This window comes from Yersinia pekkanenii (genome assembly GCF_001152565.1).
Lineage (GTDB): Bacteria > Pseudomonadota > Gammaproteobacteria > Enterobacterales > Enterobacteriaceae > Yersinia > Yersinia pekkanenii.
Map to the genome: position 1 here is coordinate 1 of NZ_CQAZ01000007.1, position 56,752 is coordinate 56,752.

Below are 56,752 nucleotides of genomic sequence, written 5' to 3' on the forward strand. Positions count from 1 at the left end.
CCAATTATCTCACCTGTGCAGCCGCCAAGCGGCGCATTTATCAAATGGATGCGTCGGTATCGATTGGGCTTATGGAGGCGGCATGACAGAAGAACAGTTCAAAGAGCTGATTATAACAAGGCGTGAATCGTTAAAGAGTATGGATACTCTGGCCTTTGTTAAAAATGAATTGGAGTGCGGTCGTGTGTCGGCCGAACAACTGGCAATCATTGCACTGGACGCGATGGGGATTAAAGGCGAATTGGTTGATCAAGTAAGGGAATCGGCAGCCAAAAAGCGTAAATCATTTATGGAGGTGATTTGTGGGTACCGCAACATTAATCCTTGGTGAATCTGGTACAGGGAAGTCTACCAGCTTGCGCAATCTCAACCCTGATGATTGCCTACTTATTCAAGTCGTAAGGAAGCGGCTACCGTTCAAATCAAACAACTGGCAGCCATGGGATGCCACTAAGAAGACAGGAAGCATTATTGCAACGCATGACTGGTCACTAATCAGGGAGGTCATTAATAGGGCGACAAAATACGGGAAGAAAATAGTCATCATTGATGACTTCCAGTATGTGATGTGCACCGAGTTCATGGAGACAGTGAACGATAAGGGATTTGATAAGTTCGCGAAAATGGGACTTCACATGTGGGAAATAATCAAAGCGGCACAGGATGCGCCGGATGACCTGAGAATTTACTTCATGGCCCACACCGAGGAAACAAACCTTGGTCGCGTCAAAATGAAAACCATCGGCAAAATGCTGGATGAGAAAGTAACGGTCGAAGGAATGTTCACCATCGTTCTGAGAACCACTGTTCACGATGGACAATACTTTTTCACCACTCAAAACAACGGTTACGACACCGTTAAATCACCGATGGGCCTCTTCGAAACCAACGAAATTGAAAATGACCTTCTGACTGTAGATCGGGATATTTGCGATTACTACGGCATCAATAATGTTCACCAAATTAAAGGAAACGCAGCATGAGCAATGTAACTTTCGTCTATGACCAGGATTCGGGTTTATCAGCAGGGTTAAGTGGCTTCATTAATGAGTCTGGTGCCTACGTCTTCACCATTTCAGAAGCTAAATATGTGATCAGCTCTGGTGGTGCTAAATCAGTTGAGTTCTCTGTTGAAACTGATGATGGGCGCAAGGCAAATTACCTTAATGTTTACACCGTCAAGAAAGACGGAAGTTCTAATACGCATGGCGTAAATATGATAAATGCGATGATGGGCTGCGCTGGCGTTAAGCAGCTCACCATGATTAAGAATGAAGCTGGCATTGATGTGGCCCCTGAGTTTGTAGGCCGCAAGTTGGGTCTGGTGCTGCAAAAAACGCTCAAAACAAAAGATGATGGTCGTGAGACTTACAACTTTGATATTCGCATTCCGTACTTTGCACAAAGCCAGAGAACGCTACAAGAGCATGTAGCCAATGCCCCGGCAGAAACAATAGCGAAAATGCTAACCACCCTGAAAGACAAGGATGAGCGCAAGCAAGGTCATGCGGCGCCGACCCACTCAGGAAACTACCAGGGTGATGAGCAGTTCTTTGCGGAAGACCCGCGCTTCTAGCCGATAATTAGGTAACCACCATGCAGCCAGAACAAATACTGGCCTGCCTCCGCGCCCATCCAGATGCATATATAACCTCATTCCACCGGTCAATTGGCAGTGTGGGGCATGGTCGCTTGTCTGGTGGCGCAACTGGCGGGTGTACGTTGAATTATAAAGATTCATTCTACAAAGGCTTGGGTGAGGGGTTCGAGACGGTATCAATACACATCGGCCTAACGTATGTGAGAAACATGCGCCACCTGCTCACGGAAGAGCAATGGGAAGTTAAAGGGATATCAGCAAAAGGGACGATATACCGGCTCAAGCCAGAGTTTATGCCAGCCAACCCTACCCCGCTCTGCTCAACTCAGGAAGAGTTGTTAGCGCGGCGGCAAGAATGCCTGCGGCTGCTTTCAGCGGCCTAATCCCCCACCCCATTACAGCAATCTGCTGAGGAATAGTTATGTCTGAAAATACTGATTATGAAACGTTAAAAGCTGAGCGCGATTCAGCACTCAATACCTGCACTCTGATTGCCGAGGCTTTAGGTATTACCGGCGCGGTAGCGGGTGACACTATTGCCAAGGTTCAACAGCTAGTTGCTGAGAGTGCGGCGCTGAGGGCTGAAAATTGCATTCAGGATTTCATCATCTCAGCAGTTAAAGATTTAGTCCGCGAAAGCGATGGTGTCACAGGCTGGCACCGTAACGGTGACGTTGCTACATGGGATGAAGTTCTGCCGGAGTTATCCCACAGCGAAACCCCAGCCACCACTCAGGCGCTTAACGAGATAAAGGCGAGGGGTGTTGATGAGTTCACGGCCAAGATTGCACGCGATTTACGGATGGCGGGCGGTGGTCATGGATATCATGAAGAGCCTTATCATGAATTCGCTGATCACATTGAATGCAAAGGTGGTGATTTCGCCGCCAGCCTGAGGGGTAACAACTGATGAATAACATCGAAGAGCTTAGAGAGCACTGCAAAGAAATGATGGCTGTCTCTCGTATGCAATATGCGTATATCCCAGCATCATCAATTATCACTCTGATAGACAGAATTGAGAAAGCAGAGAAAGAAAGTAAGCAGTGGTACAGCGTTGTGGAAGCAGCAATATCTGATGATGCTGAATGGCGAAAGCAATCAAATACGGCAAGTGAAGCTATCGGTTATTTGACAACAGGAATTGTCATGCTGAAAGAACGTGCTGAGAAAGCAGAAGCAGCGTTATCAGCGGCAAACGAGAAGCTGAGTAAGCCTGTAAAATTGCCAAAAACAAACGGTTATTGGGATGCCGAAGAGCAGGCGTTTGAAAGAGGCATTCAATTAGCTCGTCAAGAAATTCGCATTGCCGGATTCCGTGTGGAAGGTGATGAATAATGGATAGAGATGAGCTAGATCCTATGGTTGTTAGCTTCTCTGGAGGCGAATCATCAGGGTTTATGTGTGATTTTCTTATACAAAATTACTCTGATAAATATAAGTTTCATTTTGCTTTTGCAAATACCGGCAGGGAACACGAAGAAACCCTGATATTTGTTGATAAATGCGATAAACATTTTGGGCTTAATCTCGTCTGGCTGGAAGGGGTAACTAGTCCGATACCAGGTGTTGGCATGCGACATAAAATCGTGAGCTTCGAAACGGCAGCGAGGAACGGTGAACCATTCGAGCAGTTCATTAGCATTGAGGGTATACCAAACGTTTCCAGGCAAAAGTGTAGCGACTATTTAAAAACACAGACTATCCGGTCATGGATGCGAGAAGTTGGGCTGTGTCGTCGTGGGTGGAGTGCCAAAACAGCTATCGGAATGCGAGTTGACGAACCACAGCGAGCGGACCCAACAAAAGATGCAGCGAAACGCTACAACTTGGTCTATCCGCTGGCTCACTGGGGCGGTTTTGATAAGTCAGATGTTAATGATTTTTGGGCCGCAATGCCCTTCAGATTAAACATCCCGCCGCACTATGGAAACTGCCTTACTTGCTTCAAAAAAAGCGATTCCAAGCTGTTTCTCATAGCTCATGAACATCCAGAATGGTTTGCATGGAATAGGGATATGGAGCAGAAGCATGGGAGCGTAAAGGCAATAACAAAACATTCATGGTGGCGGCAAAAGCGAGACACCGACCAGCTTATTGCTGATGCTCAATTGGAAGATAGGCAGGCCCTTATCTACATGACAAAGACTAGCCCGGATTCGGGTGACGGATGCACATCTTCATGCGATGCATTCCAAAATGTTGTGGAGGATGAATTTGATGAAGAAAGTAGTGAAAGAGTCGCTTAGTAAACTTCCTGACGGGTGGTTTTCTGAATCAGATGTAAAAGCGGATATGTCTATTTTCCAGCTAAGAGAGCTTAAACAACTTGGACATATCGAGGAACGTTACACCGGAGAGCCTCCACATCGATGCTCATTGTTTCGAAAGGTGCTGGCAGAAGGGGGTAAAAAACTGCTGGATGATGATGTAAAAATAATAAAGAGAATGATTAATGACGGAGCGCATAAGGACTACGTAATTAATTTTGTAATTAAAAACTTCGACTTAACTAAGTCTGATGCTGAACGAATTTATGAACAACTGCAACTTACGTAATGGTAGCGGCGGTATGCATATGACAACAGTAGAGTTGTTAGCACTCACCCCGGAACAGTCCAAGGCATGGAAACGGTTTAAGGCGGCGGTGAAGGACTTCAAAAAAGCCGGTGGGCAATTTTATACCGTGCTGGAGCATGTAAGTGTTTACAACGGAAAGTACGTTAAAGAAATCTCTAACGATAGAAGTGATTTCAGAGCAGACGATGTAGGGATGGAAGAAATAAGAGAGTCCGGCTTTTCTGGCTTTGCTGATGATGATCACTTTATTCATCTGACTGAAAAGGGCCGCAGGCTGGTAGAGGGGAATGCAGATGCTGAGTAAACCAGGCTTTGAATGGAAAAATGCGGTTGTTTCAGTAGAAGAGCAAGCAGAAATCCTTGGACTGAGTATTGAGCGTGTTAATGAGTTGGGCTTAGAGCTTGAAAAGCCTGTTGCTGAGCGTCGCGGTAATAGCGTGGAGGGGAATGCAGATGCTGAGTAAAGAAAAATTAATAAATTTATCTGAGATTACGCCAACAGAATTACCCTGTGGAATCACAATCTGTCACGGCGTATACCCATTAATTGGGTCATTAGACATAGTTCAGATGGCTACTGAACTGCTATCACTGCGTGAGCAACTTGCAGAGTTGAAAGCGTTGCCGCCTGTTGCTTGGCACACTGAAGACCATGACACGGATAAATCTGCTACGACGTACAATCAAGAAGTTGCAGAGCAATGGAAATATAAGGGTTGGCCAGTAACTGAGCTATTCACAGCAGCCAAGCCATCGGAGGACTAATGCTAATCGGCTTTGTTCTTCTCATTACTTCCTGCTTTAACGATAGTTGTAACGCCCTGCCAGTCACCGAAGATATCTACCCTACCCAATCCGAATGCCAACAAATTTCAACGCTGATTAAAGAGCGCAAGCCCAACGTTGTGCTCATGTGCGGCGAAGTGTATCGGTAACTCGTTTTAACCCCACAACGGACTCACAGAAACGGATTTCACTAAATCTGGAGGTTCCCTATGGCTATTTCAATGCTCCCAGTCGAGCGTAAATTCCCGCTGCCTGCTGAATTGACGGGCCGAATCAATGATCTTATTCAGGAATATGCCGGTGAAATAGGCGTCTGTGAGGTGCTTGGCGTACTGGAAATCGTCAAGTTTGGATTGCTGAACCAACAAACAAATGAGGTGGCGTAATGTGCGACGAAATCGACCAAGCCCAAAAGCTTGAATTGCTCAACATCAAAATCGGAATAGCTAATCGCAAGCCGACAATGACATTTACTGGGCATTGCCACTTCTCAGAGTGTCGGCAGCCTATAGAGCGCGGCTTGTTCTGTGACTCTGGGTGTCGGGATGATTTTGAAATTGATGAGCGGCGCAAGGGGATGGCGGCATGAGCAGAGGAACGATTATTTGTCTGTGTGACCTTGCTGGGATTATGGCGGGGCCATGGGTTGCGGCTGGGTATGATGCAATTTTAATTGACCCGCAGCACATTGAGGAAAGTAACCAGGCGGGAATACGAAAGTGGCCAGATACAGTGCTGACGGCTGCCGGCGCCCTGGGTAATGTTATCCGGAATGAAGAAATCGTATTTGTTGCTGGATTTCCGCCTTGCACGGACGTAGCTGTAAGTGGCGCAGCTCACTTCGAAAAGAAACGCAATGTGGATACTCATTTTCAAGCTAAGGCCGCTCTCGTTGCTGAACAATGCCGAATGATTGGTGAAATAACCGGAGCACCGTGGTTCTTCGAAAATCCAGTAAGTGTTTTCAGTGGCATATTTGGAAAGCCAGATTTCATCTTCAATCCGAGCGACTATGGCGGCTACCTGCCAGAGCATGATGCTCACCCAACTTATCCAGACTACATTGCCCCGCGTGATGCATATCCAAAGAAAACCTGTTTATGGACTGGGGGGGGGTTTGTAATGCCGGATAAATTGCCAGTTCCTGTGCCTGAAGGTTATTCAACTCAGCATCTAAAACTAGGTGGAAAATCAGAGCGAGTGAAGAACATTCGAAGCGCCACGCCGCGCGGTTTCGCTGAAGCAGTTTTCCAGGCTAATGCTACACATTTGAAAGCGTTAAGAGAGGCAGCATGAAGTTATCAATTGGAGCAAAAGTTTTCATCATCACTCTGGCCACAATTTTATCCGGATTAGTCTATCTATTGTGGAGACTTTTATCATGAAAATATCAGACGGCGCATGGTTCTGGATATGTCTCGTCGTATACACAATAGCAGCAACGCTCTATATCGTTAGTAATGCGGGGTGAGCGCATGGAATCGTCAATAGAGAACGCAATCAGATCAGTAGCAAAAGATGCGCTTGCTGAAATAATAGAAGTTAAAGAGAAATACCCAATTCAAGAGCACGACAAGCACTTCACTGAAATTCTTAATCGCCACGCAAAAAAAATCACCGCCCTACCCATTGAGATGCAACCGAAAACTTTCCCGGCCAAACGCTGGTTGAGCTATTACGTCCGTAAGATTGATAAAGAGATAAGAGGCCAGCATGGATAAATACAGTCTCACATTCGATGAAGCCTGCGAATTCCTTGGAATATCAAGGCCCACATTAGCGCAGTGGATTAAATCAGGAAGATTAACAGCAAGCCGCAAAACGTCAGCAAAACAATCACCGTACATCATCACCCGCCAAGCATGTATTGCCGCACTACAAAATCCGCTGCACACTGTTGCAGTGAGCGCGGTAGATGCGACAGGAGAACCACAATGTCTATCTTCCGCAGAGGTAAGGTATGGTACGCGAGCATCTCTATCCCGGGTGCGAAGCGTATTAAAGAATCACTTGGGACTGAAGACAAGCGGCAGGCTCAGGAACTGCACGACAAGTTAAAGTCTGATTATTGGCGAGTAGACCGCCTCGGAGAAATGCCGGAGATCATGTTCGAAGAGGCTTGTTTGCGCTGGGTTGAAGAGAAAGCGGAAAAGCGATCTCTTGATACGGATAAAAGTCTTATGGGGTTTTGGTTATCGCATTTCGAGGGGGTAAGGCTGAGGGATATTACCGAAGCAAGGATATACGCGGCGATCAGCAAGATGACAAATCGAAGACATGAAGAGAACTGGCGGATAATGGCAACATCAGTCGCCAACAAAGGTAAAGAGATACCCGTATTCAAGGCCAAGCCATCATCTACAGCAACAAAGGCGGCACACCTTTCTTTGATAAAGTCGATAATGAGAGCGGCGGAGCGCGAATGGAAATGGCTTGATAAAGCACCACTCATCAAGGTTCCACAACCAAAGAATAAACGTATTCGCTGGTTGGAGCCACATGAGGCTATTAGGCTAATAAATGAATGTCCAGAGCCATTGAAGTCCGTTGTGCGGTTTGCGCTGTCTACCGGCCTGCGTCGTTCCAATATTATCAACCTGGAATGGCAACAGATAGACATGCAGAGAAAGGTTGCATGGATTAATCCGGAAGATAGCAAGTCAGGCAGGGCTATTGGCGTAGCCCTGAATGATACAGCCGCAAAGGTTCTTAGGGAACAGATTGGAAAGCATAACAAATATGTGTTTGTTCATACTCACGCATCAAATAGATCTGATGGGTCATTAACACCAGAAATAAGGAAATTACGTGTTGATAGCAATAAAGCTTGGTATTCGGCATTAAAAAGAGCCGGAATAGATAATTTCAGATTTCATGATTTAAGACATACATGGGCAAGTTGGTTAGTTCAATCCGGAGTTCCTATTTCTGCATTACAAGAAATGGGTGGTTGGGAGTCAATTGAAATGGTGAAAAGATATGCGCATCTTTCACCAAATCATTTAAATGAACATGCCAGACAAATAGACGCAATATTTAATGATTGCGTCCCAAATATGTCCCATGAAATAGATTTGAAATTAGAGGTTAATGCTAAGTGATTGATTTTGTTGGTGGGTCGTGCAGGGTTCGAACCTGCGACCAATTGATTAAGAGTCAACTGCTCTACCAACTGAGCTAACGACCCAACGGCGATAATTATTCTCCTGTTAGCCTTGGCTGTCAAACACTTCATCGGATTTTTCTCTTTTAATACTGGATTATCGCCATCTCAGTGGATTAATTATTCATCTGATACTTGCGATTATTGTTAGTTATGTAACTTCATGTTGTAATTCCAGATGCTGTGATGAACTTAACAAAATTCAGTGGGTAAAATATAAACACTGAAAAGCGAGGAGTATTGTGTGATTATTGTTGCAAACATATTAAATAATTCGCAAATTGTACTTAAAGCATAGAAAACAGCTAACAGACAGACAGACAGACAGACAGACAGACAGACATGTTAAGACCAAAGAGCCAACATAGAGCTCAACAACTTCACACATACAGGAAGAGGGAATGGGGAAGATGGTAGACCAAGCCAAGAGAGTGGCAGAGCCTGAAGAACAACTTCAACGAAGTCTCTCCAACCGCCATATTCAATTGATTGCTATTGGCGGTGCCATAGGTACCGGGTTGTTTATGGGATCGGGTAAAACCATCAGCCTTGCCGGGCCGTCAATCATTTTTGTTTATATGATAATCGGTTTTATGTTGTTTTTCGTGATGCGAGCAATGGGTGAACTGTTGCTATCGAATCTGAAATATAAATCATTCAGTGATTTTGCCGCTGATCTCCTTGGCCCTTGGGCGGGGTTTTTCACTGGCTGGACTTACTGGTTTTGTTGGGTCATCACCGGTATTGCCGATGTTGTCGCCATCACCGCGTATGCACAGTTCTGGTTCCCCGGTTTCTCCCAATGGGTCGCCTCACTGTTAGTGGTTGTATTGTTGCTATCACTGAATTTAGCCACGGTAAAAATGTTTGGTGAGATGGAGTTCTGGTTCGCCATGATTAAAATTGTGGCCATTGTGGCCTTGATTTTTGCGGGTTTAACCATGGTATTAGTGAGCTATCAGTCTCCTTCGGGTACCACCGCGTCATTTACCCATTTATGGAATGATGGCGGGATGTTCCCAAGAGGTATCAGTGGGTTCTTTGCTGGCTTCCAGATTGCCGTTTTTGCTTTTGTCGGTATTGAGTTAGTGGGTACCACCGCCGCTGAAACCAAAGATCCGGAAGTCGTATTGCCACGAGCAATTAACTCTATTCCTCTCCGCATCATCATGTTCTATGTTTTCTCATTGATTATGATTATGTCGGTGACACCATGGAGCTCAGTGGTTGCCGACAAGAGCCCATTTGTTGAGTTATTCGTTTTGGTTGGGCTGCCAGCCGCCGCCAGTGTGATCAACTTTGTGGTGTTAACCTCTGCCGCCTCGTCAGCCAATAGTGGCGTATTCTCCACCAGCCGGATGTTGTTCGGTCTGGCAAAAGAAGGCGACGCACCAAAGCAATTTGGCAAACTATCACGCCGTTCAGTCCCGGCTTCCGGCCTGACGTTCTCTTGTATCTGCCTGCTGGGTGGGGTGGTACTGATTTACCTGATCCCGAACGTAATGACAGTATTTACTTTGGTGACCACGGTTTCAGCCATTCTGTTTATGTTCGTCTGGACGATTATCCTTTGCTCTTATCTGGTGTATCGCAAAAGACGCCCGGCACTGCATAAAAAATCCATCTACAAAATGCCAGCCGGTATCTTCATGTCGTGGGTGTGCATGGCGTTCTTCGCCTTTGTACTGGTATTGTTAACGCTGGAAAATGACACTCGCCAGGCGCTGATGGTAACGCCGCTGTGGTTTGTCATTCTGACCATCGGTTATATCATCTTGAAAAAATACAAATCCCGCCTGTATGACCGCAATAATAACTAAACTGTAGTCATCGTTATATTACCTGGCGTCAGCGCTTTTCTGACGCCAGTTTTAGCACAGATCATCCACTGTCAGTGTTGTTACCGCCAATGCTCTGCAGGTAGTTCCCTGCTCACCGGCACTGACGGCGCTGCTACTCGATGTGCAGTTGGTTACCTTGCCAGGAGAGCTGTGTCACTGTTGATGTTGCCGTGCCGTCAGTGGTTTCTCCCCCCACCAAAATCACTTTATCACTACCTTGAATCGAAACACCGTAGCCCAGAGGTTGAGGCAATTGCCCTGCGGCCTGCCATTGATTATTCACCAATGCATAAATTGACTGTTGCCACTGTTTTTTAAGCCCTTTATGGGCATATAACTGACCTGCATTGAATTGTTGCCAAGCTCCGGGGAAATTGGCACCGCCCGCGACCAGAACCACATCATGGCTGACACCGGAAAATGCACCCGCTAATCCTTCCTGCGCAGTCCCCTTTTTAGCACCAATCAAATCGGGTCGCTGTTGCCAGCCCAATTCTGTGCCCTGCGTTGTCCCCTGCCATACCGCCGCAGTCCGTAAACCAGGCTTAATTTCACCATTAATTAATATCAAACGGTTATTCATCGCACTAATTGCTGATCCTGCCGTACCTAAAAAGGGTACCTGACCACCACTTTTCCATTGATTTTTTGCCGGATCATAAATAAGTACATCGCGGTTATAGAAATAGTCTGCTGGGGCCTGATCAAAATAGGCATTTATGACCGCGCTTTTCTGTCTTTCATCACTTCCGGCTGAAGCCAAGTCGGCGAAATAACCGTCAAAAATGGCTTTATTTACGCCCCCCAACAGCAATGCCTGAGAGCCATCTACTGTAGTTGCTGCTGTTCCTACCAAGCCGCGTGGGGCTCGCGTTGCCAACTGTTGCCATTGATTGGTTTGCGGATCAAACCGATAGACATCATTCAGTGCTCGTACCTGAGTATCATCAGCGCTACTTTTGCCCACACCACCAAACACATACAGTTTTCCGTCCAGAGCAACAGTGACTGCTTGTTCACGCGGTTGGCCGGGGAAATCAGCTATCTTCTGCCAACCGCTGCTGACTTTATCAGTATCAAGGCGGAACCATGATTGGCCGGCAGTGCCCAAACCGACAAATAAACTGTTATTCACCCGAGCACCCGTGCCATTCTTAAAGGGCAGCGGGACATCTGGATAACCTTCTGCATTGGCATAAGGTAGGGGTAACGTAATCAATAGAGTGAATGCGCTCAACAGCGCGACTTTTATGCTCAATTTTTTCTTATATTGACGGTACATCTGGGTCATTAACGGTATTCCTCATTAATCGGTAATGTGAGCCATATCATGGTAGCGTTATTCAAAGAAATTAAACTCCATAAATTAATACCAAGTGGAGTTAAACTATCAGTAAAGGTATTGACCGCCCCTTAGTCTGTCAATGTGGAGAATACACAACTGTGATAAATGTCCGGTGACTTAGGTGTCGGTAGGATGTCATGTTGCTGTCGTGGTAGTGTCTGGTACTTACGAGTAGGTTTGTCGCTATGCCTTCAAACCCATGGAGAGCTTAATATGGATCGGTACCGTATTCGTGAATTACGGCTGGCAAAAGCCTGGTCACAAGAACAATTAGCTGAACTCTGTAGCCTCAGTGTGCGCACTATTCAGCGGATAGAAAACGGTGAGCAAGCCAGTTTGGAAACGCTAAGTGCCATTGCGGCAGTCATGGATCTAAAAGTCAGCGAACTGTATCACCCTGATGCAGCTCAGGAACGGGATGCCCCGGCTGAAGCGGTTGACCAACGCGTAATTAATGCTCGCAATGCAGTTGAGAATGAAATGGCTTTCTTGCGGCAATTACTGCGGGCGGTTGCCCTTTGTGCGCTGTTATTTATCGTCAACTGGTTTACTTTCCCCAGCTATATGTGGGTCTGGTGGGTCGTATTGGGGCTGAGCATCGCACTGGGATTACGTGCAATGAACCTATTTTTACTGGGTAATTGGCTTGAACGCTGGCAGAAAAAGCGCCTGCAAAAGAAGTTACGTAATCTGTAGTGAAGTCTAACACGTCAGGTAATCCAATTATTACCCGCTCTTTCATGCAACTTTTATGCGGCCAAAATTTGCAGCCTGAGCGTATTGACGTATGGTTAATAGAAGTGTCATAAGCAGCGACTATGATGACATCATCAGCATTATTCAATAAATATGATTGGAGCGAGGCGAGATGGCGAAAATTCTAGTGCTTTACTATTCCATGTATGGACATATCGAGACACTGGCCGGAGCAATAGCCGAAGGTGCCCAAAAAGTCAGCGGTGTTGACGTGACGATAAAGCGAGTGCCGGAAACCATGCCCGCAGAGGCTTTCGCCAAAGCAGGTGGTAAGACGGGTCAGCAAGCGCCGGTGGCTACGCCACAGGAGTTAGCCGATTATGATGGCATCATTTTTGGCACACCGACCCGCTTTGGTAATATGGCTGGGCAAATGCGCACTTTCCTCGATCAAACCGGTGGGCTATGGGCGTCCGGCGCACTGTTCGGCAAAGTTGCCAGCGTATTTTCCTCTACCGGCACCGGTGGCGGGCAAGAGCATACTATTACCTCAACCTGGACCACGCTGGCACACCACGGTTTTATTATTGTCCCCATCGGTTATGGTGCCAAAGAGCTATTCGATGTCTCGCAAACCCGTGGTGGCACCCCGTATGGCGCAACAACCATTGCTGGTGCTGATGGCTCCCGTCAGCCAAGTGCTGAGGAGCTTGCTATCGCTCGTTTCCAGGGTGAACATGTGGCGAAGATTACCGCCAAACTGACACGCTAATTGTCGTCATACTTGAAGCCGCAGAGATGCCAGCTTGAGCCATAAAAAAGCACCGTGCAATGGCGGTGCTCTATCCTACGCCTCAAACAGGTTTAGACTTCGAGTAACCCTTGCGCCAGATAATGGTTAGCATCAGCCACCCCCGGCAAGACAAAGAAGTATCCCCCGCCGATCGGTTTAACATACTCTTCCAACGCCTCACCATTTAGCCGTTTTTGAACGGTCAGGAAAGCTTTTTCCAAATCAGATTGATAGCACACAAACAGCAATCCCATGTCCAGTTGCCCCGAATTTGATACCCCCAGTGAGTAGCTATAGCCACGGCGTAGCATCAGGTTATTCTGGGTTTCAACTGTGCGTGGATTTGCCAACCGAATATGGGCGTCCATCTTAATGATTTTGCCATCAGGATCTTGGGTGTAATCGGGTTCATCATGTTCATGTACCCTACCCAAGGGCGCGCCACTGTGCTTATCTCGACCAAAAATAGTTTGCTGTTCCTGCAATGGTGTGCGATCCCAGAATTCTACTTTAAAGCGGATAATCCGTGCCGCCTGATAGCTACCACCGCTGGCCCACGCAGGTTCTCCGGCATTTTCCTGAACCCATACCACCTGATTGATCAGTGGTTTATCACTAATCTTTGGATTCGCGCTACCGTCTTTGAAACCCAACAAATTGATCGGCGTTTCTTTACCTTGGCTACGGGCGGCATGAGCGGAAATAAAGCCCTCACGCTTCCAACGCACACTGAGAAGATCTGGTGTGTGTTTGATAATATCGCGCAATGCATGAATCACCGTTTCATTGGTATTGGCGCAAATTTGCAATAATACATCACCGTGGCACAACCCAGCATCCAGTGAATCATTGGGAAAGCGGGTCATTTTCTGGAGCCGCAGAGGTTTTTTTCCCTGCAAACCAAATCGTTCATCAAACAACGAATCCCCCACTGAAACCGTGATAGTCAGATTATCCGGGTAAATTTCCGGCCCCATAATCCCCGAATCCAATGGCGGTAACTTAGCGTTAACCGACGGCGCATGGCCGCCCGTGGTCAGAAAAGCAATCCGCTCGGTTAACAGTTTGAATAGTCGCGTTAATGCGGTTTTATCTGTGGCTAATACATCAAACGCCACTAACATCATCGCCGCTTGCTGTAGGGTTAATACCCCCGCCTGATGTGAGCCGTAAAACGGCTGTTTCTGCCAGCGTTCATCTTGGGCGGGCGCAGCCTCAGGAGCCGGGCAATCAGCGGCACGGGCTATTTTCGCCCCACCGAGGGCCAAAGCGCCACTCATCACCCCCATACCCAGCAGTAAACGCCGACGGGACGGCAAAGCCGCCCCGTTATCATGTTGATACGGCCCGAGTTGCGGGCCGGTTTTCTTACTCATCTTAACGCCTCAATCCAGACCTAATACGCCACGGAGCTGAGCAAGATCTTCCGCCAGTGCCGTAATTGGCCCTTTCATCGCATTGCGATCGGCATCGGTTAACTTCTCGTAGGACTCATAGCCCTCTTTGGTCCGGTATTTCGCTAATACACTGTCAACCGTTTTGAAGTTGGCATCAATTTTTTGTAGCAAGGGTTTATCGGCTTTTTCCAACAATGGCCGCAGCAGATTGACAATTTTCTGTGCACCATCAACGTTAGCCTGGAAATCCCATAAGTCAGTACGGCTGTAACGATCTTCTTCGCCGCTGATTTTACTGGCTGCGATTTCTTCAATTAAACCGGCCGCCCCACCGACAACTTTGTTCGGAGCAAATGTCAGGTCGGTAATGCGTTTTTGCAGTTCCACCGTGTCTTGATACAGTTGATCGGCAAACTTATCAGCCCCCTTGGTGGTGTTGTCACCAAACAAGATTTTCTCTAAACGATGGAAACCGGTAAATTTCGGGTCTGCTGCTTTCTGTTCAAAATCATCTTCGCGGGCATCGATACTGCCATCCAAATCGGAGAATAATTCCGCAATCGGTTCAATGCGTTCGTAATGCTGACGAGTGGGCGCATACAACTTACGTGCCAGCGCCAGATCACCCTTTTTCACCGCAGCAGTAAAGGCTTTGGTTTGCGTGACTAACTGGGCAACTTCTTGTGTCACATACCCTTTATATTCAGCAATCGGCCCAACCAGTGCCATGGCATCTGGCTTGACCGCCCCCTCTGAGCCTGCGGCGGCTGTCACTGTCAATTTACCTTTCGGGTTACTCAGCAAACCGCAGGTCATGTCGTATTCCCCTGGTTCCAGGTTCGCCGTCATCTTCTGGGTAAAGCCCGGCGCGATATTCTCACGCTCCTCAATGACCATCACCCCTTTTAGGATCTCCCACTCCAGCCCTTTCTGGCTGGCATTATGAACAATAAACTGGGTTTTACCGGCAGGAATAGACAGCGCCATTGGCTCACACTGTTTATCATTTACAGTAATTTTAACTTGTGGAATATCAGCCGCCTGTGCACTGAGAGCCAAAGCAGGTAATGCCAGTAAAGCCGCGTGTAAAGCGGTGCGACGGAAGAACCGGTTAGACATGTGATAAATCCCTGAATTATTGGTTAATTTTCTGCGCATCAGGTACGGCTGAAACCGTCGTGGTGCGGGGTGGAAGGAAAAATAGGATTAATGCCGGAATCAGATAGATAAAGTAGACCGCCACTTCACTGACTGTGGGTGCTTCCTGATAACCAAACATGCCTTCAAGGAAAGTGCCGAATAATGAGTGAGTTGAGAGTACATTGGTCAGATCAAAAGCAAGGTCCTGGAAATGGTTCCACAGACCGGCTTCATGGAAGGCTCTTATCGCTCCCGCGGCTAAGCCTGCGGCAACAAACAGAATAAACAGGCTGGTCCATTTAAAGAATTTAGCCAGGTGTAATTTCACACCACCCCAGTAGATAGCCATCCCCACCAGAATGGCGCAGGTCAGGCCTAATATTGCGCCAATAGGTGCGCCAATACCGACATCCTGCTGGAAAGCAGCCAGTAAGAAGAACACCGATTCTAGCCCTTCACGGGCAACGGCAAAGAACACCATGACCACTAAGGCCCAGCCCTGACCACGGCCACGCCCTTGCTCACTATTTGGGTTCAGGGCATTATCAATCGCCCCTTCCAAATGAGCTTTAACTGATTTGGACACTTTGCGCATCCAGAAAACCATATAGGTTAATATGCAAACCGCCACTACCGCGATAATCCCCTCGAACAGTTCTTGTTGCTTTTGCGGGAACTCACCGGTGGTTTCATTAATAAAAATACCCACAGCAAGGCAGAGTGCTACCGCTGTTACCACACCAATCCACACCGCTCCCATCCATTGACCGCGTTGAGTACGGTTAAGATAACTGGCAATCAGGCTGACAATCAGCGCCGCTTCCAGCCCTTCACGAAACATAATAAGAAATGGGACGAACATGCTAAACACCCCTGCGGTGGATTTAGGTATAACGCTATGATTATTGGTTATGTCAATTTAAGTAAAGAAAGGTAAAGCAATCGCTAGCGGTGATTATCATCGCGGCGTAAAGAAAAGTAAAACGATTGTGATTATCATTCTGCTAAAAAGAAATTCAAGCGATTGAATAGGAATATTGTTAACCAAACTGTGGCAATTTGTTTCTGATGAGTAAAATAATAAGATAATTCATTAAGATATGGGTACCTCTCCTGTTTCTACTGTTATCAAAAATCAATACTATTTTGGGCAAAAAAAAGCCCCCTGCTTTACAGGAGGCCCAGACGCATAGTTTTAACCTTAAACCGTTTTAAATTCAGCTTCTGCATTATGAAAACGTTCAGTAATCGTATTGCTCGGCGTGCGGCCCATCAGGCTAACCACCACAATAGCGATACTGGCAAACAGGAAGCCTGGAATAATCTCATACAGATCCAGCCACGCGTATTGTTTCCAGACGATAACGGTGATAGCACCGATCAGCATCCCGACCAGCGCACCATTACGGGTCATTCTTGGCCACATCACCGAGATTAATACCACCGGGCCAAATGCAGCACCAAAGCCGGCCCATGCATAGCTTACCAAGCCCAACACGCGGTTATCTGGATCTGCCGCCAAAGCAATAGCAATCAGTGCAACCAACAACACCATAGCGCGCCCTACCCATACCAGTTCCATTTGGCTGGCTTTTTTACGCAGGAACGCTTTGTATAAATCTTCCGTCAGAGCGCTGGAACACACCAGCAACTGGCAACTCAAGGTACTCATTACCGCAGCCAAAATAGCCGACAGCAAAATACCGGCGATCCACGGGTTAAACAGGAGTTTGGCTAACTCAATAAATACTCGTTCACCATTTTGCGTGACACTCCCTGCCTGTTCCGGGTTGTTTTCAAAGTAGGCAATACCAAAGAAGCCCACCGCGATAGTCCCTGCCAGACAAAGGATCATCCAGGTCATACTGATGCGGCGTGCACTACGAATAGTACGGTGAGAGTCTGCCGCCATAAAGCGCGCCAGAATATGCGGTTGACCGAAATAACCTAAGCCCCAACCGAGCAATGAGAGAATGGCAACCAGATTCAGCCCTTTAAACATATCGATATTAGCGGGGTTTTTCGCGGCAATAACCATCATCGAAGTATCAATACCCCCAACCGCCAAAATAACAATAATCGGCGTCAGGATCAGGGCAAAAATCATTAATGTCGCTTGTACGGTATCGGTCCAGCTTACCGCAAGGAAACCACCAATAAAGGTATAAGCAATAGTCGCCGCAGCGCCTGCCCACAATGCAGTGCCGTAGCTCATATCAAAGGTGCTTTCAAACAAACGTGCACCGGCGACAATTCCTGAAGCGCAATAAATAGTAAAAAAGACCAGAATAACCACGGCTGATATTACCCGCAGCAATTTACTCTTATCTTCAAAACGGCTGGTGAAATAATCCGGTAAGGTCAGGGCATTATTATTGGCTTCGGTATGAACCCGTAAGCGGCCTGCCACCAGCTTCCAGTTAAGATAAGCACCCATCGTCAGACCAATGGCTATCCAGCTTTCGGAAATACCAGATAGAAAAATAGCCCCTGGCAGCCCCATTAACAGCCAACCACTCATATCGGATGCACCGGCAGACAATGCGGTAACAACACTGCCTAATCTTCGTCCACCCAGGATATAGTCATCAAAATTATTGGTTGCCCGGTAGGCCATGAGGCCAATTATTATCATCCCAAAAATGTAAACTAAAAAAGTTACCAACATTGGCGTATTCATGGTCATGCAACATCTCCATAATGCGTATTATCGTTTTAATATATCCCGCTATTGTAGTTATCTCCGCTGAGGGCGATATCAGGCTTTCTCTCTGGTTGGTCGGAACGTGACACTGAGTTGCACCAGAGATGAGCGTGGAAGCGCAAATAAACTTTCAGCACAACTATTCGCTAGCGAACGGCTATCTCGCGGCTGTTATCCTAGTGGATGAGTTTCATCACCCACAACGATTTAAACAATTTTTTTACAAAAAATTCACCCTGCATCACATTAACCGCTGTCAGAAGTTACACCTTCCATTACAAAATGAGTGACACCGAAGGTAAATGCCCCATAACCCCTACTATTGTTAGTGTTAGTCCCCCTCAAACGTAATATATAAAAAGTTCCCACCACGGCAGAATTGTTAAAAAGCAGACTGAATTCACACTTCCCTCACGCACTTGATTTAACACGGTTGCACAAAGTTGCAACATGATTGATATTATCGAAAATAAAATCATAACTCCCCTTACCAAAGGAGCCAGACCGCATGAGTAGCACCACCATGGGCGTGAAACTCGATGAAGCCACCCGCGACCGTATCAAGGCCGCAGCACAGCGTATTGACCGTACGCCGCACTGGCTGATTAAGCAGGCTATTTTTAACTATTTAGAACGACAGGAAAATGGCAGTGAATTACCTGAACTACCAACCACACATGCGGCCCCGCGATTGGAAGCAGACGACATTATTCCGCCAGCGACTGACGGTACCCACCAGCCATTTTTAGATTTTGCTGAACACGTGTTGCCACAATCGGTTATCCGCGCCGCTATCACTGCGGCCTATCGTCGCCCGGAAACAGAAGCCATTCCCATGTTATTGGCGCAGGCACGTTTACCGGTTGATGTGGCGCAAGCAACCCATTCGCTCGCCTATTCCATTGCTGAGAAACTGCGTAACCAAAAAAGCGCCAATGGCCGTGCCGGCATTGTGCAAAGCCTGTTGCAAGAGTTCTCACTCTCTTCACAAGAAGGTGTGGCATTAATGTGCCTCGCAGAAGCGCTACTGCGCATTCCTGACAAACCTACCCGTGATGCACTGATCCGCGATAAAATCAGCAATGGTAACTGGCACTCTCATCTGGGGCGTAGCCCGTCGATGTTTGTCAATGCCGCCACTTGGGGCCTGTTGTTTACCGGGCATCTGGTCTCGACCCATAACGAAACCAAACTCTCCAGCTCATTAAACCGTATTATCGGCAAAGGTGGCGAACCACTGATCCGCAAAGGCGTGGATATGGCTATGCGCCTGATGGGTGAACAATTCGTGACCGGTGAGACCATTGCTGAAGCATTGGCAAATGCCCGTAAACTGGAGGATAAAGGGTTCCGTTACTCTTACGATATGCTGGGTGAAGCTGCGCTGACTGACGCAGATGCTCAAGCTTATCTGCTCTCTTACCAGCAGGCTATTCATGCGATTGGTAAAGCGTCTAATGGCCGGGGTATTTATGAAGGGCCTGGGATCTCAATCAAGTTATCCGCTCTGCACCCCCGCTATAGTCGCGCCCAATATGAGCGAGTGATAAGTGAACTGTATCCACGGTTGTTATCACTGACCTTGCAAGCTCGTCAATATGACATTGGGATTAACATCGACGCAGAAGAAGCCGAACGTCTGGAAATTTCACTCGATCTGCTGGAAAAACTCTGCTTTGAACCCAAACTGGCTGGTTGGAACGGTATCGGCTTTGTTATTCAGGCTTACCAAAAACGCTGCCCGGCCACCATTGATGCTGTGATAGAACTGGCACAGCGCAGCCGCCGCCGCCTGATGATTCGCTTGGTCAAAGGGGCCTATTGGGACAGCGAAATCAAACGCGCCCAAATTGAGGGTTTAGAAGGTTATCCGGTTTATACCCGCAAAGTCTATACCGATGTTTCTTATCTGGCCTGCGCCCGTAAATTACTGGCAGTTCCCAGTCTGATTTACCCACAATTTGCCACTCATAACGCTCATACTTTGTCTGCTATTTATCATCTTGCCGGGCAAAATTACTACCCTGGCCAGTATGAATTTCAATGCCTGCATGGCATGGGTGAACCCCTGTATGAGCAGGTTGTCGGGAAAGTTGCCGACGGCAAGCTTAACCGCCCATGCCGTATTTACGCGCCGGTTGGCACCCACGAAACCTTACTGGCCTATTTGGTACGCCGCCTACTGGAAAACGGGGCCAATACTTCGTTTGTAAACCGTATCGCAGATAACACACTGCCGCTGGATGAGCTCGTTGCTGATCCGGTCAGTGCGGTAGAAGCCATTGCGGCAAGTGAAGGGCAGCTCGGCTTACCTCATCCACGCATTCCATTGCCGCGTGAGCTGTACGGCAAAGATAGGGCCAACTCCAGCGGGTTAGATCTGGCAAACGAGCATCGTCTGGCGTCACTCTCCAGCGCCCTACTCACCAGTGCCAGTCAGATGTGGCGTGCAGAACCTATTATCGATGCTGAGCTGGATAGTGGTGCCAAACTTGATAATAGAGTGGAACAGCCGGTTATCAACCCGGCAGAACCTGCTGATATCGTCGGTTACGTTCGCGAAGCCACTGACGCCGAAGTCAATCGCGCATTGGATGCGGCCGCCAGTGCTGGGGCTATCTGGTTTGCAACACCGCCGGTTGAGCGCGCAGCTATTTTAGTCCGCGCTGCTGAGTTGATGGAAAATCAGATGCAAAAGCTGATGGGGATACTGGTCCGTGAAGCCGGTAAAACCTTCAGTAATGCTATTGCGGAAGTTCGTGAAGCGGTTGACTTCCTGCACTATTATGCAGGAATAGTACGAACTGATTTTTCCAATGACAGCCACCGCCCACTCGGCCCGGTGGTTTGTATTAGCCCGTGGAACTTTCCGCTGGCCATATTTACCGGGCAGGTTGCTGCTGCATTAGCTGCCGGTAACAGTGTATTGGCAAAACCGGCAGAGCAAACGCCACTGATCGCAGCGCAAGCAGTACGTATCTTGCTAGAGGCTGGTATTCCTCAGGGGGTGCTGCAACTGTTACCGGGGCAAGGTGATAGCGTAGGGGCAATCTTGGTTAATGATAATCGGGTGCGCGGCGTGATGTTTACCGGTTCAACTGAAGTTGCCGCTATTTTGCAGCGCAGCATCGCGGGTCGGCTCGATCCTCAAGGCCGCCCAACACCACTGATTGCTGAGACCGGTGGCCTCAACGCCATGATTGTTGATTCATCAGCACTCACGGAACAGGTGGTGACCGATGTCGTAGCATCAGCCTTTGACAGCGCGGGTCAGCGTTGCTCTGCCTTACGTATTCTCTGCATTCAGGATGATGTTGCTGAGCACACATTAAAAATGCTGCGTGGGGCGATGGCTGAATGCCGGATGGGGAATCCGGAACGCCTGTCTACCGATATCGGGCCGGTGATTGATGCTGATGCCAAAGCCGGCATTGAGCGCCATATTCAGACGATGCGCACTAAAGGACGCAAAGTTTATCAAGCTGCCCGCGCCAACAGTCTGGATGAAAAAGAGTGGCAACGTGGCACCTTTATCAAGCCAACATTGATAGAACTGGACAGCTTTGATGAACTGCAAAAAGAAGTCTTCGGGCCAGTGTTACATGTCGTCCGTTTCCAGCGCCAAAACCTCGCCGCCTTAGTCGATCAAATCAACGCATCTGGCTACGGTTTAACCTTGGGTATTCACACCCGTATTGATGAAACTATCACCCAAATCACTGAAAAAGCAAAAGTGGGCAATCTGTACGTTAACCGCAATATGGTTGGCGCGGTTGTTGGCGTGCAACCTTTTGGGGGCGAAGGTTTATCCGGTACGGGCCCTAAAGCCGGTGGCCCCCTGTATCTGTATCGCCTGTTATGCAGCCGCCCGGAGGATGCCGTGCTCAATACGCTGGCACATCAGAATAATGAACAAGCGCAAAATGTTTCTGGTCGTGAGGCGTTGCAAACAGCTCATCACGCTCTTCTGCTGTGGGTGGGTGAACAACAAAATGGCGAATTGGCTCAGTTGACACAACGCTTTGGCGAACTGGCGCAGGGGGGGACAATCCGGTTATTACCGGGGCCAACCGGGGAGCGCAACACCTATGCCCTGCGACCTCGTGAGCGTGTCCTTTGTTTTGCGGATAATGAAGCTGACGCACTGGTGCAACTGGCGGCGGTGCTGGCAACCGGGAGCGACGTTTTATGGTCAGAAAATGCGGTACTCAAGGATCTACTACGCAAGCTACCTACAGTAGTACAATCACGCATTACCCTAGCCAATGATTGGCAAACCGCTAACGTGCCATTTGATGCTGTTATCTACCATGGTGATGCCGATCAATTGCGTACCTTGTGTGAACAAATCGCTCAAATCGATGGGCCAATTGTCTCGGTACAAGGCTTCGCCCGTGGCGAAACGAATATCTGGTTGGAACGCCTGTTAATTGAGCATTCGCTGAGCGTAAATACCGCGGCGGCAGGAGGCAATGCCAGCCTGATGACGATCGGTTAGTCTGCCGGTGAGGATAGGCAGAAGAGTAAAGCGTTCGCGCCAGGGATGGCGCGGCTCGAGCCGCCAAGGATGGGTTTACGGCGTCTTTACTGTCTGCCTGTTCTCTCCGTGGTGGGCACGTTGTCAATAACCTCTAAGGCCCTTCGGGCTTTATTTTTTTGCTCCGATAATGAACTCATCATTCTTCGATATATGCCGCATCACAGGATGTAAACACGCAATAACACCATTTTCCTCTGACCGCATCCCGCATCGTTTACTTTGCTCTCTTGTCCCCCCATGGGTAACTAACCCATTATTAATTCAAGAAAATTACTGATGCTCTGGCATGCCTAGCTTTCTTCTTAGTGAAGATATTGTGTACAACAACCCTCAGAGGTGATAATAATATTCATGGCTGATAAAAAGATTGTCGATGAAACCCATAAAATTGCTAACCGGCGTGGTAATGGTCAATTACGTCGTGAAATATGGGCTGACCCGTTAGGTGCCATCACTCGTTATAATTTAGCCTATATCAATCACTGCCTATCGCAGGGTGATAATGGTCGGGTAATCGGTTATGACAATGCCCATGGCTTCCATCACCGCCATTATTTAGGCGGGATTGAAGCAGTTGATTTTGTCAGCTTTGAACAAATAGAGGATTGCTTTCAGAAGGATTGGACTTCACTAAGGAGAAGTTAATGGACAAGCTCGTCATCAAAACAGCAACGGAAGATGATTTTTTCAAACGCGGCAAACAACTCGCTGCCCTGGCTGACACAGGAAACGCATTACCCGAGGAACACACGATTACCTTTGAGGATCCGCTGGAGATGGTGCGGGTATTAAGTGCTGCACGTATCGTTCTACTGCGGGCGGTAAAAATGTATCCCGGTTCTATCACCTCCCTTTCAACTCGATTAAAAAGGGATCGTAGTGCCGTCACCCGCGATGTAGCTATTCTGAAAAAAGCCGGTTTAGTCACCGTCGAACAAAAAGTATTACCAGGCCATGGGCGGATGAAAGAAGTAAAAACCACCGCTTATCGTCTGAAGCTCGAAGCCTTCTTGTAAAATGGGCAGATAAGGCTGGGGGCCATGCTGCCCCCTGATACTCCGGTTACCGTAGGTAGAAGACTAAAATCAAGCTAACTATTTATTATTCAAAAACTTATCAAGGAACTGTCGAGTGCGTTCATGTTGCGGGTGGGCAAATAATTCTTTGGCCGGACCTTGCTCAACAATCTGTCCGTGATCCATAAAGATAGCTCGGTCTGCCACATCGCGGGCAAAGTTCATTTCATGAGTCACGATAACCATCGTCCGTTTTTCCTCGGCCAGCGCGCGAATAGTATTTAATACTTCCCCCACCAGTTCGGGATCTAGCGCAGAAGTCGGCTCATCAAACAAAATAACCTGTGGTTGCATCGCTAATGCACGAGCTATTGCCACCCGCTGCTGCTGCCCACCAGATAAACGACGAGGATAAGCATCTTCCTTGCCACTTAATCCTACTTTTGCCAACAGCTCACGGGCACGCTTTTCCGCGAAGGCCCGCTTTTCTCCTTTAACAATAACCGGCCCTTCAGTAATGTTTTCCAGTACCGTGCGATGTGGAAACAAATTGAAGCTTTGAAACACGAATCCGACTTGTTGTCGCAATGCCCGTATCAGCCCTTGCTGCTTGCTGATAGGTATGCTGCCATCAATCTCAATTTCACCAACACGAATAATCCCCGAATCAGGGATCTCCAACAAGTTAATGCTGCGCAATAAGGTGGTCTTGCCTGAGCCACTTGGGCCGATGATAGCAACCACTTCACCACTATTGACCTCAAGATCGATACCATGCAGCACCTGCTGGCCCTTAAACTGTTTGGTCAGTTTTTTAACCTCTATGGCACTCATGGCTACTCCTGGTCCTGGCGGTTAACATGGGCTTCCAGCCGATTTTGTAATGTTGACAATAACGTCGCCATAATCCAGTAAATCAACGATGCCGCCAGATACATAGTGAAAACTTCAAATGTACGGGAGGTCACCAATTGTGCCTGCCGAAAAAGTTCAGGTACTTGAATCGTCGCCGCCAGAGAAGTGTCTTTTACCAGACCGATGAAACTGTTACCCAGCGGGGGTAATGCGGTGCGCCCGGCTTGCGGTAATATGACCCGATAAAGTGTCTGCCTGCGTGTCATACCAATACTGGCGGCGGCTTCCCATTGCCCCTTCTCAATCGACGAAATAGCGGCACGCAATGTCTCGGAGGTATAGGCAGCAGTATTAAGTGATAAACCGATCAATGCAGCAGGCATGGGGTCCAGTTCAATACCAAACTGTGGCAGACCGTAGTAGATCATAAACAATTGGGCAATTAATGGCGTGCCACGGAAAATAGAGACGTAAAAGCGAGAAAAAAGTGAAAAAGACAAGAAACGAGATAACCGCATCATTGCCAACATAAAACCTAATGCCAAGCCAAAAAACATCCCTCCCAGACTAAGCTGGAGGGTAAGCCAGGCACCTTTCAATAAAAAGGGTGCTGAATCCAGCACCAATTGAATACTTTCTTGCATTATTTGGTTACATCCGCACCAAAATATTTTTCAGAGATTTTGGCCAAAGTGCCATCTTGTTGCATCTCAGCGATAGCCTGATTGATCGCCGCTAACAACTCAGGATTGTTCTTGCGCAACGCCACACCAGATTCCTGCCGGGCAAACGCTGGGCCTGCAATGGCAAGTGTATCGTTGGTTTTCTTCACCAAATCCAATGCGGCTAAACGGTCAACCAAGATAGCATCGGTACGACCTACACGCAGATCTTGATATTTGGTTGGGTCATCATCATAGGTACGAATATCAACACCTTTCAGATTGTCACGTAACCACTGCTCATAGTTACTGCCCAAACCAACACCCACTTTTTTACCTTCCAAATCTTCGGGTTTGTTGACGTTGCCTTCGTTACCTTTTTTGGTCAATACCTGAATGCCGGAGATAGTGTAAGGAGTTGAAAAATCATATTTTTTCTTACGCTCTTCCGAGATGGTAACCTGGTTAATCGCCACATCAATGCGTTTAGATTCCAGTGAGGCCAACATACCATCCCATTTAGTCGGAGTGATTTTTGCCTTAACCCCCATGTGTTCTGCCAATGCATTGGCAAAGTCCACTTCGAAACCTGTCAGTTTTCCATCTTCGCCCTGGAAGCTGAATGGCGGATAAGTCCCCTCTAGCCCGACAATCAGGGTGCCTCGTTCTTTAACTTGACTCAACAGAGAGTCCGCAGCGTAAGACGTTACATTCAGGCCTGTTGCCAGTGCCACCGCCACCATGCCCAGAACGACCCGACGACGAACAATTGAAAAACCCATAAATACCCCGACTGTCATGTTTATTTTTGATATTCAACACTTTATCAGTGCTGTTAATGGAATAAAGGAATATAAACTAATAACGTTATCCAAAAATGGAATAAGCCATAACCAAAGGTTACACCTGTGGATGATAAGCAAATAACGCGGGCGCGCCACCGGTATGAACAAACAGAATGGGACCATCACCGCGAAATTTTTTCTGCTCAATACCATCAAGCAAACCCGCCATCGCCTTACCGGTATAAACCGGATCCAACAATATTCCTTCCAGCCTTGCCAGTAACCCGATAGCGGCCTGCCCTTCTTCATTTGGCATGCCATATTGCGGGGCAAAATAATCATCCCACAACGTAATCTCTGCTTGCGGACTATTGATCCCAAGGGATTCGGCTAGTGCTTGCTGAATATGTGTCACTTTCGGACGTTGTTCATCAGCTTTACGCGATACCGTTACACCAATCAGTTCAGTTTCAGGTAATAACTGCTGTAAACCAACAGCCAACCCTGCATGGGTACCCGCACTGCCCGAGGCCACCACCACCGAGCTAAAGGCGACATTCCCTGCCAACTGAGCAGCAATTTCCAAGGCACATTGCACATAACCCAATGCACCTAACGCATTAGAGCCACCAACAGGCACCACATACGGGCGAAAACCCTGCGCTTCAAGCCGGGTTGCCAGCTCCGCCAGTTGCTGGTCTGGAGAGTGCAATCCGTCACACATCACCACCTCAACATTAAACAAGTCCAACAGCAATCGATTGCCATTGGTCAGATAATTTGTCTGTAAGGTGCCGATTGGGTTCTCAAGTAAAGCGACACAATGCAAACCCAGCTTTGCCGCCACTGCTGCTGTTTGCCGTACATGATTAGACTGAATCGCCCCCGCAGTAACCAGTGTATCAGCGCCTTGACTCAGCGCATCAGCCGCCAGAAACTCCAATTTACGCAACTTGTTGCCCCCTAATGCCAGAGGCGTTACATCATCACGTTTGATATAAATCTCACGGCCCAGATAATCGGAAAGTCGGGATAGCTTTTCCAACGGCGTTACATTGCCAACCAGATCCAGACGCGGAAATTGCGCCAGTTTGTTTTGAAACGTCACGGGTCCCCCAGGGAATTAATGAGTTAGGTCAACTGTTACCCCAAAACTCGCCGTTGCAGGCAGTAAGCGAACGACAAATTGGTCAGGGTCCGGTTTTGGACAGCCTTTATGCTAGCCCGCAAAGTGAGCTTCAGGCAGGCTCATTAATGCCAATGAGCCTGCCTATGTCAGTGATCCGGATCACTGACCATTGCTAGCAATTCTGCCGCTTCAAGTGCGAAATGGAAATATAGATTTATCAGATGTAACACCAATAATCACTGATTTTATTATAGATGTCGGTAAACGATATTGCTGGGGAATAACATAATAGGCGGGATAATAAAACGCCCAGCAAGGGAGAGCCTTGCCAGGCGTCGCGTCATGAAGATAATGGCTTAATGGTTTCTCGTTACACCAGAAGAGCTTTCAGTGAAAAAACGTGTTTTCTCAACGGGAAGAATACCCACGATCCCGCTTAGTAATTTTTTTGCCATGCCAAATACTGATCATATTTACGCAACGCAATACGATAATTGTTATGTGCTGCATTTGGCAGTTCGTCAATAATGCGTTGATGCATGATTTCGTTGGCAAACTTTTCTGCCGGATAATTCGTCGCAACCAACATTTCATCCAGGCGACGTAAGCGCACGACATATTCGCGAACCGTACTATGACTCATCTCAGTTTGTTCAAACAAGTACTGTTTGAACGCCATAATATCAAAATAACCTGGCGTACTGTTGCAATATATTTCGCTACAAAAACGGCATAACGCGGTCAATTCATGCTGAAGTTTTGACCATACGTGATCGTCGATCGGCTGATCCATACCGGCAATAGCTTCTTTATTAATGATTTGTCCACGAAAAACCAGTGTCATACGATCGAGTTCTTTATGACAATGAGAGCAATGCGTTTGACCGTGCTTATAATCTTTTAAATAACGGCTCAGTGGCCGTTTTTTTAACTGAAGTCCTGGCATAAGAAGACCTGCATTAATAAAATAAAAACTGGGATGTCACTGAGCGGAAGTGAATTAAGCGTCGTTATTCAGGCGGGCGCGTAAGCGTTTGATCGCCTGGCTATGCAGCTGGCTGACGCGGGATTCCCCGACCTCAAGCACCGCTCCGATTTCTTTCAGGTTCAGCTCTTCCTGGTAATACAGCGTTAACACCATTTTTTCGCGTTCCGGCAATGCCTCGATCGCTTCAATCACCCGTTGACGCAGATTTCCTTCCAACAAATGTTGCAGTGGATTGGCATCTTCATGCCCTTCCAGCAAGGGCTCAACACTTTCGCCATGCTCTTCTCGCCATTCGTCGTAAGAGAACAGTTGGCTATTGTTGGTATCCAACAAAATCTGACGGTACGCTGCCAAATCTATAGCAAGAATTTGCGCCACTTCCTGCTCGGTGGCAGGACGCCCCAAACGTTGCTCGACCTGTTGCATAGCACTGGCGACTTGACGTGCATTACGCCGTACACTGCGTGGAGCCCAATCCCGGCTACGCAGTTCATCCAGCATGGCTCCCCGTATCCGCTGTACCGCATAAGTGGTAAACGCAGTCCCTTGCAAAGCGTCGTAACGCTCGACAGCATTCAGCAGACCAATACCTCCAGCCTGCAACAAATCATCCAACTCCACACTGGCCGGCAGGCGAACCTGCAAACGAAGTGCCTCATGGCGAACCAGAGGAACATAGCGTTGCCAGAGGGAATTTTTGTCCATCACGCCTTCGGCGGTATACAGATCGCTCACTAGACAGGCACCTAAGGGTAAGAGAGTCGTACCATTATCCTGTCAGGTCAGTCAGACAATCGCCGGAATAGGCCTATAAAAAGGGGGTTATTTGGCTTATGCCCGTTATTTTACGGTTAACGCATTACCAGCATTGAAAAAACAGAGTAATAAATAAATGCAAAAGACGCTGAAAATAAACAAGTAAGGTCTTATTTGAATTTATTCTCTTGGGAAATAGTTCTGTAGATTATTTCCTAAGAGCCGGGTGTCAATATTGATATAAAAACCCCGCCGAAAAAGGCGGGGCTGAATAATGTTGTGTTTCTGCGGAATTAACGCAACAGAGACAATACAGTCTGTGGAACCTGATTTGCTTGAGACAGTACAGAAGTACCTGCTTGTTGCAGAATCTGTGCACGGCTCATGTTTGAAACTTCAGTTGCGTAATCAGCATCTTCGATACGGCTACGAGCAGAAGTCAGGTTAGTTACCGTGTTGTTCAGGTTGGTTACTGCAGATTCAAAACGGTTTTGTACCGCACCCAACTGGCTACGGAAGCCGTCAACTTGCTTGATTGCCGCATCCACGGTAGCCAACGGTGAAGCCGTTGCTGCACCTGCTGGTGTATATTGGGTAGCGGCTTTTAATGTTGCAGCACTAGTAATGGTCGTATCTGCAAATGTGACTGCGCCAGCAGTACTTACTGCGCCTTTATATTGTTTACCATCAGTAGTACGAACAACATAATCATCAAACGTACCGTCTGCTTTAGCTGCCCCAACACCATGAACTGTAGAGCCTTTACCGCCAGTAATTCCATCTACAGCTGAAAGATCAAGTTTTGTCGAGGTGGTTACACCAGCAGTAGTGCTAGACAATGAGGTCAATGCGCCGGTAACGCCGCTAACAGAATAATCACCTAAACCCAGGCTCTGAGAGTCAATTTTCTGCAAGTTGATGGCGATAGTTTCGCCATCGTTCGCGCCAACCTGGATGTTCATGGTGGTGTTTTCAGACAGTACTTTGGTGCCGTTAAATTGAGTTTGGCTAGATACACGGTCAATCTCAGCAAGGCGCAGGCCAATTTCGTCCTGAATCGAATCCAGGTCAGAGCTTGAGTTGGAACCGGTGGTTGCCTGTACAGTCAGTTCACGAACACGTTGCAAGTTGTTGTTGATTTCGTTCAGAGAGCCTTCAGTGGTCTGAGCGATAGAAATACCGTCGTTTGCGTTACGTGCAGCCTGAGTCAAGCCTTTGATGTTAGAGGTAAAGCGGTTAGCAATCGCTTGACCGGCAGCATCGTCTTTTGCGCTATTGATACGCAGACCAGAAGACAAACGCTCAATGGCAGTGCCTAAAGAAGACTGGGATTTATTCAGGTTGTTCTGAGTCAGCAGAGACAAGCTATTAGTGTTAATTACCGCCATAGTATTATTCCTTAAATTCTGTTGGGTTATGGTTTGGGCTTACTGCCCACGGCTTCATCACCGTCACAACTTGTATCGGCGCTCTTTAAGGAACCTTTAGCCATTCTGGGAAATAATTTTAAATTCTCCAAAAAAGTATTCTTTCTTTCTTCTTTAATTAATGTTCTATCCAATGGAGCAAATAGCCCCCTGTTATCCCCTGTTATTCCAGCCATCATTATTTCTATTCTTTGTGTAAACTTTTCAACTTTCTGACCGATAACCTGGTATCGACATTTGAATATTAAGGATTAGACATGGCAAGTATCAGCGCATTAGGCACCGGTTCAGGATTGGAGTTAGGTACACTGCTGTCACAATTATCAGCAGCAGAACAGACACGGCTTACCCCGCTGACCACCCAACAGACCAGTTATAAAGGTAAGCTAACCGCTTATGGTGTTTTGCAAAGTGCGCTGGCCAAGCTTGAAACTGCTTCAGCTGCATTAAAAAAAGCTGACACATTGAACTCTACGGCAGTCAGCGGCAGCAATACGGCTTTCAGTGCCACGACAGACAGTGCCGCCAGTGCCGGTACTTACAGCATTGCAGTCACTAATTTGGCTAAGGCGCAATCCCTGCTATCGGCAGATGTCGCTAACTCCACCGACAAATTGGGCAATGACAACGCAACGCGCACTATTACCATTACCCAGCCGGGTAAAAAAGATCCGCTGGAAATCAGCCTAACCAGTGAGCAAACCTCTCTGACTGGCATCCGTGATGCGATTAATAAGCAGGAAGGTGGGGTTAGCGCCAGTATCGTAAAAGCAGATGATAATACTTATTATCTGGCATTAACGTCGAAAGATACCGGGACACAGTCAGAAATGACCATTAGTGTGGCCGGTGATGATACCTTAAATGATTTCCTGAACTACACCCCCAGCAGCACCGGTGGTAGTGGCGCTATGACGCAAAAAGTAAAAGCAGAAGATGCCGTATTAAGCGTTAACGGTGTCACTATTACACGTCAAAGTAATACCATTACCGATGCGCCTCAAGGTGTCACCATCAACCTGAAAGCCGTCACAAAAACGGACGCGCCAGAACAATTGAACATTGTCCGTGATAGCAGTGCCACAAAAGCCGCTATCCAAAGCTTTGTTGATGCCTATAACTCATTGCAAACAACATTCGGCTCTTTAACTAAATATACTGCGGTAGAGTCAGGTGCCGACCAGTCCACCAGCAATGGGGCTTTGGTTGGTGATGGCACATTGCGTTCTATTCAGACGCAATTAAAAAGCCAATTGGCCTCGAGTCAACCTGGGGATCTAAAAACGTTAGCCAGTATGGGGATAACCCAAGACCTCGATGGCAAGATGGTTATAGACTCCACCAAATTAGATGCCGCGTTAAAAGATAAACCCAATAGCGTAACTGCATTTTTTGTCGGTGATGGCAAGACCACCGGTTTTGCTACCCAGATGGATAACTTACTTAATACCACCTTGGATACAACAAAAGGCACGTTAAAAACCGTGACTGACGGTATTAATAAGTCATTAAAAAACCTGGATAAACAAGTTACAGCGACGACTGCCAGTATCGAAGCAACTATTGAGCGCTATAAAACCCAATTTACTCAATTGGATAAGCTAATGACGTCATTGAACAGTACAGCCAGTTTCTTAACGCAACAATTCTCTTCATAAGGATTAGAGCATGTACAACCGTTCAGGGGTCCAAGCTTATGCTCAGGTAGGAGTAGAGAGTGGCGTCATGAGTGCCAGCCCACATCAACTGATCGTGATGCTATTCGACGGGGCGCAAAGCGCCTTGGTTCGAGCCAGCATCTTGATGAGTCAAGGAGATATTCCAGCCAAAGGTGCTGCGTTATCCAAAGCCATTAATATTATCGATAATGGATTGAGCGCAGGATTGGATATGGAAAAAGGCGGCGAAATGGCTGAGAATTTATCAGCCCTGTATAACTATATGTCTCGGCGCTTGCTGCATGCCAATTTGCATAATGACGAGCAGGCAATCAATGAAGTGTCAGCCTTGCTCGAAAATATTGCGGATGCATGGCGACAAATAGGACCCAATTATCAACCCAATTAGGACCCACTTAATGGAACGTCACCAGCACCTTTTGTCCGAATATCAACAAATCCTGATACTCAGTGAGCAAATGCTTGCATTAGCCATTGAGGGGAATTGGGAGGCGCTGGTTGATCTGGAAATGACTTATCTCAAAGCCGTTGAAAGTACGGCTAGAGCCACCATTTCCTCATGTTCCTCGCTTGTATTACAAGAGTTACTACGAGAGAACTTGAAAACCATTTTAGAAAATGAAATAGAAATTAAGCGTCTATTACAGTTGCGACTGAATTCACTCAGTGAGTTGGTTGGGCAATCTACCCGGCAACAAGCCGTTAATAATACTTATGGCCAGTTCCCTGATCATGCATTGCTGCTGGGTGAAACACAGTAGCGGCCGGTTATCAGCATGATTATATCGTTTTGTTGCACACCAATTACATGCCATTGTAGCTCTTAACAAGATCATTGATTGATGCTGTCATTATTTTTAACATGGAATTATAATTAAAGTGACAAGCGCTCATTTCGAGATGGCTATTATTTATACATCTAATATTTTTCGCTAAAATAGTCGGTTACTGTGAATTTTCTATTAAAATGAGTTGCTAGTCAGCCATTCAAAGCGTAAAGATATTCTCAGACCAATATTGTGAAATGAATATCGATGGAACGTACAATTAATTTTTGCCCTGGTGTGGGTAGCTCGGCACATGTTATTCAACACACCGAGCTACTATTCACTTCAATTTATATTGAGCACCCATTGCTCATTATGGTTAACCGTGGCCATAAGACCATTCGCTGGGATAATCAGGAATGTCTTATTCAAGCAGGTGAAATAGTTGCAGTAAGTAGCGGTCAAACGATTGATATAATTAATGGCTTATCTAATGACGGACTATTTTTTAGCCACCAACTTCGCTGTGATCCTCGTTTAATAGCCACCTTTGCCAATCATCCCGCATCCGCTGGCCTTGGGTTTGTTCCTGGGGTCATGCCAGTGCGTAATTTGGCACCTGAATTTATTAATACATTCGGCAACACATTTAAAGCAATATCAGATATTGGTGATATTCCGCCGACCATTGTCAGGCATCGTATGCTTGAATTGTTACTTTGGTTAGCTCAACGTGGCGTTAAATTCATACTGAATAAAGGTAATACACTCAGTGAGAAAGTGCGCCGTTGTCTGGCTATTGATCCACATAAAATATGGTCAGCCTGTGAGGTGGCAAACCATATGGCGATGAGCGAAGTGGTATTACGGCGAAAATTAGCCACAGAAAATATACTATTACGCGATTTGATGATTGATGTTCGCATGACTAACGCCCTGCGTCTGTTACAAGGTACCGACTGGCCAATTTCATTAATTGCCAGCCAGGTTGGTTACGAGAGTGCATCACGTTTTGCTGAACGTTTTCGTAAACGTTTTGGCTTTGCCCCCACCGCTATCCGCGGACATCATCGTTTACAGGCAACAGATAATGATCCACCCCCTGACTATCACCGTTATTTAGCCCTTAATACTCCTGATATAGGGCCTAAATGAATCCATTCAGATTATATTTTCCGATATAACTAACTTAACGTCTACCAGTAAAAAACCGCAGCATCTTATTGATTCAACTAGTTCGAGTCCTTTGGACAGATAGTAATCCGGGCTGCTAAATACTGCTTTTAGATATTCTGCACGTTAAAACATTCTATTTCAGACTTTGATTGGTTTTTTCATCCAACAATTCTCACCTAAAAGTCACTAAAGTCATTATAATCATACGATTACTTATAACCAACTGAAAGTTAGGGGAATAGGTTGATTATGTCGGTACATCCTATGATTAGAGTTGATTAAATAATAAACTATCAGGGATGGCTATGATGCTAAGTAACCTGTTCGGGCTAAAAAAACGCTATCCTTTGCACATCCAGATTGCGGCTCTCTTTACTCTACTGATCGTCTCAATCGGCACTGTCATTATTATTTTCGGTCATAGCCAACTGACCAAATTGACCGAAATCAGCACCAACAGACTGTATCAAAAAACCGGAGAAGCGATCGCGGCCGAATTGGATGCAGTAACTCGGCCAATGATGATGTCAGTTAACATTCTTGCCAGTATGCAAATTACGGAATTATCGACACTTGAACAGCGAATGGCGTTTGTCAGCAAATTTATTGAAATTCTAAAGCAGAATGATTATGCCAGTGCCGTTTATAGTGCTTATCCCAACGGGGATTTATTTATGTTACGGCGTCTAACCGAAGCTAACCGTATCCTCTTTCATGCCCCTGAAGATGCCGAGTGGATGATTCAAAGCAATCGTTATCTTGATAGCTTGCCGGAAAAACGTTTTATTTATCTTAATAAACAGCAGCAAGTGATTGCTGTTATGCCGCGAGATAACGATAATTACGATCCCCGTCAGCGTGATTGGTTTATTCTGGCCTCAGCAAGCCCTAGCCTCGTTACCTCCCCTATTTATATTTTCAAAGGTACCGGTGAAGCTGGCTTTACTTATAGCCGTCAGGCAGAAAATAAACAGGCTATCATTGGGCTCGATGTTTCTCTGGCCTCTCTCTCTCAGTTTTTAATACGACAAAATCTTCCCACCGAGAGCCAGGCTATTATTATTAATTCCCGTGGTGAGGTCATCGCCAGCCTACCGAAATCTAAAGAAAATACGGTGATAGACAAACAATTCCCAGTATTACAGGTGCTGCTAAATAGCAAAAAAAATAGTCCTGTAAGCAGTAACATAGAAGGGAGTGACACTAACCGCAGCATCATGTTTGACGCGCAAAATCAGCATTGGTACGGCTCAGTTGTCGATATTAATAATAGCGGTAATACCTACCAGTTAGTTATTGCAACACCAGCCAGCTATCTCACTGCCGATGCAAATTCTATTCGTAATCATTCGACTTTTATCGCATTTATTCTGTTGATGCTCAGTCTGCCACTGGTATGGTATTTCTCCAGAAAAATATCTAAGCCTCTTATTCGTCTCCGTCAAGATGCCGATTCTATCAGTAACCTGCATTTTGAAGAGCATGAAGTAGAGCACTCCGTAATTGAAGAAATCGATGAGTTGCACAAATCAATGTCAAAAATGAAATCGACACTGAAACAGTTTATTTCGATGGGCAATATGCTGACAGCAGAAAACAATTTCGTCCGTCAGATGCAGGGGTTATTAAGCGAAACAACCAATATCGCGGCCATGACAGGAGGGATTATTTTCCTGGCAGATAAAGATGCAGAAACCTTTACACCGACAGCATTTCGCTGGAATGGCGGAAACATCCCGGTCGCAGAAATGTCTTCCTTGCAGATTAAAGAAGATAAACTGACTACCTTCCTGCCAGTATTAGCGGGGGAGACCATTGTCGGAACCCTCAATAAAGAGAATATAGTCGGTCAGTTATATGATTTCCTACAACCTTATTTGCCATTACGTTTTATTGCTGTGCCGATGAAAACGCATGATGACCAGTTGTTAGGTTTTTTATTGTTATTTAACCCTTATGAATTGAATGCTGAACGTGAGCGCTCGAAAATTCAGTTGGTTAATGCTCTGGTTGGCAGCTTATCGGTCTCAGTGGAAACACAGCGATTACTGCAAGAACAAAAAAATCTGCTCAATGCGTTTATTGAGCTTATCGCCGGAGCAATTGATGCCAAGAGTGCTTATACCGGCGGGCACTGCCAGCGAGTCCCTGAAATAACCAAAATGCTCGCCCGTGCGGCGGTGAATATTAACGAAGGACCTTTTGCCAACTTTACCTTATCAGAAAATGAGTGGGAGGAACTGCATACGGCCTGCTGGTTACATGACTGTGGCAAGATTACGACACCCGAATTTGTGGTTGATAAATCAACAAAGCTGGAATTAATCTATGATCGTATTCATGAAATACGCATGAGATTTGAAGTATTAAAACGTGAAAAAGAAATTGCTTTCTTACGTCACCCTAGTTCGGGAGTTGCCAGCGAGGCTGAGCAACAGTTGCTGGCTGACGAATTACGTCAGCTTGATGAAGACTTTTACTTTATCGCTAACTGTAATGTCGGCGGAGAATTTATGTCTGATGAAGCTATCGCGCGCATCCAGCAAATTGCCGGTTACCGTTGGACACGTACATTAGATGATAATGTCGGGATCGCGCATGAAGAGCAACTCCGTAAAGCCAGACAACCCGCCACTCCATTGCCAGTACAAGAACCGATGCTGGCAAATAAGCCAGAACATATTATTTATCGCGGTAATAAAGACAAGCGGCCGGAATATTATGATTTTAAAGTACAGGAACCGACTTTCCTCTATAACCGTGGAGAGATTTATAACCTCAGTATTCGCCGTGGGACACTGACAGACGAAGATCGTTATAAAATAAATGAACACATTATGCAGACTATTGTGATGTTAAAAAAATTACCTTTCCCACGTACCATGGCGAATGTCCCGGTTATCGCAGGTGGACATCATGAACGCATGGACGGTAAAGGCTACCCTTATCAACTCAACTATAAACAAATGAGTATCCCGGTGCGGATGATGGCTATTGCCGACGTATTTGAAGCACTAACCGCCGCCGACCGCCCTTATAAACCAGGAAAGTTATTATCTGAAGCACTGAATGTTATGGTTAATATGGTGAATGAAAATCACCTGGATCGCGATCTGTTTATTTTATTCCTGCAATCTGGCATCTGGCACGAATATGCTGTTGCTCACCTGCAAACCGATAAAGTAGATCCTATTGATATCTCAGTCTTGCTGCAAAGAATTGTCCACCAGAATATCTCGCTGGCAGAGATAGCTTAGAACACAAGAAAGAGAGAGTCATCGCCGGACAGTGACGCTATGCTAACTCTCATACTGAAAGGCTTTTATTGGAGTGAGTACATGTTCTATCGCTACGGTGAAACAGAAATTAATCATCTTAAACGGCGGGATAAGAAGCTGGCAGCCGCCATCGAACGCTTAGGGATGATCACCCGTCCTTTATCGCCTGATTTATTTGCCGCATTGATAAGAAATATCGTTGACCAACAAATTTCGGTTAAGGCGGCACTTACCGTCAATGCCCGTCTGGTGGCATTACTGGGGGGGGTTACGCCGATAAATATTGCCGCAACACCGATAGAAGCTATCCAAGCTTGCGGGATGACAATGCGCAAAGCCGGATATATTAAAGGCGCGGCAGATGCTGCACTTAATGGCTCGCTGGATTTACCCGCTATTGCGTTGTTACCCGATAATGAGGTTATTACCCAACTATCGAGCCTGAATGGTATCGGCATCTGGACCGCAGAAATGCTATTGATATCATCACTCTCCCGCCCGGATGTACTTAGTTGGGGTGATTTGGCGATCCGTCGTGGCATGATGAATTTATATCACCATAAAACGCTGCCGCGTGAACGTTTTGAAAGATACCGCCGCCGCTATGCCCCCTATGGAACAACAGCATCCCTTTATCTATGGGCGCTATCACACGAAGATGAGTGAGAACAGTGAGACAGTTGAAATTACCCCCCACATTCTCATGCTTAAAGCTCGGCATTGCTCAGGATAATGCCTTCAATACCAACCTATCAACACTGCCGCTCGCGTTAAACCCCCATATTCATCACATCTTGATAAGCTGCAACCAGCTTATTACGAACCTGAATACCCAGTTGCAAAGAGACTGATGATTTCTGCATATCCACCATCACATCATTTAAACCGACACCGGGTACACCCAATTCAAAATTCTGTGCCTGAGTGCGGGCATGTTGCTGATTTTCACTGATCTTGCCGATAGCTGCTTTCAATTCGCTGGCAAAACCGGTCTCTGCTGGCAACATTTTCGCCGAACCCGATGCCTGCAATGCCGTGACCTGCAACTGTTGTAAAACCCCTTCAATAGCTTGAACCGACATGCTCTTCCTCAGAATACGTAGTGGGTCAAATAACAAGTTGATCGAATCAAACGTGATCAACTAACAACCTGGCAAGCAACTACGCTAATGCGGTTATTCACTCCCCGCCACGTATCACTATTTTCAGGATGACACCCTAACACATCATTTTTGTGCTAAAGCGGCTAATTAGGCCCAAAAATACCGGCTTATTGAGCCATCGAATTCCTCTTTTACAGCAAATAATGGCATGCCCATAAAAGGGGGAGAATCGCTATTGACGCTTTATCGCTCACAGCACTTGGGAGTCTGTTTTGTTTCGACACATTAGTTATATAAAAAATACTAACTCAAACGTTGTTCAGCTTGGCCAAGGACGTGTATGAATGCCTCGATAACTGGCGGTGAAAATCGTGAAAACACCTTTACGACAACGCTGACACGCCTACGTGCGAACCCAAAAATCCCACTGCTGATCGCGGCGGCGGCGGCCGTCGCTATTCTTGTCGCGCTGATGTTATGGGCTAAAAGCCCGGATTACCGCGTCCTTTATAGCAATCTGAGTGATCGTGACGGGGGTGATATCGTCACGCAACTGACGCAACTGAATATCCCTTATCGCTTCGCTGATAGTGGCGGCGCGTTGTTGATCCCGGCAGACAAGGTGCATGAAACCCGTCTGCGTTTAGCGCAACAAGGTTTACCTAAGGGGGGCGCAGTGGGTTTTGAATTGCTGGATCAGGAAAAATTTGGTATCAGCCAATTCAGTGAACAAGTGAACTACCAGCGAGCATTGGAAGGTGAACTGTCTCGCACTATCGGCACCCTGGGGCCGGTGATGAATGTGCGGGTTCATTTGGCCATGCCAAAGCCTTCCCTATTTGTGCGCGAACAAAAATCCCCTACTGCCTCGGTAACACTGGCTTTGCAACTAGGCCGTGCGCTCGATGACGGGCAGATTAACGCTATCGTCTATATGGTATCCAGCAGTGTGGCCGGTTTGCCTCCGGGCAATGTAACGGTCATTGACCAAACAGGTCGTTTGCTGACGCAATCCGATAGCGCAGGTCGCGACTTAAATGCAGCACAACTCAAGTTTACCAACGAAGTCGAAAACCGCTTCCAGCGCCGTATTGAAACCATACTGGCCCCGATGGTCGGTAACGGTAATGTCCATGCTCAGGTCACGGCACAAGTTGATTTTGCCAGCCGTGAGCAGACCGATGAAGAGTACAAGCCTAATCAGGCCGCCAACCAAGGCGCGGTACGCTCTCAGCAAGTCAGTAATAGTGAGCAACTGGGTGGCACCAATGTCGGTGGCGTACCGGGCGCATTATCTAATCAGCCTTCTGCCACGCCGGTCGCACCGATTGAAGTGCCTCAGCCCGTTCCCGCTGCCGGTGCTGCGGCGAATACCGCAAATCGCCCTGCGGCCACAACCGCAGCCAGATCCACGGCAACGTCAAGTAATAACCGCCACGACCAAACCACCAATTTCGAAGTCGATCGCACTATCCGTCATATCCAGCAACAAGCTGGCATGGTGCAGCGTTTGTCGGTCGCGGTGGTCGTCAATTATGGCAGTGATAAAGCCGGTAAGCCGATTGCCTTAACCAAAGATCAATTGGCACAGGTGGAATCTCTGACTCGCGAGGCGATGGGCTTCTCTACTGTTCGTGGCGACTCATTAAATGTGGTGAACACACCATTTAACGCCACCGATGAAGCCAGCGGCATTGCTCTGCCCTTTTGGCAACAACAATCGTTCTTTGATCAATTGCTAAATGCCGGGCGTTATCTGCTTATCGTGCTGGTGGCATGGATCTTATGGCGCAAATTAGTGCGCCCAATGATGGCCAAGAAGCAAGTTGCGGACAAAGCCGCCGCATCGGTCAATAACATGGTTCAGACCGCAGTCGCGTCTGAAACAGCGAAACAGAGTAAAGAAGAGCTGGCCCTGCGTAAGAAAAATCAGCAACGGATGAGTGCTGAAGTTCAGGCCCAGCGTATACGCGAACTTGCGGATAAAGACCCACGTATTGTTGCGCTGGTTATCCGTCAATGGATGAGTAATGACCAATGAGCCTGACCGGAACTGAAAAAAGCGCCATCATGCTGATGACTCTGGGTGAAGACCATGCAGCCGAGGTGTTTAAACACCTCTCCTCGCGTGAAGTGCAACAGCTCAGTACCACCATGGCCAGTATGCGTCAGGTTTCTCACCAGCAACTGGTTGATGTATTGGCTGAGTTTGAAGACGATGCCGAGCAATATGCCGCACTGAGTGTGAATGCCAGCGATTACCTGCGCGCCGTGCTGATAAAAGCGTTGGGGGAAGAGCGGGCATCCAGCCTGTTGGAAGACATTCTGGAATCACGCGAAACCACCAGTGGCATGGAAACACTCAACTTTATGGAACCGCAGATGGCGGCAGATCTAATCCGCGACGAACATCCGCAGATCATCGCCACCATTTTGGTTCATCTGAAACGCGGTCAGGCTGCCGACATTCTGGCACTGTTCGACGAACGCTTGCGTAACGATGTCATGCTGCGTATCGCAACCTTTGGTGGTGTCCAACCGGCGGCACTGGCTGAACTTACCGAAGTGTTGAACAATCTGCTTGACGGCCAGAATCTTAAACGCAGCAAAATGGGCGGTATCCGTACTGCGGCCGAGATTATCAACCTGATGAAAACCCAGCAGGAAGAGACCGTTATGGACGCGGTGCGCGAATACGACGGCGAGCTGGCGCAGAAGATTATCGACGAAATGTTCCTGTTCGAGAATTTGGTCAGTATCGACGACCGCAGTATTCAGCGTTTGCTACAAGAGATCGACAACGAATCACTGTTGATCGCACTGAAAGGGGCCGATCAGGCATTGCGCGAGCGTTTCCTCAGCAACATGTCACTGCGTGCGGCAGAAATCCTGCGCGACGATCTGGCAACCCGAGGACCGGTACGTATGTCACTGGTCGAGAACGAACAAAAAGCTATCTTGCTTATCGTCCGTCGTCTGGCGGAAAGCGGCGAGATAGTGATTGGCGGTGGCGAGGATATCTATGTCTGACAGGATAAATGCTCTGCCCTGGCAACCCTGGTCACTCAACGACTTTGCCAGCCAATCAAATACGACGCCAGAAGCGCAGGCCACGGATATCAGCATGCTGTTTACTGATGAGCTGGATAGCGCTAGCGATACCGCGTCAACAGAGGTTAATGAACAGCAGGCATTAGTCAATCTGCAAATCGAAGCCGAGAAACAAGGTCGTCAGCAAGGATTTGCCAAAGGCTTGCAAGAAGGGCTGGATAAAGGTTACCAAACCGGTCTGGAGGAAGGTCATCAACAAGCACTGGCCGATGCTCAGAAGGAACTGGCCCCAATAACGGCACACTGGCAACTGATGGTAAACGATTTCCAAAGCACGCTTGATGCACTGGATAGCGTCATTGCCTCACGGTTGATGCAAATGGCATTGGCGGCAGCGAAACAAATTCTGGGGCAACCGGCAATTTGTGATGGCACCGCATTACTGGCCCAAATCCAGCAACTGATCCAGCAAGAGCCAATGTTTGCCGGTAAGCCACAATTGCGGGTGAATCCCGATGATTTAGCCGGGGTTGAACAACGTTTAGGCACCACCCTGAGTCTGAATGGTTGGCGCTTATTGGGTGACAGTCAAATTCATTCCGGCGGGTGCAAAGTCAGTGCCGAAGAAGGTGATTTGGATGCCAGCCTGGCCACCCGTTGGCATGAGCTATGCCGTCTGGCCGCACCGGGAGAGTTATGATGACCGCGCGCCTTGGCCGCTGGTTGGCCTCTTTGGATAAATTCGAAGCACGTATCAGCCAGTCAACCACTATCCGCCGTTACGGGCGGTTGACCCGTGCCACCGGTTTAGTGCTGGAAGCCACCGGGCTGCAACTGCCGCTAGGGGCAACCTGCCTGATTGAGCGCCACAGCAACGGTGAAGTACAAGAAGTTGAGAGTGAAGTGGTCGGTTTTAACGGCCAACGTCTGTTTCTAATGCCACTGGAAGATGTCGAAGGTATTGTGCCCGGAGCCAGAGTGTATGCGCGGGTAACGGCCGGTGGCAGCACTGCCAGCAAACAATTACCCCTCGGCCCGGAATTACTTGGCCGGGTACTGGATGGCAGTGCTAAACCCCTTGATGGTTTACCCGCACCGGAAACCAGCTATTCTGCGCCACTCATTACCCCCCCGATAAATCCATTGCAACGTACCGCTATTGAGCAGGTATTGGATGTTGGCGTGCGCACCATCAATGCTCTACTGACCGTGGGTCGTGGGCAGCGCATGGGCCTGTTCGCCGGTTCCGGGGTAGGTAAAAGTGTGTTGCTGGGCATGATGGCCCGTTATACCAAGGCCGATGTGATTGTGGTGGGGCTGATTGGTGAGCGTGGCCGTGAAGTAAAAGATTTTATCGAAAATATTTTAGGCCCTGAAGGCCGCGCCCGATCCGTGGTCATCGCCGCCCCTGCCGATGTATCCCCCTTACTGCGCATGCAGGGAGCCGCCTACGCGACCCGCATTGCCGAAGATTTCCGCGATCGTGGTCAGCACGTACTGCTTATCATGGACTCCCTGACCCGCTATGCCATGGCACAACGTGAAATCGCTCTGGCTATCGGCGAGCCACCGGCCACCAAAGGTTATCCACCCTCGGTATTCGCCAAGCTACCGGCGCTGGTTGAACGGGCAGGTAACGGCGTAACCGGGGGCGGCTCCATCACCGCCTTTTATACCGTCTTAACCGAAGGTGATGACCAACAGGATCCCATTGCTGACTCGGCACGCGCCATTCTCGACGGGCATATCGTGCTATCACGCCGCCTGGCTGAATCCGGCCACTATCCGGCCATCGATATTGAAGCCTCTATCAGCCGTGCCATGACATCGCTGATCGATGAAAACCACTACAGCAAAGTTCGCCAGTTCAAACAGTTGCTTGCCAGTCATCAGCGTAACCGCGATTTGGTCAGTGTCGGTGCCTATGCCGCCGGTAGTGATCCGTTGCTGGATAAAGCCATTGCGTTGTACCCGCAAATGGAAATCTTTTTGCAACAAGGCATGTTTGAACGCAACAGCTACGATGATGCCTGTCAGCATCTGAAAAGCCTGTTTCCGGGCTAATAAAATAAGTTTCCCGGTTGATAGCTAACCCCCTGCGGCTTCAAATGCGAAATATATGCCCAAAGTGATTGGTGTTGCAGGTAGGCGGCAAGTGAATGAATCCCGATGAGCTGACTTTCGTCAGTGATTCGGGTAAGTGAACGTAGCTAACAACCCTGCGGCGTCAAGCACGAAGGGCATTGAGGAATACCATGAAAAGTCAGTCACCTCTCGTCACTCTGCGCGACCTGGCTCAAAAGGCGGTCGCGCAGGCAAGCACACAACTGGGCCAGGTTCGTCTGTCTTATCAGAGTGCTGAGCAGCAACTCACTATGTTGTTGTCTTATCAGGATGAATACCGGGTGCAATTGAATGACACGCTGAGTAATGGGATGGCCTCTTCCCGTTGGCAAAATTATCAACAATTTATTCAAACGCTGGAACAAGCCATTGAACAGCATCGTCATCAATTGGCTCAGTGGAACGTCAAAGTAGAACTGGCCGTTAAGCATTGGCAAGAAAAGCAACAACGGTTAAACGCATTCGAAACCTTGCAAGAGCGAGCTGAAACGACCCAACGCCTGCATGACAACCGTTTGGATCAAAAATTGATGGATGAGTTCGCTCAGCGTGCCTCACAACGGAGTCTTAATTCATGAATCTGTCCTTATTGCCTGCCACCGCAACTGCCAGTGAAACCGAGAGCGCATCACCCTCTTCATCCATTGCGGCCTTGTTTACCGACGCGGGATTACCGGCTGATTTTGCCAAACTGTTGGGCGACCAACTGGGTAAAGAGCTGACCGCCATAGATGCGTCGACACTGAAATCATCGCTGGCAGCCACTACCGATATCACGGCCGAGGTCGACGGTGAAAAATCAAACACCGGTAACAGTAAACTGAATCAGTTGTTGGCGGCATTAGGTGACATCAGTGCCACGCTGCCTGCGGGCCTGACTCACGCAGGGCAAACCGGGGACGCTGCTGGTGTAAAGAAAAGCACGGTAAATGATGACAGCGCGATAGATAAAACGCGCGATTTCGATAAAACCACCGATAAAGCGGATCTCAGTGCATTGCAAACGTTGTTAGCCATGCTGCCGCATCAGGTTGCCACCACCTTGGGAACCCAGCCAAAAGCCATTCAGACCACCAGTAATGGCCTGAATGACCGTAAAGCCGCGACCACACAAGATGCTGCCACGCTCACCAGCCTGACGTCACAAGATAAAGGTTTAGCGGCATTGATTAGCAGCTCGGTAGGTAATGTGAAAAATGATAAAACCACCAACAGTGACCTGCTACCGACTGCTGCGGGTAAGACTAAAACGACGCCTGCACCGGATAAACTGACCCGCCTGGCAATGGCACAAGATGCCGATAACACGCTTGCGGCGAAAGCCGTTCCGCTAACTGCGCCAGCGACCGCGGCCCTGACCACTGCTGCTGTGGATAAAACCGGGGTCAGTTCAAGTTCTGCAACCGTAACCCCCTCTCTTCCTCCGGTTTCCAGCCCGGTTATAACCACCACCAGCAGCGGTCAGGTCAGCGTACCGGTTAGTGGCCACTTAAGCGCTCAGTTAGGCAGTCAGGAATGGCAGCAGTCCCTTGGGCAACAAGTGGTTATGTTCAGTCGTAACGGCCAGCAACATGCTGAGTTACGGCTACATCCGCAGGAATTGGGCGCATTACAGATCAGTCTGAAAATGGAAGATAACCAGGCACAATTGCACTTCGCCTCAGCCCACAGCCAAGTACGTGCAGCCCTTGAAGCCGCGATACCGAGTTTACGTAGCGCATTGGCAGAAAGCGGCATTCAGTTGGGCCAAAGCAGTGTCGGTAGTGAAGGACAATGGCAACAGGCACAGCAGCAGAGCCAACAAAATCAGCAGGGCCTGGCATCTCGTGGGCAGCCCGCTTACGGTGAAACGGCATCCGGCGACGTGATGACCAGCACACCATTAATCACCCCTACGGCATTGCAATCATTGGCCAATGGCAATGGTGGTGTTGATATTTTCGCCTAAAGCGAGGGGTTAATGGCAGCAAAAGGTGACAAACGAGTAAGTTAGGCGGTTTTTCTCCACCTATTCTGCCTATTGGCATTAAATATTCGCGGGATAATCATCAGTAATAATTCGGATAACCTGGGGTGATTTGTCCCCGGTTATTATCGTGATCCACCGGTTTGATACCGAAATAGGAATTTATCTTCTCCATGTCTGAAAATACCTTCCCGGCCAAGCGTAAGAGTTCGATCTGGGTGATCCTGCTGGTACTGATTGCGGTGGCAGCAACTGCGGGTGGCGGCTATAGCTGGTGGATGCTCAATAAGAGTCAACCTGTCAGCGCGAAAGCCGCGCCTGCGATCCCGGTGTTCATGCCGCTGGAGACCTTTACGGTCAACCTAATCACGCCCGATAATAATCTGGATCGGGTGCTTTATATTGGCTTAACCTTAAGGCTACCCGACGAGACAACGCGAACAAGACTCAATGATTATCTGCCGGAAGTTCGCAGCCGCTTGCTGTTGCTGCTCTCCCGTCAGTCTGCCGATAGCCTGTCTAATGAAGAAGGCAAACAGCGTTTAGTCGGTGAAATTAAAAACGTACTTAGCCCGCCAATGGTTAAAAGCCAACCTAATCAGGTAGTCAGCGATGTGCTGTTTACCGCATTTATATTGCGATAATCATTATGGCCGATAGCATTCTTTCACAAGCAGAGATTGACGCACTGTTAAACGGTGACAGTGGTGACGATGAGCCCGTTGCTGTCACCGGCGATGAAACAGACGTTAAACCTTACGATCCGACGACCCAGCGACGTGTAGTCCGTGAACGCCTGCATGCGCTGGAAATCATTAACGAGCGCTTTGCGCGCCAGTTCAGGATGGGGCTGTTTAACCTGCTCCGTCGTAGCCCGGACATCACTGTCGGGCCGATCAAAATTCAGCCATACCATGACTTTGCCCGTAACCTGCCGGTACCCACTAATCTCAATCTGGTGCATCTGAAGCCATTACGCGGGACCGCGTTGTTCGTTTTCGCGCCAAGTTTGGTCTTTATTGCCGTTGATAACCTGTTTGGTGGCGATGGCCGTTTCCCGACGAAAGTAGAAGGCCGTGAGTTTACCCACACCGAACAACGCGTGATTAATCGGATGTTGCGGTTGGCGCTGGATGCTTACCGTGATGCCTGGGCTGCCATCTATAAAATAGATGTGGAATATGTCCGTTCTGAAATACAGGTGAAATTCACCAATATCACCACCTCTCCCAATGACATTGTGGTCACCACGCCTTTCCATGTGGAGATTGGTACCCTGAGTGGTGAATTTAACATCTGTATTCCCTTTGCCATGATCGAACCGTTGCGTGAGCTGCTGACAAATCCACCGTTAGAAAACTCCCGTCAGGAAGATAGCCACTGGCGTGAAACACTGGTCAAACAGGTGCAGCATTCCGAACTGGAGTTGGTGGCTAATTTTGTTGATATCCCACTGAGACTGTCACAGATACTCAAGCTGCAACCGGGGGATGTGTTACCGATAGATAAACCAGATCGACTGATTGGTCATGTCGACGGCGTACCGGTACTGACCAGTCAGTACGGGACATTAAACGGGCAATATGCCCTACGAGTTGAACATTTGATTAACCCTATTTTGAATGCTCTGAATGAGGAACAGCCCCATGAGTGACCCTAAGCTTCCGTCTGGTGATGGAAAGGAATCCGTTGACTCCCTGTGGGCTGATGCGTTTGATGAGCAACAAACAGCGGAAAAAACAGCGGCCACCACCGACGGCGTATTTAAATCACTGGACGCGTCGGATGCTCTGGGTAACCTACAGGATATCGATTTAATTCTGGATATCCCGGTAAAGCTGACCGTTGAACTGGGCCGCACCAAAATGACCATCAAAGAGTTACTGCGTCTGTCGCAAGGCTCGGTAGTTTCCCTTGATGGTCTGGCGGGCGAACCACTGGATATTTTGATTAACGGTTATCTGATTGCTCAGGGTGAAGTAGTGGTAGTCGCTGACAAATACGGCGTTCGTATTACTGACATTATTACGCCGTCAGAACGTATGCGTCGTCTGAGCCGCTAATGACCGCGGCACAGGCAGCGACAGCACCGGCTACCGGGTTTACGGCCAGTCATCCCGGTCTTTCCGTACAACAGACGGCTCCGGCAATGCCCGCAGGCTCGGTATTGACACAGGTTGGCAGTGTGTTGGGGGGGATTTTACTGCTGATACTGTGTGCCGCCTGGCTGATACGCCGTTTAGGTTTTGCTCCGCAGGCCCGTAACAACAAGTTATTGAATATTAAGGCCAGTTGTCAGGTCGGTCAACGTGAGCGGGTCGTCATTGTCGAAGTGGATAACACCTGGTTGGTGTTAGGCGTAACCGCACAACAGGTGACGCAACTGCATACTCTGCCCCGCCCTCAGGTTGATGAAGCACTTACCGCAGTGTCGCCAGACAGCGCAAAATCCGCGGATTTTCGTCAGCTACTCAATAACCATCTGTTTAATAAAAAATTGAAACATCCGGAAAAATCGGCATGACCCCCCTTGTTAGTCACAAATTGGCCTGTTGGTCACGGCCCCATCGCCTGTTGCGCAGGGTAATGAATAAAATCACGTTGGCACTGTTCGCCTTACTCTGCTCCCCAGCGGTATTGGCACAACTCCCCGGCATCATCAGTCAGCCATTAGCGAATGGCGGGCAGAGTTGGTCGTTACCGGTACAAACGTTAGTCTTTATCACTACCTTAAGTTTTCTACCGGCCGCCTTGCTGATGATGACCAGCTTTACCCGCATCATTATTGTGCTTGGTTTGCTGCGTAACGCACTGGGTACCCCCTCGGCACCACCGAATCAGGTGATGCTGGGTCTGGCACTGTTTCTGACATTTTTTATTATGTCGCCGGTATTTGACAAAGTGTATCAGGATGCTTATCTGCCCTTCAGTCAGGACAAGATGAGTATGGAAGTGGCGATGGATAAAGGCTCGCAACCGCTACGTGAATTTATGCTGCGACAGACTCGCGAGTCAGATTTAGCGCTGTATGCCCGGCTGGCAAATCTACCGCCATTGGAAGGGCCGGAAGTGGTACCTATGCGTATTCTGCTACCGGCTTATGTCACCAGCGAGCTAAAAACCGCCTTCCAAATCGGTTTTACCGTGTTTATTCCGTTTTTGATTATCGACCTGGTGGTCGCCAGCGTGCTGATGGCGCTGGGGATGATGATGGTACCGCCCGCCAGTATCTCACTGCCTTTCAAACTAATGCTATTTGTACTGGTTGATGGTTGGCAGTTGTTACTGGGGTCGTTGGCACAGAGTTTTTATAGCTAATTAACCAGGGTTATAAACCGTATTTTTACATCTCATTTATAACGGTTGAGCAAGGGGTAAAAACGTCATGACACCAGAATCGGTAATGGCCCTCGGCGTCGAGGCAATGAAAGTCGCCCTGGCCCTGGCTGCGCCATTATTGCTGGCCGCGCTAATAAGTGGCTTGATTGTCAGCCTGTTACAGGCGGCAACGCAGATTAACGAAATGACATTATCATTTATCCCGAAAATACTGGCGGTATTCACGACTATGGTGATTGCTGGCCCGTGGATGCTGAACCTGATATTGGACTATATGCGTAATTTGTTCACCAGCCTGCCCACGTTGATTGGCTGAATATGCTCTCCATTGATACCACCCAACTCGGTGCCTTAGTCAGCCAGTATTTTTGGCCATTAATTCGCGTACTGGCGTTGATAGCCAGCGCGCCGGTATTGAGCGAGAAACAAATAAACCGCAAAGTCAAAGTAGGTTTGGCGGTATTGATCACTTTTCTGATTGCCCCCTCCTTGCCTCCGGTCAATATTCCTTTAGTCTCCAGTGGTGCGGTTTGGGTTATCGCTCAGCAGGTGTTGATCGGTGTGGCTATCGGCTTGACCATGCAATTTGCTTTCGCCGCCATCCGGCTCGCCGGTGAAGTCATTGGTCTACAGATGGGGTTGTCTTTCGCCACCTTCTTTGACCCCTCCGGCGGGCCAAATATGCCGGTTCTGGCCCGATTACTCAACTTGCTGGCCATGTTGTTATTCCTCACTTTCGATGGTCATTTATGGTTAATTTCACTGTTGGCCGACAGTTTCCACACCCTCCCCATCCAGTTCGAGCCGCTTAACGGCAACGGTTTTCTGGCATTAACGCAAGCAGGTTCATTAATTTTTATGAATGGACTGATGTTGGCATTGCCACTGATTACCCTGTTGTTAACGCTGAATATGGCATTGGGGATGCTTAACCGCATGACACCGCAACTTTCGGTATTCGTCATCGGCTTCCCGTTGACGCTGACGGTGGGTATTATTTCTCTGGGATTAATCATGCCGTTACTGGCACCCTTTACCGAGCACTTGTTCAGTGAGCTCTTTGACCGACTGGCGAGCGTATTAAGTGGTTTGGCAAGTTGACTGATCGATATGTGCATATACCGGTCATACTTCAAGCTGCATGTGCGTTGGCTAGGTTCAATCACTCGAATCACTTGCTACAATTCACTCTATACATAAGGTTCCACATAGCGTCTAAATTTATTAACATAAGCTAATTCTGTAAAACTAAAAAATACAAATAATGAAGATATAAAATAAAAAACCACAATATAAATAAACAAAAGAAATAATATCAATAATTATTTACATCATGAGTTGTGAGGAAAGTTTTATAACTGACAGGCAGAGGGGCTTAGGGGATCCAAAAAGAGCTATGTCACCCAAACCTTAGTGGGAAAATAGGGCACACCAAAAAGTATATCCGCTTGTTTATTTTCAACCTACGGCACCCTTAACAGGGAGCCTGTGGGGCTGGCCCACAGGCTGAAAACGGATTATTTATTCAGTTGGAACAGAGACAAACCTTGCATATTGGTGAAAGTGGTATAGGACGCCTGTAATGCGGCTTGCTGCATGACATATGAAGAGATGGCAGAGTTCCAATCGACATCTTCCAGGTCACTCAACCGCTGCTTGTTTATCAACGTACGATCCCCCCCCAGACTGTCCAGGTTATCTAACTCCTGCAACTGAGTACCAATCTCTGCCTGCACCGATAACACGTTATTCAGTGAGTTAGCCATACCACGGATACCTTTATCCAGATCCGCCGTCGCCTGTTCTTTAACAGCATCGGACGCACCTTGCATTGGGGTCTTCAGCGATTTCAATACAGTATCAATAGTATTAAAGATATTGTTTTCAGCCGCCACCGGATCACCATTAGCATCATCAGGCTCTGGCTTCGCATTGCTGGTCAACGCCATAAATACGCTGTCACCGGTGTGTCCGACGGTAATGGAACGATTGGCATCAACTTTTTGGTCAATCGCGACCGTACCTCCGACATAAGTTACCTCGCCGGTATCACTGACGGCGAATGGGGGGTTATCACTTTTAAAACCAGCAAAAATGTAACGGCCATTGCCATCAGTGGTATTCGCCTGATTAACCAGTTGGTCTTTCAAACCCTGCAACTGAGTGGCATAAGAGGCACGGTCATCGTCACTCAAAACATCACTTTTGGCACTGATAATGAGGGTTTGAATTGACTGAATAGTATTGGTGGCCTGCACCAGCACCGTGGTTTCCAGTGATGAGCTTTGACGAGCAAAACTACGGGCCAGGGTGTATTGGTTATTTTCAGATTCAGACTGTGACACCAACACGGCCTGTGAAGCCGCCATCGGGTCATCAGAGGGGTTAACCACCCGCTTGCCAGTAGCGATTTGTTGGCCCGACTGCATCCAAAGGGATTGAGCATTGGTGATGCCCTGCATATTTTGCTGATACAGCATGCTGGTACTTAAGCGCACGATGTCAGTTCCTTTTAGCAACGGTTTAGCCAGTCAATCTGCTTTTGCAGCGAGCCTGACCAAACTCGGAATAAGATAAGCTGCGGCGGCAAAACGCCACCGCGGGCAAAAAATTAACCGCGCAGATCCAACAGTGCATTAAACAACGTTGAAGCGGTCTGAATCACTTGGGCATTCGCCAGATAATATTGCTGGAAACGCTGCAAATCACCGTACTCTTCATCCAGGTTCACCCCGGAAATAGACTGCTGCTCTGCGGTCAACTGCGTAACAATATTGGCCTGGGCCGTACTGTTGGTTTTCGCCGTACTGGTCTGGTTGCCCACGTTACTGACTAATCCGGCATAAGCGCCAGAGAGGGTGGCTTTATTCTCGACCAATTTCTTGCTTTGCAGATCCAGTAACGCCTGTGCGTTGACGTTGTCACTCACACCGCCGTCCTTGCTACCGGCAGCAGCAATCAGGCTGGAGTCCGTAATGGCGACATGCAAATTAGCCGCAACGTTAGAAACGGTTTTCACCGTAAATTTATCTTTAGCTTGCGGGCCAGGGGTACCGTTATCGATACTGACCGCGACACCGTCAAAATTCAGCGTTGGCTTACCCGTCGTAGCATCAGTACCCGCTGTCGTCGGGATTTTGGTATTATCCGACAAACGAGTGACCTGCCAGTCAGTGCCATCAAATTCCACGCTGTAATCGCTGGCTTTCACCTTCGAAGTATCGGTGTAAGCCACGGTTAAACTCGCATTCCCCTGATTCTTTGCATTTTTCATCACCGTAGGATCAGCAAAACTAAAGAAATCAGTGCCTGCATCACCCTTCGCATCAAACCCGGCTTTATGCTGAATATTAAAGCTATCTGCCATCACCAATGCCAACTGCCCTAATTGATTACGGGCGCTGTCCAGTGCTTCACTACGGAATTTTAGGGTGCCACCGAGGCTGCCGGTAGTCATGCGGCTTTCATCAATCTCAGTAGCCTCACCGTTGCCACGTTTGTAGCCCAGCGTCAGCCGTGTCGCATCAGCGCTGGATGGGATGGCCTCCACCTGATAAGCATTCGGCCCTTGCACCAGCGATAAACCGCCAGCAAAAGAGACATTGTAAGCATCGCCATCTTGCTGGGTAACAGTTACGGCCACAATCTGGTTTAACTCAGTCACCAGTTGGTCACGTTGGTCAAGCAAGGCATTGGGTTCACTGCCACTGCTACCACGCAAGCGGGTAATCTGGTCATTTAGCTTAGCAATTTGCTGAGCATAATTATTAATTTGCGTCGCGCTGTCAGTAATTTTTTGGTTTACGCCAATATCCATATCACGCAGATATTTATCCGCATTTTGGAACTGGTTAACCAGCCCTTCGGCCTTACCCAATACCGTTTTACGTGCTGCATCATCGTCAGCATTGCTCACCAGATTTTGCAGGTTATTGAAAAAGTCCTGCATGGTGGTTGAGAGGTTATTCGAGGTGTTAGCCAACAAATTATCGATTTGCGAGATTTGCTGATAATAGGTGGTCAAGCCACTGCTTTGCGTTTGCGAAGCACGCAATTGGTTAGTAATGAATGAGTTATATTCACGATTAACCCCGGTGACAGTCACCCCGTTACCAATGAAACCCGCAGGGCTAAGTGTCCCACCGTTTTGCGCAAAAATAGTGTTCTGACGGTTATAGCCCGCCACCTGGAAATTGGTGATGTTATTACTGACGGTGCTCAGGGCATATTGCGCTGCGCTCAGACCACTCATCGCAGTATTCATTAAACTGTTGGACATAAAGAAATCCTTTTACAGCAGACGATAAGCATCGCGTATCTGCATTTATTAATATTGGGATACTGTCTGAGAAGGCGCGACCTTCACACAGTCTGTACTAGGTATCGGCCCGAATTTGAAAATCTTGAGTAAAAATATGGGGGTAAACCTCGATCATCACCAAAGGAATTGGAGTCGCAGGTAGGCGGCAAGCATGTGAATTCCGATGAGCTTACTCAAGTAAGTGATTCGGGTTCTCATGTGTAGCCAACACCCCTGCGGCTTCAAGTACGAAGGGGGATTAGAATAACTGGCTTAAATCGCTGCTATAAGCCTTTACGGCCTGCTCACCGGCATTCTTCATTTGCTGAATTACGCTGACCAACTTTTGAGCATATTGCGGATCAGTAGCATAACCGGCTTGTTGCAAGGCATGTGCGCCCTGTTCCGGGCTTTGTGCCGCGGCAACACTGGCATAGCGCGGGTTTTGGGTCAGCAATTTGACATAATCACTGACCGCCTCAACATAGGACCCATATACCCGGAAGCGGGCGGTGGTCTTCTTCGCCACACCTTGTTCATATTCCGTGGTAGTAATTTCACTGACAGGGCCGTTCCAGTTGCTACCTGCTTTAATACCAAATACGTTGTAACTGGTCTTGCCATCGGCAGTCGGGATCTCGCGCTGACCCCAACCGGATTCCAATGCAGCCTGTGCCACAATAAGTTGATGAGGAATACCGCTTTGCTGGCTGGCAATTTGTGCCGGAATAGACATCCGCGCCACAAAGTTGCTCGTGCCTTGTGGCAGGGACGCTGAATTGTTGACCGGTGCTGCTGGCATGGCCCGACGGACCATTTGTGCCAAGGCCTGAGCAGGTAGCGTTTGTAATACTTGGTTATCCAGCAGCATCGGCACTGTGCCTGCGGTTTCACTGGGCGAAGTCGTACCTGAAAGTTGCTCTACCATCATATCGGCCAGACCCAACCCCTTGACCGACATTTGCTGAGCAATTTGCTGATCGTACATCGAGGTATAAAGATGGGTTTGATCACTGTTCATCACACCACCTTGCGGCAAAGCAGAACGCATGCTTTTCAGCATCATCTGCACAAACATCCCCTCCACCTGCTGAGCAACCTGCTTCAGATTACCTTGTGGGTCTCTTACCACGTCACGCTTTAATGCATTCAGTGATTGGGTATCATAGGCCGCCCCGAACATTTCATTAGCGGTGCCGGACATTGCCATCAAATCACTCATCAGATAATTTCCAATTTAGCCCGTAAGCAGCCCGCACTTTGCATCGCCTGCAAAATAGACATTAAATCGATAGGTGTGGCCCCCAGCGAGTTCAAGGCGCGGACCACATTATTCAGATTCGGGCTGGCATTAACCCGTTGCAATACGCCGCCTTGCTGCTGAACGGAAATTTGAGTATTCGGTGTCACCACAGTCTGACCACCACCAAAAGGCGTATCCGGTTGGCTGACGATATTTTGTTTATCCACCACTACTGACAAGTTCCCTTGTGCCACCGCACAAGAGTCCAGTACCACATTGCGATTCATCACCACTGAGCCGGTACGGGAGTTGATAATAACCTTGGCATCGCCCGCATCAACATTCACCGGGATATTCTGAATATCCGCCAGCAGACGGACTTGTGAACTCCCGCCACGCGGGACCAAAATCTGGATAGTGCGCGCATCGAGGGCAGTCGCAGAACCAAAACCGCGCTGGCGATTAATGGCGTCACTCACCTGCTGTGCCATGGTGAAGTCTTCGCTATTCAATTGAAGATTAATCACCCCATCAGTACCAAAGGTGGTCGGCAATTCACGTTCGATGGTGGCACCATTGCTGATACGCCCACCGGCCAATTGGTTGACCTGCACACTACTGCCACCGGCTGATGCACCCGCACCGCCGACCAGCACGTTACCCTGCGCTAAGGCGTAAACCTGATTATCCACCCCTTTCAATGGGGTCATCAGCAGCGTGCCGCCACGGATGCTCTTGGCATTCCCCATGGAGGAAACCACCACATCAATGCTTTGCCCGGCGCGGGAGAACGGCGGTAACTTGGCGGTAACCATCACGGCGGCCACATTTTTGAGCTGCATGTTGGTGCCAGCGGGGACGGTTATCCCCAGTTGCGACAACATGTTACTCAGGCTTTGCGTGGTAAAGGGAGTCTGCATGGTCTGGTCACCGGAGCCATCCAGCCCGACCACCAGTCCATAACCGATCAGCGCGTTATCACGCACGCCCTGAACGGTCACCAAATCGCGGATACGTTCAGCCGAGGCCGGTAACCAAACCAGCGAGAGCAGTGCAATAAATAGAGCGATAAGTGGCTGTTTACGCATCATAGGGCCTCTTAGTACGGCGAAACATTAAGGAAGAACCGCTGCAACCAGCCCATGGTCTGCGCTTCATTGATATAACCATTACCCACATACTCGATGCGCGCATCCGCAACCTGGGTTGAGGTCACCGTATTGCTGCCGCTGATGGTGCGTGGGTTTACTACCCCAGAGAAACGGATAAATTCAGTTCCCTGATTGATTGCGATCTGTTTTTCACCCACCACATGCAAGTTACCGTTGGCCAGCACTTGATCAACCGTGACGGTGATGGTGCCGCTAAAGGTATTGTTGGCATTTGCCCCACCTTTGCCACCAAAGGTGTTATCGCCGGAAATATCCATATCCGCGCGCGCATTGCCCAGTAACCCTTCCAGATAACGGGGAGAGGTCGCAACACCAAATTTGCTGGAGCCGTTACGGCTGGCATTGGCAGAGGAACTTTTGCTGGCACTCACATTTTCCTGCAAGGTAATGGTCAGCGTATCACCGACATTACGTGGACGACGGTCTTCAAACAGTGGCTGATAACCATAATTCATCGGCTGTACCGTCTGAAAAATAGAGCCATTGGGCAAGGGTGCACTGGCCGGTGCGGGCTTCGCAGAGGTAGAGCCATCCACCAGCGGTGTACGCGGAATGTAGGCACATCCATTGAGTAGCAATATCACCATCAACGGCGCACAAACCCCTGTCAATCCACCTGACTTTCTGAACCGCAATGTATCCATCTCTGATTATCGATCCTGTAACCGGTAAAAGGCGGGTAAAGTCCGCCTCTAATACGCATTATTCTGCAACTATCAGGGGGCGCTATCGCCCCCCGAAAGCGGATTTATAGCTGGGTCAATTTTTGCAACATCTGATCTGAGGTTGAAACCGCTTTACTGTTGATTTCATAGGCCCGTTGTGTCTGGATCATATTGACTAACTCCTCCGCCACATTGACGTTAGAAGTCTCAACATAGCCCTGATACAACAACCCACCGCCGTTCAGACCCGGAGTGGTTTCATTCGGTGCGCCGGAACTGGCGGTTTCCTGATACAGGTTTTCACCCACACTTTCCAAGCCACTGTTATTAATAAACGTGGTCAGTGTCAGTTGCCCAACTTGCTGAGTGGCGGTTTGCCCCTGCAAGGTGACACTGACTATCCCGTCACGGCCTACAGTCATGCTCAAGGCGTTGGCTGGAATGGTAATAGCCGGTTGCACCTGAAAACCGCCAGAAGTCACTAACTGGCCATTTTGGTCAACCTGAAAAGACCCATCACGGGTATAAGCATTGGTGCCATCAGGCATTTGCACCTGAAAGAACCCCTCACCTTTGATAGCGATATCTTTGCTGTTATCGGTCTTGGACAAGTTGCCCTGGCTGTGTAAACGTTCAGTCGCCACCGGGCGAACACCGGTACCAATCTGTAAACCAGATGGCAAGGT

The 56,752-nt window shown here is 48.2% G+C and carries 62 protein-coding genes and 1 tRNA gene (1 of these 63 cut by a window edge); 42 read left to right on the top strand and 21 right to left on the bottom strand.

Annotated elements, in window-relative coordinates; genetic code table 11:
- From AEP37_RS04775 to AEP37_RS04840, 17 genes are all read left to right on the top strand, one after another.
- Positions 1-331: hypothetical protein (locus AEP37_RS04775; protein WP_209435162.1), on the top strand; the 331-nt coding region annotated here is incomplete at its 5' end.
- On the top strand, positions 303-983 hold the full coding sequence (locus AEP37_RS04780) for an AAA family ATPase (protein WP_049610680.1): 681 nt from the start codon (positions 303-305) through the stop codon (positions 981-983). The genes AEP37_RS04775 and AEP37_RS04780, both read left to right, overlap by 29 nt.
- Positions 980-1,576 (top strand): hypothetical protein, encoded by a 597-nt coding sequence (locus AEP37_RS04785; RefSeq protein ID WP_049610682.1) that lies wholly within the window; start codon positions 980-982, stop codon positions 1,574-1,576. The genes AEP37_RS04780 and AEP37_RS04785 overlap by 4 nt, the downstream gene beginning before the upstream one ends.
- A gap of 20 nt (positions 1,577-1,596) precedes the next feature.
- Positions 1,597-1,983 (top strand): hypothetical protein, encoded by a 387-nt coding sequence (locus AEP37_RS04790; RefSeq protein ID WP_049610686.1) that lies wholly within the window; start codon positions 1,597-1,599, stop codon positions 1,981-1,983.
- A gap of 38 nt (positions 1,984-2,021) precedes the next feature.
- A complete protein-coding gene (locus AEP37_RS04795) occupies positions 2,022-2,510 on the top strand; it encodes a hypothetical protein (protein ID WP_049610689.1) in 489 nt (162 codons plus the stop codon).
- The gene (locus AEP37_RS27170) at positions 2,510-2,938 is read left to right on the top strand and encodes a hypothetical protein (protein ID WP_049610692.1); all 429 of its coding nucleotides are present in this window, start codon (positions 2,510-2,512) and stop codon (positions 2,936-2,938) included. The genes AEP37_RS04795 and AEP37_RS27170 overlap by 1 nt, the downstream gene beginning before the upstream one ends.
- The gene (locus AEP37_RS04805; RefSeq protein WP_049610693.1) at positions 2,938-3,849 is read left to right on the top strand and encodes a phosphoadenosine phosphosulfate reductase domain-containing protein; all 912 of its coding nucleotides are present in this window, start codon (positions 2,938-2,940) and stop codon (positions 3,847-3,849) included. Before AEP37_RS27170 ends, AEP37_RS04805 begins: the two co-directional genes overlap by 1 nt.
- A complete protein-coding gene (locus AEP37_RS04810; protein ID WP_049610696.1) occupies positions 3,821-4,159 on the top strand; it encodes a hypothetical protein in 339 nt (112 codons plus the stop codon). Before AEP37_RS04805 ends, AEP37_RS04810 begins: the two co-directional genes overlap by 29 nt.
- Before the next feature lie 19 nt (positions 4,160-4,178).
- Positions 4,179-4,484 (top strand): hypothetical protein, encoded by a 306-nt coding sequence (locus AEP37_RS04815; RefSeq protein ID WP_049610994.1) that lies wholly within the window; start codon positions 4,179-4,181, stop codon positions 4,482-4,484.
- On the top strand, positions 4,474-4,644 hold the full coding sequence (locus AEP37_RS25965) for a hypothetical protein (protein WP_156168525.1): 171 nt from the start codon (positions 4,474-4,476) through the stop codon (positions 4,642-4,644). Before AEP37_RS04815 ends, AEP37_RS25965 begins: the two co-directional genes overlap by 11 nt.
- On the top strand, positions 4,634-4,945 hold the full coding sequence (locus AEP37_RS26935; RefSeq protein WP_049610698.1) for a hypothetical protein: 312 nt from the start codon (positions 4,634-4,636) through the stop codon (positions 4,943-4,945). Before AEP37_RS25965 ends, AEP37_RS26935 begins: the two co-directional genes overlap by 11 nt.
- Before the next feature lie 230 nt (positions 4,946-5,175).
- A complete protein-coding gene (locus AEP37_RS25975; RefSeq protein WP_156168526.1) occupies positions 5,176-5,352 on the top strand; it encodes a hypothetical protein in 177 nt (58 codons plus the stop codon).
- Positions 5,352-5,555 (top strand): hypothetical protein, encoded by a 204-nt coding sequence (locus tag AEP37_RS04825; protein ID WP_049610699.1) that lies wholly within the window; start codon positions 5,352-5,354, stop codon positions 5,553-5,555. Before AEP37_RS25975 ends, AEP37_RS04825 begins: the two co-directional genes overlap by 1 nt.
- Positions 5,552-6,262 (top strand): hypothetical protein, encoded by a 711-nt coding sequence (locus AEP37_RS04830; RefSeq protein ID WP_049610702.1) that lies wholly within the window; start codon positions 5,552-5,554, stop codon positions 6,260-6,262. Before AEP37_RS04825 ends, AEP37_RS04830 begins: the two co-directional genes overlap by 4 nt.
- A gap of 179 nt (positions 6,263-6,441) precedes the next feature.
- Positions 6,442-6,687: a hypothetical protein gene (locus AEP37_RS04835; RefSeq protein ID WP_049610704.1), complete on the top strand. Its 246-nt coding sequence runs from the start codon at positions 6,442-6,444 to the stop codon at positions 6,685-6,687.
- Positions 6,680-7,024 carry a helix-turn-helix domain-containing protein gene (locus AEP37_RS24640; RefSeq protein ID WP_072086240.1) on the top strand — a complete coding sequence of 115 codons (345 nt, stop codon included), beginning with the start codon at positions 6,680-6,682 and terminating at the stop codon, positions 7,022-7,024. Before AEP37_RS04835 ends, AEP37_RS24640 begins: the two co-directional genes overlap by 8 nt.
- Positions 6,907-8,067, top strand: a complete 1,161-nt coding sequence (locus AEP37_RS04840; RefSeq protein WP_235801350.1) for a site-specific integrase — start codon at positions 6,907-6,909, stop codon at positions 8,065-8,067. The genes AEP37_RS24640 and AEP37_RS04840 overlap by 118 nt, the downstream gene beginning before the upstream one ends.
- 10 nt (positions 8,068-8,077) lie before the next feature.
- Here AEP37_RS04840 and AEP37_RS04845 read toward each other — a convergent pair.
- A tRNA-Lys gene (locus tag AEP37_RS04845) sits at positions 8,078-8,153 on the bottom strand.
- Positions 8,154-8,539: 386 nt separating this feature from the next.
- Between AEP37_RS04845 and cycA the strand changes: the two genes are divergently transcribed.
- On the top strand, positions 8,540-9,949 hold the full coding sequence (cycA, locus tag AEP37_RS04850; RefSeq protein ID WP_202905472.1) for a D-serine/D-alanine/glycine transporter: 1,410 nt from the start codon (positions 8,540-8,542) through the stop codon (positions 9,947-9,949).
- Between the two features lie 133 nt (positions 9,950-10,082).
- Here cycA and AEP37_RS04855 read toward each other — a convergent pair whose 3' ends face one another.
- Complete coding sequence (locus AEP37_RS04855; RefSeq protein WP_049610712.1) at positions 10,083-11,261, bottom strand: N-acetylneuraminate epimerase; 1,179 nt, start codon at positions 11,259-11,261, stop codon at positions 10,083-10,085.
- Between the two features lie 267 nt (positions 11,262-11,528).
- On the opposite strand from AEP37_RS04855, the gene AEP37_RS04860 reads away from it, so the two are divergent.
- Together AEP37_RS04860 and wrbA are read left to right on the top strand one after the other, a co-directional pair.
- Positions 11,529-12,011 (top strand): helix-turn-helix domain-containing protein, encoded by a 483-nt coding sequence (locus tag AEP37_RS04860; RefSeq protein WP_049610715.1) that lies wholly within the window; start codon positions 11,529-11,531, stop codon positions 12,009-12,011.
- Between the two features lie 172 nt (positions 12,012-12,183).
- Positions 12,184-12,783, top strand: a complete 600-nt coding sequence (gene wrbA, locus AEP37_RS04865) for an NAD(P)H:quinone oxidoreductase (RefSeq protein WP_049610717.1) — start codon at positions 12,184-12,186, stop codon at positions 12,781-12,783.
- Positions 12,784-12,875: 92 nt separating this feature from the next.
- Here wrbA and efeB read toward each other — a convergent pair whose 3' ends face one another.
- From efeB to putP, 4 genes are all read right to left on the bottom strand, one after another.
- Entirely contained in the window at positions 12,876-14,180 is a 1,305-nt protein-coding gene (gene efeB / locus AEP37_RS04870; protein ID WP_049610720.1) for an iron uptake transporter deferrochelatase/peroxidase subunit, read from the bottom strand.
- A gap of 9 nt (positions 14,181-14,189) precedes the next feature.
- Positions 14,190-15,320, bottom strand: coding sequence for an iron uptake system protein EfeO (efeO, locus tag AEP37_RS04875; protein ID WP_049610723.1), 1,131 nt, complete (start codon positions 15,318-15,320; stop codon positions 14,190-14,192).
- 16 nt (positions 15,321-15,336) lie between these two features.
- Positions 15,337-16,203, bottom strand: a complete 867-nt coding sequence (efeU, locus tag AEP37_RS04880) for an iron uptake transporter permease EfeU (protein WP_049610725.1) — start codon at positions 16,201-16,203, stop codon at positions 15,337-15,339.
- Between the two features lie 339 nt (positions 16,204-16,542).
- A complete protein-coding gene (gene putP, locus AEP37_RS04885) occupies positions 16,543-18,027 on the bottom strand; it encodes a sodium/proline symporter PutP (protein WP_049610728.1) in 1,485 nt (494 codons plus the stop codon).
- A gap of 526 nt (positions 18,028-18,553) precedes the next feature.
- Between putP and putA the strand changes: the two genes are divergently transcribed.
- From putA to AEP37_RS04900, 3 genes are all read left to right on the top strand, one after another.
- Complete coding sequence (putA, locus tag AEP37_RS04890) at positions 18,554-22,543, top strand: trifunctional transcriptional regulator/proline dehydrogenase/L-glutamate gamma-semialdehyde dehydrogenase (RefSeq protein ID WP_049610731.1); 3,990 nt, start codon at positions 18,554-18,556, stop codon at positions 22,541-22,543.
- Between the two features lie 393 nt (positions 22,544-22,936).
- Complete coding sequence (locus AEP37_RS04895) at positions 22,937-23,230, top strand: toxin-antitoxin system TumE family protein (RefSeq protein WP_049610734.1); 294 nt, start codon at positions 22,937-22,939, stop codon at positions 23,228-23,230.
- Positions 23,230-23,601, top strand: a complete 372-nt coding sequence (locus tag AEP37_RS04900) for an HVO_A0114 family putative DNA-binding protein (protein WP_049610737.1) — start codon at positions 23,230-23,232, stop codon at positions 23,599-23,601. Before AEP37_RS04895 ends, AEP37_RS04900 begins: the two co-directional genes overlap by 1 nt.
- A 78-nt stretch (positions 23,602-23,679) precedes the next feature.
- On the opposite strand, the gene tcyN is transcribed toward AEP37_RS04900, so the two are convergent.
- From tcyN to AEP37_RS25980, 8 genes are all read right to left on the bottom strand, one after another.
- A complete protein-coding gene (tcyN, locus tag AEP37_RS04905) occupies positions 23,680-24,435 on the bottom strand; it encodes an L-cystine ABC transporter ATP-binding protein TcyN (protein WP_049610739.1) in 756 nt (251 codons plus the stop codon).
- A gap of 2 nt (positions 24,436-24,437) precedes the next feature.
- On the bottom strand, positions 24,438-25,100 hold the full coding sequence (gene tcyL, locus AEP37_RS04910; protein ID WP_049610743.1) for a cystine ABC transporter permease: 663 nt from the start codon (positions 25,098-25,100) through the stop codon (positions 24,438-24,440).
- Positions 25,100-25,900 (bottom strand): cystine ABC transporter substrate-binding protein, encoded by an 801-nt coding sequence (gene tcyJ / locus AEP37_RS04915; RefSeq protein WP_049610747.1) that lies wholly within the window; start codon positions 25,898-25,900, stop codon positions 25,100-25,102. Before tcyJ ends, tcyL begins: the two co-directional genes overlap by 1 nt.
- Before the next feature lie 118 nt (positions 25,901-26,018).
- The gene (locus tag AEP37_RS04920) at positions 26,019-27,011 is read right to left on the bottom strand and encodes a D-cysteine desulfhydrase (protein WP_049610750.1); all 993 of its coding nucleotides are present in this window, start codon (positions 27,009-27,011) and stop codon (positions 26,019-26,021) included.
- 457 nt (positions 27,012-27,468) lie between these two features.
- Positions 27,469-27,978 (bottom strand): flagella biosynthesis regulatory protein FliZ, encoded by a 510-nt coding sequence (fliZ, locus tag AEP37_RS04925; protein WP_049610752.1) that lies wholly within the window; start codon positions 27,976-27,978, stop codon positions 27,469-27,471.
- Between the two features lie 54 nt (positions 27,979-28,032).
- On the bottom strand, positions 28,033-28,755 hold the full coding sequence (locus AEP37_RS04930) for an RNA polymerase sigma factor FliA (protein ID WP_049610755.1): 723 nt from the start codon (positions 28,753-28,755) through the stop codon (positions 28,033-28,035).
- A gap of 314 nt (positions 28,756-29,069) precedes the next feature.
- Positions 29,070-30,164, bottom strand: a complete 1,095-nt coding sequence (locus tag AEP37_RS04935; protein WP_049610758.1) for a flagellin FliC — start codon at positions 30,162-30,164, stop codon at positions 29,070-29,072.
- Positions 30,165-30,190: 26 nt separating this feature from the next.
- Complete coding sequence (locus AEP37_RS25980) at positions 30,191-30,382, bottom strand: hypothetical protein (RefSeq protein ID WP_049610761.1); 192 nt, start codon at positions 30,380-30,382, stop codon at positions 30,191-30,193.
- Between the two features lie 78 nt (positions 30,383-30,460).
- On the opposite strand from AEP37_RS25980, the gene fliD reads away from it, so the two are divergent.
- From fliD to AEP37_RS04970, 6 genes are all read left to right on the top strand, one after another.
- On the top strand, positions 30,461-31,861 hold the full coding sequence (gene fliD / locus AEP37_RS04945) for a flagellar filament capping protein FliD (protein WP_049610764.1): 1,401 nt from the start codon (positions 30,461-30,463) through the stop codon (positions 31,859-31,861).
- 10 nt (positions 31,862-31,871) lie between these two features.
- Positions 31,872-32,270 carry a flagellar export chaperone FliS gene (gene fliS, locus AEP37_RS04950; protein ID WP_049610767.1) on the top strand — a complete coding sequence of 133 codons (399 nt, stop codon included), beginning with the start codon at positions 31,872-31,874 and terminating at the stop codon, positions 32,268-32,270.
- Positions 32,271-32,280: 10 nt separating this feature from the next.
- Entirely contained in the window at positions 32,281-32,643 is a 363-nt protein-coding gene (fliT, locus tag AEP37_RS04955) for a flagella biosynthesis regulatory protein FliT (protein ID WP_049610770.1), read from the top strand.
- A gap of 273 nt (positions 32,644-32,916) precedes the next feature.
- Positions 32,917-33,804 (top strand): helix-turn-helix transcriptional regulator, encoded by an 888-nt coding sequence (locus tag AEP37_RS04960; protein WP_049610773.1) that lies wholly within the window; start codon positions 32,917-32,919, stop codon positions 33,802-33,804.
- A gap of 329 nt (positions 33,805-34,133) precedes the next feature.
- Positions 34,134-37,082 (top strand): HD domain-containing phosphohydrolase, encoded by a 2,949-nt coding sequence (locus AEP37_RS04965; protein WP_049610996.1) that lies wholly within the window; start codon positions 34,134-34,136, stop codon positions 37,080-37,082.
- Between the two features lie 81 nt (positions 37,083-37,163).
- Positions 37,164-37,769, top strand: a complete 606-nt coding sequence (locus tag AEP37_RS04970; protein ID WP_049610776.1) for a DNA-3-methyladenine glycosylase family protein — start codon at positions 37,164-37,166, stop codon at positions 37,767-37,769.
- A gap of 104 nt (positions 37,770-37,873) precedes the next feature.
- Here AEP37_RS04970 and fliE read toward each other — a convergent pair whose 3' ends face one another.
- Positions 37,874-38,185 carry a flagellar hook-basal body complex protein FliE gene (gene fliE, locus AEP37_RS04975; RefSeq protein WP_049610779.1) on the bottom strand — a complete coding sequence of 104 codons (312 nt, stop codon included), beginning with the start codon at positions 38,183-38,185 and terminating at the stop codon, positions 37,874-37,876.
- Between the two features lie 361 nt (positions 38,186-38,546).
- Here fliE and fliF point away from each other — a divergent pair, with 361 nt between their 5' ends.
- The 13 genes from fliF (at position 38,547) to fliR (ending at position 49,787) form a co-directional block, all read left to right on the top strand.
- A complete protein-coding gene (gene fliF / locus AEP37_RS04980; protein WP_049610782.1) occupies positions 38,547-40,247 on the top strand; it encodes a flagellar basal-body MS-ring/collar protein FliF in 1,701 nt (566 codons plus the stop codon).
- Positions 40,244-41,236: a flagellar motor switch protein FliG gene (gene fliG, locus AEP37_RS04985; RefSeq protein WP_049610785.1), complete on the top strand. Its 993-nt coding sequence runs from the start codon at positions 40,244-40,246 to the stop codon at positions 41,234-41,236. The genes fliF and fliG overlap by 4 nt, the downstream gene beginning before the upstream one ends.
- On the top strand, positions 41,229-41,957 hold the full coding sequence (fliH, locus tag AEP37_RS04990) for a flagellar assembly protein FliH (RefSeq protein ID WP_049610787.1): 729 nt from the start codon (positions 41,229-41,231) through the stop codon (positions 41,955-41,957). The genes fliG and fliH overlap by 8 nt, the downstream gene beginning before the upstream one ends.
- A complete protein-coding gene (gene fliI / locus AEP37_RS04995) occupies positions 41,957-43,321 on the top strand; it encodes a flagellar protein export ATPase FliI (protein WP_049610999.1) in 1,365 nt (454 codons plus the stop codon). The genes fliH and fliI overlap by 1 nt, the downstream gene beginning before the upstream one ends.
- A 191-nt stretch (positions 43,322-43,512) precedes the next feature.
- Complete coding sequence (gene fliJ / locus AEP37_RS05000) at positions 43,513-43,959, top strand: flagellar export protein FliJ (RefSeq protein ID WP_049610790.1); 447 nt, start codon at positions 43,513-43,515, stop codon at positions 43,957-43,959.
- Positions 43,956-45,329 carry a flagellar hook-length control protein FliK gene (locus AEP37_RS05005; protein ID WP_049610793.1) on the top strand — a complete coding sequence of 458 codons (1,374 nt, stop codon included), beginning with the start codon at positions 43,956-43,958 and terminating at the stop codon, positions 45,327-45,329. Before fliJ ends, AEP37_RS05005 begins: the two co-directional genes overlap by 4 nt.
- Positions 45,330-45,520: 191 nt before the next feature.
- On the top strand, positions 45,521-45,991 hold the full coding sequence (gene fliL, locus AEP37_RS05010) for a flagellar basal body-associated protein FliL (protein ID WP_049610796.1): 471 nt from the start codon (positions 45,521-45,523) through the stop codon (positions 45,989-45,991).
- A gap of 5 nt (positions 45,992-45,996) precedes the next feature.
- Positions 45,997-47,001, top strand: coding sequence for a flagellar motor switch protein FliM (fliM, locus tag AEP37_RS05015; protein WP_049610799.1), 1,005 nt, complete (start codon positions 45,997-45,999; stop codon positions 46,999-47,001).
- Positions 46,994-47,410 (top strand): flagellar motor switch protein FliN, encoded by a 417-nt coding sequence (gene fliN, locus AEP37_RS05020; protein ID WP_049610802.1) that lies wholly within the window; start codon positions 46,994-46,996, stop codon positions 47,408-47,410. The genes fliM and fliN overlap by 8 nt, the downstream gene beginning before the upstream one ends.
- On the top strand, positions 47,410-47,871 hold the full coding sequence (fliO, locus tag AEP37_RS05025) for a flagellar biosynthetic protein FliO (RefSeq protein WP_049610805.1): 462 nt from the start codon (positions 47,410-47,412) through the stop codon (positions 47,869-47,871). Before fliN ends, fliO begins: the two co-directional genes overlap by 1 nt.
- Before the next feature lie 62 nt (positions 47,872-47,933).
- A complete protein-coding gene (gene fliP, locus AEP37_RS05030; protein WP_049611002.1) occupies positions 47,934-48,665 on the top strand; it encodes a flagellar type III secretion system pore protein FliP in 732 nt (243 codons plus the stop codon).
- Positions 48,666-48,732: 67 nt separating this feature from the next.
- Positions 48,733-49,002 (top strand): flagellar biosynthesis protein FliQ, encoded by a 270-nt coding sequence (gene fliQ, locus AEP37_RS05035; protein ID WP_049610808.1) that lies wholly within the window; start codon positions 48,733-48,735, stop codon positions 49,000-49,002.
- 2 nt (positions 49,003-49,004) lie between these two features.
- Entirely contained in the window at positions 49,005-49,787 is a 783-nt protein-coding gene (fliR, locus tag AEP37_RS05040; RefSeq protein WP_049610811.1) for a flagellar biosynthetic protein FliR, read from the top strand.
- A gap of 416 nt (positions 49,788-50,203) precedes the next feature.
- Here the strand turns inward: fliR and flgL are convergent, their stop codons facing one another.
- From flgL to flgG, 6 genes are all read right to left on the bottom strand, one after another.
- Entirely contained in the window at positions 50,204-51,184 is a 981-nt protein-coding gene (gene flgL, locus AEP37_RS05045; RefSeq protein ID WP_049610813.1) for a flagellar hook-associated protein FlgL, read from the bottom strand.
- Positions 51,185-51,297: 113 nt separating this feature from the next.
- Positions 51,298-52,965, bottom strand: coding sequence for a flagellar hook-associated protein FlgK (gene flgK / locus AEP37_RS05050; protein ID WP_049610817.1), 1,668 nt, complete (start codon positions 52,963-52,965; stop codon positions 51,298-51,300).
- Positions 52,966-53,245: 280 nt separating this feature from the next.
- The gene (gene flgJ, locus AEP37_RS05055; protein WP_049610820.1) at positions 53,246-54,208 is read right to left on the bottom strand and encodes a flagellar assembly peptidoglycan hydrolase FlgJ; all 963 of its coding nucleotides are present in this window, start codon (positions 54,206-54,208) and stop codon (positions 53,246-53,248) included.
- Positions 54,208-55,317: a flagellar basal body P-ring protein FlgI gene (locus AEP37_RS05060; protein ID WP_049611005.1), complete on the bottom strand. Its 1,110-nt coding sequence runs from the start codon at positions 55,315-55,317 to the stop codon at positions 54,208-54,210. The genes flgJ and AEP37_RS05060 overlap by 1 nt, the downstream gene beginning before the upstream one ends.
- Before the next feature lie 11 nt (positions 55,318-55,328).
- Positions 55,329-56,045 (bottom strand): flagellar basal body L-ring protein FlgH, encoded by a 717-nt coding sequence (gene flgH / locus AEP37_RS05065; RefSeq protein WP_049610823.1) that lies wholly within the window; start codon positions 56,043-56,045, stop codon positions 55,329-55,331.
- 104 nt (positions 56,046-56,149) lie between these two features.
- On the bottom strand, positions 56,150-56,752 hold the 3' portion of the coding sequence (gene flgG, locus AEP37_RS05070; RefSeq protein WP_049610826.1) for a flagellar basal-body rod protein FlgG. It continues 180 nt past the right edge of the window; 603 of the gene's 783 nt are visible here — the last part of the coding sequence; its start codon lies off the right edge, out of view — the gene reads right to left on this strand; the stop codon is at positions 56,150-56,152.

What these genes read in the sequence shown, in the direction of transcription:
- AEP37_RS04855 (WP_049610712.1), bottom strand. Translation starts at nt 11,261, where the DNA reads ATGACCCAGATGTACCGTCAATATAAGAAAAAATTGAGCATAAAAGTC.
- fliZ (WP_049610752.1), bottom strand. Translation starts at nt 27,978, where the DNA reads ATGCCAGGACTTCAGTTAAAAAAACGGCCACTGAGCCGTTATTTAAAA.
- tcyN (WP_049610739.1), bottom strand. Translation starts at nt 24,435, where the DNA reads ATGAGTGCCATAGAGGTTAAAAAACTGACCAAACAGTTTAAGGGCCAG.
- fliO (WP_049610805.1), top strand. Translation starts at nt 47,410, where the DNA reads ATGACCGCGGCACAGGCAGCGACAGCACCGGCTACCGGGTTTACGGCC.
- tcyJ (WP_049610747.1), bottom strand. Translation starts at nt 25,900, where the DNA reads ATGGGTTTTTCAATTGTTCGTCGTCGGGTCGTTCTGGGCATGGTGGCG.
- AEP37_RS26935 (WP_049610698.1), top strand. Translation starts at nt 4,634, where the DNA reads ATGCTGAGTAAAGAAAAATTAATAAATTTATCTGAGATTACGCCAACA.
- fliP (WP_049611002.1), top strand. Translation starts at nt 47,934, where the DNA reads ATGAATAAAATCACGTTGGCACTGTTCGCCTTACTCTGCTCCCCAGCG.
- AEP37_RS25975 (WP_156168526.1), top strand. Translation starts at nt 5,176, where the DNA reads ATGGCTATTTCAATGCTCCCAGTCGAGCGTAAATTCCCGCTGCCTGCT.
- fliL (WP_049610796.1), top strand. Translation starts at nt 45,521, where the DNA reads ATGTCTGAAAATACCTTCCCGGCCAAGCGTAAGAGTTCGATCTGGGTG.
- AEP37_RS04970 (WP_049610776.1), top strand. Translation starts at nt 37,164, where the DNA reads ATGTTCTATCGCTACGGTGAAACAGAAATTAATCATCTTAAACGGCGG.
- AEP37_RS04960 (WP_049610773.1), top strand. Translation starts at nt 32,917, where the DNA reads ATGGAACGTACAATTAATTTTTGCCCTGGTGTGGGTAGCTCGGCACAT.
- AEP37_RS04895 (WP_049610734.1), top strand. Translation starts at nt 22,937, where the DNA reads ATGGCTGATAAAAAGATTGTCGATGAAACCCATAAAATTGCTAACCGG.
- AEP37_RS04835 (WP_049610704.1), top strand. Translation starts at nt 6,442, where the DNA reads ATGGAATCGTCAATAGAGAACGCAATCAGATCAGTAGCAAAAGATGCG.
- fliQ (WP_049610808.1), top strand. Translation starts at nt 48,733, where the DNA reads ATGACACCAGAATCGGTAATGGCCCTCGGCGTCGAGGCAATGAAAGTC.
- fliN (WP_049610802.1), top strand. Translation starts at nt 46,994, where the DNA reads ATGAGTGACCCTAAGCTTCCGTCTGGTGATGGAAAGGAATCCGTTGAC.
- fliE (WP_049610779.1), bottom strand. Translation starts at nt 38,185, where the DNA reads ATGTCGGTTCAAGCTATTGAAGGGGTTTTACAACAGTTGCAGGTCACG.
- efeU (WP_049610725.1), bottom strand. Translation starts at nt 16,203, where the DNA reads ATGTTCGTCCCATTTCTTATTATGTTTCGTGAAGGGCTGGAAGCGGCG.
- AEP37_RS04790 (WP_049610686.1), top strand. Translation starts at nt 1,597, where the DNA reads ATGCAGCCAGAACAAATACTGGCCTGCCTCCGCGCCCATCCAGATGCA.
- AEP37_RS25965 (WP_156168525.1), top strand. Translation starts at nt 4,474, where the DNA reads ATGCTGAGTAAACCAGGCTTTGAATGGAAAAATGCGGTTGTTTCAGTA.
- fliI (WP_049610999.1), top strand. Translation starts at nt 41,957, where the DNA reads ATGACCGCGCGCCTTGGCCGCTGGTTGGCCTCTTTGGATAAATTCGAA.
- fliF (WP_049610782.1), top strand. Translation starts at nt 38,547, where the DNA reads ATGAATGCCTCGATAACTGGCGGTGAAAATCGTGAAAACACCTTTACG.
- AEP37_RS04860 (WP_049610715.1), top strand. Translation starts at nt 11,529, where the DNA reads ATGGATCGGTACCGTATTCGTGAATTACGGCTGGCAAAAGCCTGGTCA.
- cycA (WP_202905472.1), top strand. Translation starts at nt 8,540, where the DNA reads ATGGTAGACCAAGCCAAGAGAGTGGCAGAGCCTGAAGAACAACTTCAA.
- fliH (WP_049610787.1), top strand. Translation starts at nt 41,229, where the DNA reads ATGTCTGACAGGATAAATGCTCTGCCCTGGCAACCCTGGTCACTCAAC.
- AEP37_RS27170 (WP_049610692.1), top strand. Translation starts at nt 2,510, where the DNA reads ATGAATAACATCGAAGAGCTTAGAGAGCACTGCAAAGAAATGATGGCT.
- AEP37_RS05060 (WP_049611005.1), bottom strand. Translation starts at nt 55,317, where the DNA reads ATGCGTAAACAGCCACTTATCGCTCTATTTATTGCACTGCTCTCGCTG.
- AEP37_RS05005 (WP_049610793.1), top strand. Translation starts at nt 43,956, where the DNA reads ATGAATCTGTCCTTATTGCCTGCCACCGCAACTGCCAGTGAAACCGAG.
- fliR (WP_049610811.1), top strand. Translation starts at nt 49,005, where the DNA reads ATGCTCTCCATTGATACCACCCAACTCGGTGCCTTAGTCAGCCAGTAT.
- flgJ (WP_049610820.1), bottom strand. Translation starts at nt 54,208, where the DNA reads ATGAGTGATTTGATGGCAATGTCCGGCACCGCTAATGAAATGTTCGGG.
- AEP37_RS04795 (WP_049610689.1), top strand. Translation starts at nt 2,022, where the DNA reads ATGTCTGAAAATACTGATTATGAAACGTTAAAAGCTGAGCGCGATTCA.
- AEP37_RS25980 (WP_049610761.1), bottom strand. Translation starts at nt 30,382, where the DNA reads ATGATGGCTGGAATAACAGGGGATAACAGGGGGCTATTTGCTCCATTG.
- fliD (WP_049610764.1), top strand. Translation starts at nt 30,461, where the DNA reads ATGGCAAGTATCAGCGCATTAGGCACCGGTTCAGGATTGGAGTTAGGT.
- wrbA (WP_049610717.1), top strand. Translation starts at nt 12,184, where the DNA reads ATGGCGAAAATTCTAGTGCTTTACTATTCCATGTATGGACATATCGAG.
- AEP37_RS04830 (WP_049610702.1), top strand. Translation starts at nt 5,552, where the DNA reads ATGAGCAGAGGAACGATTATTTGTCTGTGTGACCTTGCTGGGATTATG.
- putA (WP_049610731.1), top strand. Translation starts at nt 18,554, where the DNA reads ATGAGTAGCACCACCATGGGCGTGAAACTCGATGAAGCCACCCGCGAC.
- AEP37_RS04805 (WP_049610693.1), top strand. Translation starts at nt 2,938, where the DNA reads ATGGATAGAGATGAGCTAGATCCTATGGTTGTTAGCTTCTCTGGAGGC.
- AEP37_RS04810 (WP_049610696.1), top strand. Translation starts at nt 3,821, where the DNA reads ATGAAGAAAGTAGTGAAAGAGTCGCTTAGTAAACTTCCTGACGGGTGG.
- AEP37_RS04965 (WP_049610996.1), top strand. Translation starts at nt 34,134, where the DNA reads ATGCTAAGTAACCTGTTCGGGCTAAAAAAACGCTATCCTTTGCACATC.
- fliM (WP_049610799.1), top strand. Translation starts at nt 45,997, where the DNA reads ATGGCCGATAGCATTCTTTCACAAGCAGAGATTGACGCACTGTTAAAC.
- fliJ (WP_049610790.1), top strand. Translation starts at nt 43,513, where the DNA reads ATGAAAAGTCAGTCACCTCTCGTCACTCTGCGCGACCTGGCTCAAAAG.
- efeO (WP_049610723.1), bottom strand. Translation starts at nt 15,320, where the DNA reads ATGTCTAACCGGTTCTTCCGTCGCACCGCTTTACACGCGGCTTTACTG.
- AEP37_RS04900 (WP_049610737.1), top strand. Translation starts at nt 23,230, where the DNA reads ATGGACAAGCTCGTCATCAAAACAGCAACGGAAGATGATTTTTTCAAA.
- tcyL (WP_049610743.1), bottom strand. Translation starts at nt 25,100, where the DNA reads ATGCAAGAAAGTATTCAATTGGTGCTGGATTCAGCACCCTTTTTATTG.
- efeB (WP_049610720.1), bottom strand. Translation starts at nt 14,180, where the DNA reads ATGAGTAAGAAAACCGGCCCGCAACTCGGGCCGTATCAACATGATAAC.
- AEP37_RS24640 (WP_072086240.1), top strand. Translation starts at nt 6,680, where the DNA reads ATGGATAAATACAGTCTCACATTCGATGAAGCCTGCGAATTCCTTGGA.
- fliS (WP_049610767.1), top strand. Translation starts at nt 31,872, where the DNA reads ATGTACAACCGTTCAGGGGTCCAAGCTTATGCTCAGGTAGGAGTAGAG.
- AEP37_RS04785 (WP_049610682.1), top strand. Translation starts at nt 980, where the DNA reads ATGAGCAATGTAACTTTCGTCTATGACCAGGATTCGGGTTTATCAGCA.
- AEP37_RS04935 (WP_049610758.1), bottom strand. Translation starts at nt 30,164, where the DNA reads ATGGCGGTAATTAACACTAATAGCTTGTCTCTGCTGACTCAGAACAAC.
- flgK (WP_049610817.1), bottom strand. Translation starts at nt 52,965, where the DNA reads ATGTCCAACAGTTTAATGAATACTGCGATGAGTGGTCTGAGCGCAGCG.
- fliG (WP_049610785.1), top strand. Translation starts at nt 40,244, where the DNA reads ATGAGCCTGACCGGAACTGAAAAAAGCGCCATCATGCTGATGACTCTG.
- fliT (WP_049610770.1), top strand. Translation starts at nt 32,281, where the DNA reads ATGGAACGTCACCAGCACCTTTTGTCCGAATATCAACAAATCCTGATA.
- AEP37_RS04815 (WP_049610994.1), top strand. Translation starts at nt 4,179, where the DNA reads ATGACAACAGTAGAGTTGTTAGCACTCACCCCGGAACAGTCCAAGGCA.
- AEP37_RS04825 (WP_049610699.1), top strand. Translation starts at nt 5,352, where the DNA reads ATGTGCGACGAAATCGACCAAGCCCAAAAGCTTGAATTGCTCAACATC.
- flgH (WP_049610823.1), bottom strand. Translation starts at nt 56,045, where the DNA reads ATGGATACATTGCGGTTCAGAAAGTCAGGTGGATTGACAGGGGTTTGT.
- putP (WP_049610728.1), bottom strand. Translation starts at nt 18,027, where the DNA reads ATGACCATGAATACGCCAATGTTGGTAACTTTTTTAGTTTACATTTTT.